We start from the raw sequence: 55,135 nt of genomic DNA on the forward strand, positions 1-55,135 counted from the left end.
TAACTGGCGTTGACTTTTGGCACGCTGTTGAGTTCTCAAGGAACGGTCGCTTCCTTTGCTTCCCTTTCGGGCCGCTCCGGGCGCTTCCTTCGTTTCCCACTCTATCAGAGCTTTTCAGCTCCGATTTCCAGTGGATTTCGTCTTCCCGTCACCATCCCCTTGCGGGGTGGTCTCCGAGGCAACTCGATCGACTGTACGCGAGTGTCGCCCCGGATCCAAATCGGCCGCCCGTCAGCGTCCCGCGAGCGTGTCGAGGGCGCGACGGTCGAGGCCCGCGGCCTTTTCGACCTCCGCGGCGTCCACGGCGCCGCAGTCCAGGCCGCGGAGCAGGTAGCCGCTGAGGGCCTTGGCGGTGGCCGGCTCGTCCATCACGTCACCACCGGCGCGCGCGACGTACGCGGCAAGGCGGGCCGCGGCGGCGTCCATGCCCTCGCGGTAGAAGGAGTAGACCGCCGCATAGCGGGTGGGCAGGTGGCCGGGGTGCATGTCCCAGCCCTGGTAGTAGGCGCGCTCGAGCGAGCGGCGGACCAGTCGGTGGTGGAGCTGCCAGGCGGCGTGGACCTGCTCGGTCGGGCCGGTCGGGATGACGTTGGTCGACCCGTCGGAGAGGCGGACGCCCGTTCCGGCCGCGGCAACCTGCATGACGGCCTTGGCGTGGTCCGCGACCGGGTGCTCCATGCTCTGGTAGGCCGCGCTGACGCCGCAGGACGCGCTGTAGTCGAAGGTGCCGTAGTGGAGGCTGGTGGCGCGGCCCTCCGCCGCCTCGATCATCCGGGACACGGTCGCGCGGCCGTCCGCGCCGAGGATGGCCTGGGTGGTCTCGATCTGGATCTCGAAGCCGATCCGCCCGCTCGGGAGGCCGGCCGCGTGCTCGAAGCCCGCCACGAGCTTTGCCATCGCGGCGACCTGCTCGGGATAGGTCACCTTGGGGAGGGTGAGGACGAGCCCCTCCGGCAGGGCGCCCTTCCCGGCGTCGAGGAGGCCGGTGAGGAAGAGGTCCAGGGTGCGGATCCCGCGTGCGCGCACGGGCGACTCCATGCACTTCATGCGGATACCGATGAACGGCGGCGCGCTGCCGTCGGCGACGGCCTCGGCGACGAGGCGCGCGGCGCGCTCGGCGGCGGCGTCCTCCTCGCTGTCGGGCCGGGGGCCGTAACCGTCCTCGAAGTCGATGCGGAGGTCCTCGATGGGCTCGCGCTCCAGCTTGGCGCGGACGCGGTCGTGGACGTCGGCCGCGAGACCAGCGTCTGTCTGGCCGAGGACGGCCGCGAGGGCGGACGCGTCGGGCGCGTGCCGGTCGAGGAGGTCGAGGGCCTGGCGGCCCCAGTCGCGGACGAGCTCGCCAACGCCGCGCTCGGTCCCGCCGTCCACGAGGGCGTCGGCGGGGACGTAGACGGTGTGCACCGGCTGCCGGGTGCCGGGATCGCCCGGGTACCGTGCGGCGAGATCGGCGTCGACTCCGGCGAGGTCGGCTTCGATGCCCTCCCGCAGTGTGCTGGAGAACGTGGTTCGCGCGGCCATAACTTCCCCTTCGCCCCGACCTCGGGTCCTGTATCAACAGTTTGTTGACGTGACGCTATCGACGCTCCCCACCTCCGTCAACAGTTTGTTGCACAGCCGGCCCCCGCCGACGAAAAGCCGTTGCTGTGCGATCGCCCACACGGTAGGGATGCCCAGTGCCAACAGCCCTCGCCCCTTTTCGCCATCGCCCGTTCCGCCTGCTCGTCGCGGGCCGCGCCGCCAACATGCTGGGAAACGGCGTCGCCCCGATCGCCCTCGCCTTCGCCGTCCTGGAGATCACCGGCTCGGTGACGCAGCTGGGGCTCGTGGTCGCGGTGCGGACACTCTTCAACGTCGTCTTCCTGCTCTTCGGCGGCGTCGTGGCCGACCGCCTGCCGCGCGGCCTGGTGCTGGTCGGATCGAGCGTGCTGAGCGCGCTCAGCCAGGGGACGGTGGCCACGCTCGTCCTGACCCACCAGGCGACCGTCACGCGCCTGCTCGTGCTCTCCGCGCTGAACGGGAGTTTCGCCGCCTTCGCCCTGCCCGCCTCGTCCGCACTGTTGCCTCAGACCATCCCCGCCGAGGAGCGGCTGAGCGCGAACGCGCTGAACCGGATGTTCGCCAACGGGGCGATGATCGGCGGGGCGGCCGTGGGCGGGATCGTGGTCAGCGGGCTCGGCGCCGGATGGGGGCTCGCCATCGACGCGACCACCTTCGCGGCCGCTGCCCTGCTGTTCTCCCTCGTGCGCGTCGCCGCCCCCGCGCGCGCCCATGGGCCTGCCGGAGCGCCGCGGCCCGGCGTGTTGCGCGAACTGCACGAGGGCTGGCGCGAGTTCGTGCTGCGGCGCTGGGTCTGGGTGATCGTGCTCGGCTTCGGCTTCCTCAATGCCGCGTACAGCGGTGTCATCCAGGTGCTGGGCCCGTCGATCGCCAAGACGTCCTTCGGGAGCGGCGGGTGGGGACTGATCCTGTCCTGCCAGACGATCGGGATGGTGGCCGGCGGGGTGATCGGCCTCCGCTTCCGGGCGCGGCACCTGCTGCTGGTCGGCACCTCCTGCATGGTGGCCGAGGCGCTGCTGCCCACCGGGCTGGCGCTGGGGTTGCCGGTTCCAGTGCTGGCTGTGAGCAACGTGCTGGCGGGCGTCTGCGTCGAGCAGTTCGGCATCGCCTGGGAGACCTCGCTCCAGCAGGAGATCCCGGAGGAGCGCCTGGCCCGGGTCTACTCCTACGACGCGCTCGGCTCCTACGCGATCATCCCTGTCGCCCAGGCCGCGGTGGGTCCGCTCAGTGCGGCGGTGGGCGTGCGCGCGACACTGCTCGTCGCGGCCGCGGTGATCCTGCTCGGCACGTTCGCCATGGTGGCCGTCCCTGAGGTGCGCGCGCTGCGCGTGCGGACGACCCACGCGGACCCGGACCCGAACACCGACATCGACACCGACACCGACACCGACACGAGCGTGCCCGGCCCCGAGCCGTTCTCGACGAGTGAACCGGCAGTCTGAGGCCGCCACGGCCGACGCCGCCCGGTCACCGCGTCGGACGGTTCTCCTTGCGCCAGACGAAGGCGAGGCCGGACCAGTCCTCCCCCACCGCCGCGACCTTCACGTCCACCACCCCCAGCGGCAGCATCACTGCGCGCAGCTCGGTGTCGGTGATGTCGCTGGTGTGACCGGCCGCGCGGCGCGGCCACAGCAACCACAGGCAGGATGCGGGCCGCAGCGCGGCGACCAGACCGGCCGCGTCGTCGCGCACGTCGGCCGCCGCACGGTAGAAGGCGAGGACGACGTCCGCCTCCTCGGGGCGGGCGTCGGGGCGCGCGTCGAGGCGCACACCGTCGGGGAGGTCGGGCACCGGCCAGTCGGCGGGCACGTGGCGCAGCGCGACGACGTGGCCGGGCTTGATCCGCAGCTTCTTGGCCAGCGGGGTGCCCGAGTAACCGGCTTCCGTCATGCGTCCGATCCTCGCACCTTCCGCAGCGGCACGCCCGGGCCTTACGACCGCAGGTGGGCCAGCACCTCCCCGGTGAACGCCTTCGGCTCCTCGTGCCAGAGGCGGTGCCCGGCGTCCGGCAGGACGACGAGGCGGCTGCCCGGGTGCAGTTCGGCGGCCTGCCGGGCCGGTGCGGTGCCGATGATGCCGTCGCCACCACCCGCGAGGACCAATGGGCGGGCGCCGCAAGCGGCGAGGCGCGCGAGGCGGGCGTCACGCTCGTCCGGTGCCGGGGCGCCGGAGTAGAAGACGTCGCGGTACCAGTCGGGCGCGCCCCGCATCGGTTCGCGGTAGAGCGCGAGGTACTCCTCCCGCCAGCGCCCCCACACGAACGGGACCGTGCGCAGCGTCAACTCCCCGACCCGTTCCGGGTCGACGCCCCCGGCCGCGAGCTCCTCCTGCGCGGCGACGGCCGCCGGGTACCAGGGCTCGTCGACGTGGCGGGAGCGGATCTCGGCGACCTCCGCCTCGTCGGCCTCGCGTGCGAGGACGCCGACCGGCGTCACCAGGATCAGCCGGCGCACGCGGCCGGGGTGTGCGGCGGTGTACTCCTGGGCGGTCAGGCACGCGGCGGAGTGGGCGAGCAGGTCGAGGCGCTCCAGGCCGAGGTGGCGTCGCAACGCCTCCAGGTCGTGGGCCTGGGCGGTGTAGCGGCAGCGGGACCGGTCCTCAGGGACCGGCGAGCGGCCGGTCGCCCGCTGGTCGACGAGGACGAGCGAGCGGTGCTCGTCGAGGCCGCCCAGACCGCCGAGGTACCGCACGTCGGCACCGGGGCCGCCGGGCAGGCAGACGAGCGGCTCCCCCGATCCACGCCGCAGGTACCCGAGTTCGGCGCCGTCGTCGGCGGTGTAGCGATGTTCGGTGATGGTGGTCGACACCCGGGCATCCTCACACGCGCGGGGGCCGGGGCGCGGAGTTTTTCGATCTAGGGTGAGCCGGTGGCTACTCAGGTGATCGTGCTCAACGGTGGTTCCAGCTCGGGCAAGTCGACGCTGGTCCGCGCCCTCCAGATCGTCCTGCCGGAGCCGTGGCTCGCGGTCGCGGTCGACGCGTTCGTGGAGATGCTGCCGCCGTCGCTGCTGGCATCCGAGACGGGGTTCACGGTGGCGGCGGACGGCACGGTCGCCGTCGGGGCGGAGTTCCGCGCGCTGGAGGCGGCGTGGCGGACGGGCGTGGCGGCGATGGTGCGTGCGGGCGCGCGCGTGGTCGTCGACGACGTGTTCCTCGGCGGAGCGGCCTCGCAGGAGCGCTGGCGGGCGGCGCTGACCGGGCTGAACGTGCTCTGGGTCGGCGTGCGGTGCGACGGTGTGGTCGCGGCGGAGCGGGAGGCCGCACGGGGCGACCGGGCGCAGGGGATGGCGGCGTCACAGGCGGATGCCGTCCACGAGGGCGTCGTCTACGACCTGGAGGTTGACACGTCGCGCGCGGAACCGGCGGCGTGTGCGCGGACCGTGGCCGCGCACGTCGGGCGCCGCTGACACGGGTGGTCCCCCGGGCGCACTGTCGGACCGGTGTGTCAGAGTCTCCACGTGCTGGAGGTCGTGGTGAAGACGGAGAAGCGGGGGCGGCTGGTCCGCGTGTCCGCTGAGGGTTTGGCAGACCTGGTGCGGCGTATCGGGGGTGACGGCGACCGGTTCCTGGTGGTCCATCCGATCCCCGACCTGCCGGACGTGTTCGTGCAGGTCTGGCACGAGGCCGGGGGCGACTACACGCTGGAGCACCGGGACGGTTCCGTCGACCGGCACTTCCTGGCGAAGCCGGACGGAGCCGAGGCGGTGATCTCGGCCATGACGGGCTGGGCGCGCCGGGAGGCGGGGTGGGACGCCGGGCTCGACTGGGCGCCACTGGACCTCGGCCCGGTCACCGAGGTGCCGCCGCTGGACCTCGGTGAGGGCGAGCGCGAGGAGTTGGAACAGCAGGTCCGCGAGGTCCTGGTCGGCGGTTACAGCAACCGGGCGCGCCTGACCGAGCTCGCCGAGGACTACCTGGTCACCAAGGAGCGGCGGCCGGTCTCGCCCGCGCAGGCGAGGGCGCTGGCCGACCGACTGTGGCTGGAGCGCGTCGCGGAGCAGGCCACCTGGCAGGGCGAGACGGACCCCGAGCGATTGACGCGCGCGTTCGCCGCGCTGGAGGCGTCCGGCATCACCGCGCGGGAGAACTTCACCTGTTGCCGCTCGTGCGGGCAGTCCGAGATCGGCGCCGAGGCGGGTCCGGACGCCCGGGGCTTCGTCTACTTCCATTCCCAGAGCACCGGCTCGGCGGCCTGCGGCCGTGGCCTGACGCTCCACTACGGCGGGTTCGACAACTCGTCGGAGACCACGACCGCGATCGGCCACGAGATCGTCTCCGCTCTGACGGCCGTCGGCCTCCCCACGGAGTGGAACCACGACCCGGGCCGGGCCATCACGGTCACTCCCCTGGAATGGCGCCGCCGCCTCATCGGCTAGCGCCGTGCCCCGACCAAGGGCGACTCACAACGCCGAAGGCCCCGGCCGCCCTTAGCGGGCGGCCGGGGCCTTCAGTCGTGCTGCTGTCAGCCGCGGACGATGTTCGCGGCCTGCGGGCCCTTCTGGCCCTGCTCGATGTCGAACGTCACGGTCTCGCCCTCGACGAGCTCGCGGTAGCCGTTGGACTGGATCGCGGAGTAGTGCGCGAAGACGTCCGGGCCGCCGCCGGCCTGCTCGATGAAGCCGAAGCCCTTCTCGGCGTTGAACCACTTCACGGTACCGGTGGCCATACTGATTCCCCCATTCGGGACAAGAGGGGCAAAGTCAACTCCGCCCCCGGGTTGGTCGCGTCCACGAACGGCAGGTGCAGCGGTACAGCGGACAGCGAAGACGTGATCACGTTACCCGTCGGCCCCGGGGTTGCAAACGTCCCCCCGGCAGTCCGCCGCCGGGCAAATGCTCCTAACCAGACAAGTCGGCCGGGCTCAGGCATGAGGCCGGCCGAAAGCCGCGCGCAGCGAGCTCGAACCGAACCACCGCGCCGTTCGCGGCACGCATGGTGAACGCCTCCGCCGGTGTGCTTCCTTCGAGGATGACGCGCAAGGCCCTGAGGGTCGTGCCGTGTGTGAAGGCGACGACGTTGAGGCCGGCGGAAAGTTGGGTCCGGATCTCCTCCAGCCAGGGCCGGACCCGCTCCACGACATCCTGCAGTGACTCACCGACCGGGAGTTCGTCGCCGAGTTCGGGGTGCCTCGCGTGATGTCCGAGCTGGCGAGGATCGTCTCCGGTGATGGTCGGTGGACGGACATCCCATCCCCAGCGCCACTGTTCGACCTGGTCCGGGCCATGCGTCGCGGCGGCCTCGGCATGGCTGCCGCCTTCCAGATCACCGACGTGGCGCTCGTTGAGCCGCCAGTCGCGGATCTCTGCCGGCCGCGCCCCCGGGAGTTGGCGGAGTGCGAAAGCAGCGGTGTCGATGGAACGTTGCAACGTCGAGGTGTGGACGAGGTGCCACGGGACCCCGCTGCGTGCCAGTGTGAGCCCCGCGGCGCGGGCGTCCTCCTCCCCCTTGAGGGTCATGGGTTCATCGGCCCAGCCGGTGAAGCGGCCGGTCCGGTTCCAGGCCGTCTCACCGTGTCTGATCAACGCCAGGTACGTCATGGTCACTCGCTCACGGTCAAGGTCGCACAGTCGGCGACACCGAGTTCGGACAGCACCGCCCGGAGCCGCTCCGGGGCCGCGGTCGTGTCCGAGTCCTCCGCGATGCCGATTTCGAGGTCGAGGTGGCAACGGCCCATACCGCTGCCCGCGCCGGTGACCTCTCCGTCGGACCCGAACGCGGCCTCCTCCAGAGCCGCTTCGACCTCGGAACGATCGATCGGCAGGCCGACGAACACGATCTCGACGAACACGGCTGTACTCCCTCTCGACCTCTCGCCCCGGGGAACCCTAACGGTCCGAACGACCGAGGCCTGCTCGGGCGACCCCGGAGGTGGGGCCGGTGCGGTGTCATGAGTCGGGGCGGCCCAGGGTGTAGCCCGCCCAGAGGGGGCCGCCCGCGAGGGAGAGGGCCTGTTCGACCGCGGCGACGAGGCGCTGCGTGCCGTCCGGCGCGTCCGTCGCGACGGCGGTGACGGCGGACGTGAGGGCGTGGTGGAGGGCGGGGTCGGCGGCGCCGAGGCGGCGGGAGAGCCACTTGCCGCCGCCGAGCCAGCGGCCCTCCGCACGCAGGGCCAACTCGGATGCCTTGTGCAACAGTTGCGTCGCGAGGTAGAGGCGCTCCGCCAGGTCCGCAGCGCCGCGCAGGTCGTCAAGGGCGTCGGTGATCTCGTAGCGGCGACGGTCGAGTTCCGCCGTGGTGGCCGAGGGCGGGCCCGCCGCGAGGCGTTGGCGGGCGAGGGACTGGAGTGTCGCGCCGAGGCCGTCGACGTCGGCCAGCAGCAGCCCCTGCGCGCACATGTGCAGTAGTGGGGAGCGGCCGTCGGCCAACTCCTGGTCGGCGAAGCGGTGCCAGTCGGCCTCGGTCTGGACGAACAACTCGACCGGCCAGCCGTCGTGCCGCAGGTTCTCCCGGAACGGCGCGGGCGGGCCGGCGAGCAGGACCACGATGTCCAGGTCCGAGGTGGGCGTGCGGTGCCGGGTGAGCACGCTGCCCGCGACGAACGCCGCCCGCAGCCCGGGGAAGCCCCGCTGCTCGACGAAGCGCCGCGCCGCCGCCACCGGGTCGGGAAGGTCCGCCATCGCGGGCGCGGGGTCCGCCATCGCGGACGTGGGGTCCGCCGGCTCGGGCGCGGGCACGCTCACTCGCCCGGCCACGTCGTGCCCGCCTCCGCCGCGAGGCGGCGGAGCAGGGCGGGGACGCTGGTACCGATCGGCTCGCGGACGAGCTCGGCCGCGACGTCGTCGTAGGGCGTCGGGTCGGCGTTGACGATCACGACGCGGGCGCCGCCCGCGAGGGCGATGTCGACGAGGCCGGCGGCCGGGTGCACCTGGAGGGTGGTGCCGACGGCGAGCAGGACGTCGCAGGCAGCGGCGATGGCGCGGGCCTGCCCGAGTACCTCCGGGTCCAGGTGCTCGCCGAAGAAGACGGTGGCGGGCTTGAGCACGCCCGCGCACGCCGTGCAGGCCGGATCGGCCTCGCCCGCGCGGACGCGGTCGAGGGCCTCGGCGAGCGCGCCGCGCGCGTGGCAGCGCACGCACTCGGTGCGGCGCGCGGTGCCGTGCAGTTCCAGGACCTTGCGCGGGCTGACCCCGCCGAGCTGGTGCAGGCCGTCGACGTTCTGGGTGAGCACGCGCAGCGGGAGGCCGCTGCGCTCGTAGGCGGCGAAGGCGCGGTGGGCCACGTTCGGCCGCACGTCCAGGACGCCGGTCTCCAGGCGCATCCGCCAGGAGCGGGCCCGCACCTCGGGGTCGGCGAGGTAGCTGTCGATGGTGACCAGGCGCTCGTTGTCCGGGTCGTCGCGCCACAGACCCTGCGGGCCCCGGTAGTCGCGCAGGCCGGAGTCGGTGGACACGCCGGCGCCGGTCAGGGCCGCGACGAGAGGACGGGCGGTCTCGGTCATGGCACGAACCTAGCGAGCGGGCGGGCCCGCGGGCGACCGGGTTTTCGCGCCGGTGACGGCCGCCCCGCGCCCCGGAAAACTCCGCGCGGACACCTGTTGCGCGGACCTGACTCGGCAGTATGTTGACACTATGTCTAATAAGCAGCCGGCCTGGGCGCCGGAGGACCTGGACCGTTTCCGCGCCGTCCAGCAGCTCGCCTACCGCTGCGCGGAGGCCGTCGCTGCGACGCTGGAGGCGGGCGTCACCGAGAAGCAGGCCGCCCAGCGGATGCGGCACTGGCTCATGGACAACGGCGCGGACGACTGGTTCCACGTGCCGTTCGCCTGGTTCGGCGACCGCACGACGTTCCACCGCTTCCGCACGCCGCTGCAGTTCTTCCCGACCGACAAGCGCCTGGAGGAGGGGATGCCGTTCATCCTCGACTGCGCGCCCGTCGCGGACGGCTACACGGCCGACATCGGCTACGCCGGCAGCCTCGGCGGCAACGCCGTCCAGCAGCAGATCCTCGCCGACCTGCAGGAGTACCGCGCGCTGATCCTGGCCGAGGTGCGCGAGCGCAAGCCGCTCAACGAGATCTACCGCTCGGTCGACGCGCTCATCGCCAAGCACGGCTACGACAACCGGCACCGGGTCTACCCGGGCCGGGTCCTCGCGCACCAGGTCACCCGGCTCAAGGCGCGCGGGCCGCGCACGGTCGTGGCCGGGTTCGGGGTGCGCAGCCTGCAGACGCTCGGGCGCGAGCTGGTCGCCGAGCGGATCGTGGGCCGGTCCCCGCTCTGGGCCGACGGCAAGTCCTCCGGCCACGCGCCGACCCCCGGTCTGTGGGCCGTCGAGCCGCACCTCGGCCTGCGCCGGATCGGCGCCAAGTTCGAGGAGCTGCTCGTCGTCACCGAGGACGACGCCTACTGGCTCGACGACGACCTCCCGCACGTCCGCGCCTGGGCCGCCGCCATGCCGTCCGACGCCCGGCCCGAGCCCGAGACGGAGCCCGAGACCGAGCCGGAGACGGAGACCGAGCCCGAGCCGGAGACGGAGACCGAGCCCGAGGCCGCCGCCGCGGGCAGGACCGCCACCCGGACCCGCGCCAAGAACCGGAACGAGAAGAGCGAGAACGAGGAGACCGCCGCGTGAAGGGCACGAGCGAGCAGCAGTCCTACGTCACCGCGCCGGACGGTGTGCGGCTGGCGGTCTTCGAGTGGGGCGACCGCTCGGCCGACACCACGATCGTCCTGGTCCACGGCTACCCCGACACCCACGCGGTGTGGCGGCCCATCGCCGAGCAGCTGGCCGAGCGGCACCACGTCGTGGCCTACGACGTGCGCGGCGCCGGGCAGTCGGACGCGCCGCGCGCGATCCGCTCCTACACCCTCGCCACGCTGGAGGCGGACCTCGGCGCCGTGCTGCAGGAGGTGAGCCCGGACCGGCCGGTTCACCTGGTCGGGCACGACTGGGGGTCGATCCAGTCCTGGGAGTCCGTGACGGGCACCGCGCTCGCGAGCCGGATCGCCTCCTTCACCTCGATCTCCGGCCCGTGCCTGGACCACGTCGGCCAGTGGTTCCGCAGCAGGCTGCGCAGGCCCAGCCCCCGCGCGCTGGGCCAGCTCGCCTGGCAGGGCGTGCACTCGTGGTACATCGGTTACTTCCACCTGCCGCTGCTGCCCCCGCTGCTGTGGCGCACGGCGATGGTCAAGGCGTGGCCCGCGCTGCTGCACGCGATCGAGGGCGTGCCGCACGGCAGCGGCGCGCCGAGCTTCCCGACCGACGCCGTGCGCGGGCTCGCGCTCTACCGCGCCAACATGATCCCCCGGCTGACCCGGCCCCGGCAGCGGCCGACCGACATCCCGGTCCAGGTCGTGCTGCCGCAGAAGGACCTCTACGTCACGCCGGCGATGGCCGGGCAGGCGCCGCAGCCGTTCGTCGGACGGCTCTGGCGGCGCCCGCTGCGCGCCGGGCACTGGGCGCCGCTGACGCACGAGAGCGTGCTGGCGGGCTGGATCGAGGAGTTCGTCGACCACATCGAGGGCGGCCCGGCCGGGCCGGAACTGGAGCGCGCGTCGGTCCGCCAGGAGGGGACCGCCCAGGACGTGACCGCCCGGGACGTGACCACCCCCGCGAAGGACCGCTCCCCGCACGCCGGGCGGACGGTCGTGGTGACGGGCGCGGGCAGCGGCATCGGCCGCGCGACCGCGCTGGCCTTCGCCGAGGCGGGCGCGAGCGTCGTGGCCGCCGATCTGAACCCCGCGTCGGCCGCGCGCACCGCGCAGCTCGCGGCGCTGCTGGGTGCGCCGCGCACCGGCTCCTACGCCGTGGACGTCTCCGACCCGGCGGCGATGGAGACGTTCGCCAAGACCGTCCAGGCGGAGCACGGCGTGCCGGACGTCGTGGTCAACAACGCCGGCATCGGGCTGGGCGGCGCGTTCCTGGACACGCAGACCTCCGACTGGGACGCGGTGCTCGGGGTCAACCTGATGGGCGTCGTCCACGGCTGCCGGCTCTTCGGCGCGATGATGAAGGAGCGCGGCGCGGGCGGACACATCGTCAACATCGCCTCCGCCGCCGCCTACCTGCCCTCGCGCACCCTCTCCGCCTACGCCACCAGCAAGGCGGCCGTGCTGATGCTCACCGAGTGCCTGCGCGCGGAGCTCGCCGACGAGGGCATCGGCGTCAGCGCGGTCTGCCCCGGCTTCGTCAACACCGCCATCGCCAAGGCCACCCGCTACGTGGGCGTCAGCGCGAGCGAACAGGAGACGCTGCGCGGCAAGGCGGACCGCCTCTACCGGCTGCGGAACCTGCCACCGGAGCGGGTCGCGGAGGCGGTGCTGCGCGCGGTGGCGGAGAACCGGGCCGTCGTGCCGGTCGCCGCCGAGGCCCGGATCGGACGGGCGCTCAGCCGCCTCTCCCCCGGCACGCTGCGCTTCGTCGCCCGCCGTGACCTGACCCCGCGCTGACCCGCGCCGAGCCCGCGCCGACCGCGCGCCGAGCGCGCGCCGAGCCGGAACCGGCCCTTCCCCCGACCCGCACGTGAACCACGAGGAGTTCCCCACCGTGCCCGCACTCGCCGTCAGCACCGAGCACGCGCCGCTGCAGGCGCGTCGCGTCAGCTTCGACTGGACCAGTACGCCGCTGCACTGGGTTCCGGACGACCCGTTCGCCACCCACATGATCAACGTCCTGCACCTGCTGCTGCCGGCCGGCGAGCGCTGGTTCGTCGACGTCTACAAGCAGGCCCTGCCGCTGGTGCGGGACGCGCGCCTGCGGGAGGACATGATCGGGTTCATCGGCCAGGAGGCGGTGCACTCGCAGGCGCACTCCACCGTCCTGGACCACATGGTCGCGCAGGGTCTCGACCCCTCCCCCTACACCGCGCAGATGGACTGGTTCTTCGAGCACCTGCTCGGGGACCACACCGCGCCGCCAGCCGCGACCGCGTGGTGGCTGAGGGAGCGGGTCGCGTTCATCGCGGCGATCGAGCACTTCACGGCCGTGCTGGGCAAGTGGGTGCTGGAGGCGCGGGGTTTCGAGCGCTACGGCGCCGACCCGGTCATGGTGGACCTGCTGCGCTGGCACGGCGCGGAGGAGGTCGAGCACCGCTCGGTCGCCTTCGACGTCTTCCAGCACGTCGACGGCCGCTACGGCCGCAGGATGCGGGCCATGACGACGGTCTTCCCGACCATGTTCTGGCTGTGGGTGCGGGGCGTGAAGTTCTTCATCGCCAACGACCCGGAGCTGACGCCCGCCCAGCGCAGGGCGCTGGAGCCGAAGATCAAGGACTGGGTGCGGGCGGCCAAGGCGGAGCTGGTGCCGTCACCGAAGGAGATCTTCACCGCCGTGCCGCGCTTCATGCGCAAGCGGTACCACCCCACCCAGGAGGGCTCGACGGCCAAGGCGCTGGCCTATCTGGCGGGTTCGCCGGCGGCACGGGCTGCGGCGGAGCAGGCGGAGGCGGCGACGCGTCCGTTGCAGCTGACCGTCGCGGAGCGGCGCGAGGCGGCCGAGGGCGTGGCGGAACTGGTGCTCTCGTCCGGGAGCGGTGCTCTGCTCCCGGAGTGGGAGCCGGGCGCGCACCTGGACCTCCTGCTGCCCTCCGGGCTGGTCCGGCAGTACTCCCTGTGCGGCGACCCGGCCGACCGCACCCGCTACCGGATCGGCGTGCGGCTGACGGAGGACTCGCGGGGCGGCTCCAAGGAGGTCCACGAGACGCTGACGGTGGGGACGTCCGTCGAGGCGCACCGGCCGCGCAACCGCTTCCCGCTCGCACCGGGCGCGGGGCCGCGGTTCTTCGTGGCGGGTGGGATCGGCATCACCCCCATCCTGCCGATGATCCGCGAGAGCGCTGCTCGCGGTTGTGACTGGCGCCTGCTCTACATCGGGCGCTCACAGACGAGCATGCCGTTCCTCGACGAGATCAGTGCTCTCGCGAACACCGGGTCCGCAGTATCCGGGGAGCCCTGCGAGCCCTGCGAGCCCGCGGAGTCCCGGGTCACCGTGGTCCAGACGGACATCGAGGGCCTGCCCGACCTCTCCTGGGCCCTGGAGGCCGCTCCGCACGGCGCGGTCGTCCACGTCTGCGGCCCCGAGCCGCTGATGGACGCCGTCGTCACCACCCTCGCCGAGCTCCGCCCCGGCGTCGAGACCCGCCTCGAACGCTTCCACCCGGCGGAGGGCGCCGCCCACGGCGACACCGTCGAGGTCGAACTGCGGCGCAGCGGCGTCTCGCTGACCGTTCCCGCGGACCGCAGCGTCCTCGGCGCCGTGCGCGAGCAGTTGCCGGACCTCCCCTACAGCTGCGAGCAGGGCTTCTGCGGCACCTGCAAGGTCCGCGTCCTGGGCGGCACGCCGGAGCACCGCGACGCGCTGCTGACGGTGGCGGAACGGGCGGACTCGATGCTGATCTGCGTCTCCCGCAGCCAGGACGGCAAGCTCGTGCTGGACCTGTGAGCGAGCCGGGCGCTGTGCGGGCCGCTCACAGCGCCTCGCGCCGCTGCAGGTGGAGGAAGGCGATCCACCCCGGGATCAGCGGGAGCCAGAAGGTGCACAGGCGGTAGACCAGGACCGCCGGCACCCAGGTCGCCGCCGCCACGCCGGTGGTGACGCGCAGCGAGTACGCCAGGGCGGCGTCGGAGGAGCCGATGCCGCCCGGCACCGGGATGGCCGAGCCGACCGCCGAGCCGACGAGCTGGGCGAAGGCGATCTCGGGGTAGGTCGCGGTCTGCCCGAACGCGCGCGAGCAGCAGTACAGGGCCGTCACCGCCATCATCGTGACGGCCAGCTGCCCCAGCACGCCGACGGTCAGCTTGCCCGGCTGCCGCAGCAGTTCGCGGAAGCGGGGGCCGGCCTCGCGCAGGCGGGCGGCGAGCCAGCGGCGCAGCCGGGGGACGCCCACGCAGACGCCGACGACGGCGGCGAGCGAGCCGGCGGTGATGAGCAGGGCCGCGCCGGTGGGCAGCGAGGCGGCGTAGTCGGCGCCGATCCAGGTCCCGAAGCCGACCAGCAGCAGGACGTGGAGCACGAAGCCGACGATCTGGCCGAGGGCCACGCTGGCCAGCGCCTGGGTCTGCGGGATGCCGGAGCGGGCGAGGAAGCGGGTGTTGACCGCGGCGCTGCCGAGCCCGCCCGGGGTGGCCAGGTTGACGAAGAAGCCCGACAGTTGCGCGAGCAGTGCTCTCGTCAGTGACACCCGCTCCGGAACGAAACCGATGAGCGCGTAGGTGGCGCCGAGCGAGCCGAGCGCGGAGGAGAGGAGCGCCGGCACGAGCCAAACGAGGTCGGCCCGCTCCAGCGCGGGCAGGGGGTCGGCGTTGTGCCGCAGGATCTGCAGCAGCAACACGTAGACGACGACGGCACACAGCACCAGCGTGACGACCCGGCGCATCCGCATCCGCTTGACGGGGCCACCGGCCGGCGCCGAGGCCGATCCCTGCCCGGGTTCCTGCCCGGGCTCCTGCTCCGCTTCCTGCTCGGGCTCCTGCCCCGGCTTCGGTTCCCGCTCCGGCCCCTGCCGCTCCTTCGGCGCCGGTTCCGCGAGCGCGGCCCCGTCCTCGGCCGTGCGCGCGGCGGGCCGGTCCTCGTCCGGCGCCTCCTCGGGGGCGAGATCAGGCCCGGAGGTCATGACGCAGCACGCTCCGCTTCCTCCCCGGCGGGGTGACGTCGACGAACCCCTCCCGCTCGAAGAGGCCACGCGGCCCCATGTGCGAGTAGGAGCCGTTCTCAGGGGCAGGATATGCCTCCACCGCGACGGCGCCCCGCAGCCGCGCGTACGCGAGCGCGCCCCGCAGCAGCGCGCCCGTCACGCCGCGCCCGCGCCACGCCCCGGGGACGTAGAAGCAGACCAGGGACCAGACCCCGTCCGTGTCGTCGACCCGGGCGAGGACCCGGGAGCGCTCCAGCGCCCGGTACCGCTCGCGCGGCGCGATCGAGCACCAGCCGACCGGCTCCTCGCCCGCGAACGCGAGCACCCCGACCGGCGCTCCCGCCGCCACCTCGTCGGCGAGGGCCCGCGCCCGCCCCGCCACGTCACTGGACCGGAACTCGCCGCTGCTCATCCGCCAGCGCTGGCAGGAGCACCAGCGGAACGTCCCGTGGTCGGCGGAGAAGCGCTCGAGCGCCTGCGCGCCGGCGTCGTCCGCCACCACCGGACGCACGGAGTACTCCGCCGGCTCCGCCCCTGACATGCCCTTTCCGTTCCCGGGCGGTCACCGGACAAACATCAAACTTCTCGGTACGAACACCTGCCCGCAACACGCACGCGCAAGACTCGGAGACGGCCGACGCGTGACGCTGCGGAGAGGACGCCCATGACGACGACCAGGCTCAGCCCGTTGGACCATGCCTTCTGGAGCCTGGAATCGCCCGACGCGCCCATGCACATCGGCGCCCTGGCCGTCTTCGGGCCCGGGCCCGCCGGAGCCGTCGACCCCTACGCGGTCGCGGCCCTGCTGGCGGAACGGGCCCAGCGGGTGCCGCGGCTGCGGCGCCGGGTGCGGGCGGCGCGCCTGCCGTGGGAGGCGCCCACCTGGGAGGAGCAGCCGGACTTCGACGCCACGGCGCACATCGTCCGTCACGAACTGCCGGCCGACAGCGCCGCGCACCCCGCGGACCCGGCCTTCGGCCGCTTCGTCGGCGAGCTGATGGCCCGGCCGGTCGCGCGGCACCGGCCGCCGTGGGAGATCCACCTGATCGGCGCGGGCCGGGGCGCCGGCCGGGGCACGGGCGGGGACCAGGACGCGGCCCTGGTCCTGCTGCTCAAGGTCCACCACGCCGTCGTCGACGGGCTGCGTGCGCTGGAGCTCGGCATCCGCCTGCTCGACGGCTTCGGTGACGCGCCGGCGGCCGGGGCGAGGCGGACGCGGGCCCCGGAGCGCTCCGGGGCCCGCGAGCCGCTGCCCGCGTCCGACGGCCCGACACCGCTCCGCCTGCTGCGCTCCCTGCGGGTCAGCCTGCCCGTCGAGGTCCGTCGCACCTGGCGCGCGACGGAGATCGCCGGCAGCGCGGTCCTGGCGGCCGCGGACGGAGTCGAGCGCGCACTGCTGCACCCCTCCCCGCTGCGCCCGTCACTGCTGCGCGCCGCCGCGCAGCGCCCGGCGCCGACCGCGTCGGGCGCGGGGCTGGCGCTGCCGACGGTCGCGCTGGACGACGCCCGCCTGATCCGCAAGGCGCACGGTGGCACCGTCAACGACGTCGTGCTGGCCGTCCTCGCGGGCGCCCTGCGCGGCGCGGGCGAGCGCACGGACGTGCGGGTGCTGGTGCCCGTCAGCGAACGCGGCCGCCGCGGCGGGCCGGGTTCGGGCGTCGCCGCCACGGGCAACCGGCTCTCGGGCTTCCTGGTGGACCTGCCGGTCTCCGAGCCCGACCCGGTCCTCCGCCTGCGCCGGGTGCGCGAGGCGATGGACGCCCACAAGGCCGCGGGCCCGCGACGCGGCGCCGGCGCGGTGGCCCTGCTGGCCGACCTCGTCCCGGCGGCGGCCCTGCCCGTCGCCGCGCCGCTGCTGCGCCCCTCGGCGGGGCTGCTCTTCGACTCCCTGGTCACCAACGTGCCGGTCCCGGACCTGTCCTTCACGCTCGCCGGCCTGCCCCTGACGGCCCTGCACCCGCTGGCCCCGCTGGCCCGGCACCAGGAGCTCGCCGTCGCCGTCAGCTCCTACCGCGGCCGCCTCCACCTCGGCCTGCGCGGCCGCTTCGCCACGGACGCGCTCTGCGCGGCGGTCGACGCCGCGGTCGCGGACCTCCTGGCCACGACCTGAGCCCCGTGCGGGTGACCCACTAGGCTGCCACCCATGACCGCTGCCACGGGGACGTCGGGGACATCGGGTGCCGCGGCGGCGAGGCCGCGCCGGCGGCTCAGCGTCGAGCAGCGGCGCGAGCAACTGATCGCCGTCGCGCTGGAGATGTTCGCCCGGCACGCGCCGGAGGAGGTGTCGATCGACGACATCGCCGCGGCGGCGGGGGCCTCTCGACCGCTGGTGTACCACTACTTCCCCGGCAAGCAGGCGCTGTACGAGGAGGCGATCCGGCGAGCCGGCGAGCAGCTTGCCGCGCTGTTCGAGGAGCCGCAGCACGGGCCGCTGTCCGAGCGGCTGTACCGCGTGATGGGCCGCTATCTGGACTTCGTCGACTCGCACGGCCCCGGCTTCGCCGCGCTGCTGCGCAACGCGTCCCCGGCCGCGAGCCAGGGGACGGGGGCGGTCGTGGACCAGGTGCGGCACGCCGCCGAGCGCTCGGTGCTGTCGCACCTGGATCTGGCCGACCCGAGCCCGCGCATGCGGCTCGCGGTGCGCACCTGGATCGGCAACGCCGAGATCACCGCGCTGGCCTGGCTCGCCGACCAGGAGCACGACCGCCGCCTAGACCGCGAGGAGCTGCGGGTCAAGCTGGTGCAGGAGTTCGTGATGCAGCTGCTGGTGCTGCAGATCCAGGAACCGGAGCTGCGTCCGCGGCTGCGGGGGTACCTGGCGCTGGAGCGGCCGGACGGCCCGGCGGGGCAGCTCTTGCAGCAGTTGCTGGCGCTGATGGCCGACGAGGAGCTCGCCGGGGAGGCACTGCGTCTGGCGTCCGGCGCCTCCGGTCATGACATATGAAGGATTGTTCATTCCTTCCGGTATAGTTTCCTCCCGGGAGCCGATGCAACGCGCCCCGCAGGCCGACGGCCGGGCCGTCGGCCCAACCCGTCGGCCCAACCGTCCACCAGCGAGGAGCGACCCGTGAGCCACGACCACGAGCCCGGCCACGCTCACGACGATCACCGCCACGACGCTCACGGCGACCACGGCGGCCACAGCCACGGTGGCGGGGGCGGCCACGCGGGCCACAGCCACGGCGTCTCCGCCGACGCCGACCGGCGCTACCTGATCGCCGCACTGTCGCTCATCGCGGCCTTCATGGTCGGCGAGGTCACCGTCGGCCTGCTGGCCCGCTCGCTCGCACTGATCTCCGACGCCGGCCACATGCTGACCGACGCCGCCTCGATCGTGCTGGCCCTGGTCGCCATGCGGCTGGCCGCGCGTCCGGCCAAGGGCTCACTGACCTACGGGCTCAAGCGGGCCGAGATCCTCTCCGCGCAGGCCAACGGGATCACCCTGCTCGCGCTGGCCGTCCTCTTCTTCTACGAGGCGATCCGGCGGCTGATCTCGCCGCCCGAGGTCGAGGGCGGCGTGGTGCTGGTCACCGCACTCGTCGGCATCGTCGTCAACGTGGTGGCGGCCTGGCTGATCTCCCGGGCCAACCGGTCCAGCCTCAATGTCGAGGGCGCCTACCAGCACATCCTCAACGACGCCTGGGCCTTCATCGCCACCGCCGTCGCCGGCCTGGTCGTCCTGCTGACCGGCTTCGACCGGGCGGACGCCCTCGCCACGCTGGTCGTGGCCGCGCTGATGCTGAAGGCCGGCTACGGGCTGGTGCGCGAGTCCGGGCGGATCTTCCTGGAGGCCGCCCCCGCCGGGCTGGATCCGGACACCGTCGGGGGGCGGCTGGCAGCCGTCACCGGCGTGGTCGAGATCCACGACCTGCACATCTGGACGATCACCTCGGGCTACCCGGCCCTCTCCGCGCACGTGCTGGTCCGCGAGGACCTCGACTGCCACGCCGTGCGGCTCACCCTGGAGCGCGAGCTGCGCGAGCGCTACGCGATCGACCACACCACCCTCCAGGTCGACCACGTCTCCCCCGAGACGCTGCAACTGGGTGACCGGCCCGCGGCGGAGGACGCCCACTGCCGCGACCCGCACGGCAGCGCGCACCGCGCCGCGCACTGAGCTCACGCACCGAATCAGGGGCCTCGCGCCGCGCGTTACCAAGCTGTGATCTTCTGATTTCCATTGCAATCCGGACAAACCTCGACCCCTGCTCTCCCCACCCAGGCCGGTCTTACGAAACGCTTAGCCGACCGCGCACTAACGTGACGCCCGCGGGGACGCGAGGCACTCCCGCCACCGAGCAGCAATCCGAGGACCGATGACCCAGAACAAGCCGTCGCAGGCCGATCGCCGCCGCATAGCCCAGGAGAAGATCGCCGCCCAGCGTGCGGCGGAGTCCCGGCGCCAGCGGACGATCACCATCTCCATGATCGTGGGGGGTGTCATCCTGCTGGGTGGTGTCGCCGCACTCGCCACCTGGGCCATCGGCGACCAGCACAAAGCGAACACGCAGGCCGCCGCGAGCGCGCAGGCCAACGACCCGTCGATCGACAAGAGCGCGAGCCTGCTCGCCTCGACCGCGCACCAGGCCGACGGCCAGGACATCGACGGCATCGTCAAGAGCAACTCGATGGAGCAGACCGTCTACCACATCCACACCCACCTGCAGGTGTACGTGGACGGCAAGCAGATGACCATCCCCTACGGCCTCGGCATCGTCCCGCCGTACCAGCTCACCCAGGCCCAGGACGGCACGCCGTTCGTCGGTGGTGGCAGCAAGTTCTACTTCCTGCACACGCACGACGAGAGCGGCATCATCCACGTCGAGTCGCCCACGGAGCAGCAGTACAACCTGGGCAACCTCTTCGACCTGTGGGGCCAGCCGCTCACCAGCAACGACGTCGCCGGGCACAAGGGCACGCTGACGATCTTCGTCGACGGCAAGCCCTACACCGGCGACCCGCGCGCGATCACCTTCAAGAACCTCGAGAAGGTCCAGATCGACGTCGGCACGGCCGTCCCGTTCAAGGACTTCACCTGGCCCCAGGGCTACTAGGCCGGCACGACGATGACGAGCGACGACGCAGTGGAGGAGCCGGACGCCGCCGACCTCGCGGCGCTGGAGGCCGAGGCCGCCGCGCTCGAGGCCCGGGCCGCCCTGCGCGGCGGGCTCCTCGGCGCACGGCGGGCCCTCCTGGTCCAGGGCCCGCTGGTCGCGCTGCTCGCCTGCCTGCTGCTGCTCGTCGGCCACGGGAGCCGCGGAGCCGCGTCCGCCGCGACCCCGAGCACGGCTCCCGCGAAGCTGGCACTGCTCTCCCCCTACCTGGACCCGCCGGGGCAGGCCTCCGGCCCGGTCGACGCCTACCTCACCCTCCGCAACGGCGGCGGCTCGGCGGACCGGCTGCTCGACGTGACCACGCCGTGGGCCACCACGGTCCGGCTGGTCTCCGGGTCCGGGCAGTCCCAGCCGTGGATCACCATCGCGGCCGGCTCCTCGCTCACCCTGCGGCCGGGCGGACTGCACCTGGAGCTCACCGGCCTGCGCCGCACGCCCAAGCTGCACGACGTGATCCAGCTCGACCTGACCTTCGCCCAGTCGGGCACGGTCCACGTCTTCGCCCCGGTGGGCCCGGCCGGCTCACTGACGGTCGAGGACGTCATGCACGCCATGGACCACATGGACCGGCTTCCGCCCCAGTAGCAGTCGGCAGCGGGCAGCCGCGGGCAGCCGCGCGACACGACCGAGGCCCCACGCTCCGCCGAGCGTGGGGCCTCGTGGTTTCCCCCGTCAGCCGGGCGGCTGCGGCGGCACTGCGGCTCCCCCTCGCGGGCCGCAGGACCGGCGTGGCCGCCCGGGCTGGTGTGATCATCCTGCCGGGGGCCCGCGTCATGACCGTAAGATCTGCGCAAGACGCGAGGTAGCGGGACGAATGGGGGACACGGTGCGCTTTGCCCTGCTCGGCCCGGTGGCCGTCGGCGCGGACGGCGAGGCCCCCGTGCCGCAGCCGGCCGGCATCCCGTCCAGCGCGCTGTCGGTGCTGCTGCTCCACGCCAACCAGGTCGTGCCGCGCGAGCGTCTCGCCGCGGCCGTGTGGGGCGAGGAGCAGCCCGCCGCGTCGGCCGCGGGGCTGCGCAACCACGTCTCGCGGCTGCGCCGCCAGCTCGGCGTGCCGATCGGGGAGCGGGTGCGGACGATCGCCCCCGGCTACCGGATCGACGTCCGGGACGGCGAGCTCGACGTCCCGCTGTTCCTCGACGGCTGCGCCCGGGGACGGCAGGCCCTCGCCGAGGGCGACCTCCGCACCGCCCGCGACCTGCTCGGCGACGCGCTCGCGCTGTGGCGCGGCGACCCGCTCTCCGAGCTGCCGTCCACCCCGGAGCTGACCGCCCGGGTGCACCACTGGTAGGAGAACCGGCTGCTGGCCGTCGAGGGCCGCATCGAGGCCGAGCTCGGTCTGGGCCGGCACCACGACGCGGTCGCGGAACTGCGCGCGCTCACCGCCGAGCAGCCGCTGCGCGAGGGACTGCACGGCCTGCTGATGCTCGCCCTGTACCGGGCCGGCCGGCAGGCCGAGGCGCTCGACGCCTACCACCGCGTGCGGGCGACGCTCGCGGACGAGCTGGGCGTGGACCCCTCCGCCGGACTCCAGCGGCTCCACTCCGGCATCCTGCGCGCCGACCCGGCGCTGGACCCGTCGGCGACGCCCGCCGCCGTCCCGGCGCCCCGCTCCGCGGCCACCCAGGACATGCCGGATGCGCGCCGCGCGCCCGTCCGCTCGGACGGCCGCGCGGACGCCGGTGCGGAGCCGGGGACGAACGGCGCCTCGGGCACCGGCCCGCACGGCCCCGCGAGCACCGCGAGCACTGGGAGCACCGCGAGCACCGGGACCGACACCGACACGCACCGTCGCGCGTACGCCCACGCAAGCGCCGGTGGGCACGGCCGCGCGGACGCCGGTACGGACCACGGCGCCCACCACCACGCGGACAGTGGGGAGTCCGCCGCCGAGGAGGGCAGCGCGTCCCGGGGTGCCGCCCCGGGGCCGCACGCCCCGGCGCCCGCCGCGCCGTCGGTCCCGGCCGCGCGCCTCGGGGGGCTGCCCGGCGGCACCCGGGCCTTCACCGGGCGCGCCGAGGAGCTCGCGTGGCTGCTGAATCTCGGCGGGCGCGCGGCCGAGGGGTCCGCGGCGGGGATGGCCCTGGTGGCCGCGATCGACGGGCTGGGCGGGGTCGGCAAGTCCGCGCTCGCCGTCCACGCGGCCCACGCGCTGCGGGCGCACTTCCCCGACGGCGCCCTCTTCGTCGACCTGCACGGCCACACCCCCGGGGTGGAGCCGCTGACGGCGGGTGACGCGCTGGACCGGCTGCTGCGCACCCTCGGCGTGCCCGCACAGCTGATCCCCCGTGAGACCGAGGCACGCGCGGCCTCCTTCCGCGACCGGCTGTCCGGCACCCGCACGCTCCTGGTGCTGGACAACGCGGCGAGCTCCGCCGAGATCCGCCCGCTGGTCCCGACCGAGCCAGGCTGTCTGGTGCTGGTGACCAGCCGACGCCGGCTGACCGGGCTGGACGACGCCCACCAGCGCACCGTCGAACCGCTGCCCGCCGAGGACGCCGCCGCGCTGCTGCGGACCGTCGCGGGACCCGGCCGGATCGAGGCGGAGTCCGCCCCGGAGAGCGGCGTGGAGAGCGGCGTGGAGGAACTCGTGCGGCTGTGCGGGTCCATGCCGCTGGCGCTGCGCATCGCCACGTCGCGGCTGCGCCGCCGCCGCTCACTGCGGGTCGAGGACGTGGTGGCCGAGCTGCGCGACGAGCGGCGGCGGCTGGCAGGGCTGTCGGACGACGACGACGGCCTGACCGTCGAGTCCGTCTTCGCGGCGTCCTTCGGCGCGCTGCCCGGTCCGGAGCGGCAGCTGTTCCGGCTGCTCGGGCTGGTGCCGGGGCCGGACTTCGACGCCGCGGCCGTGGCCTGGCTGCTGGGCTGCGACCGCCGGACGGCCGTCGACCGGCTGGAGGCGCTGCTCGACCACAACCTGCTGCTCGAACCGGCGGTCGGCCGCTACCGCTTCCACGACCTGGTCCGCCTCTTCGCCCGTTCCGCGACGGTCACCGCCGCGCTCCACGAGGAGGACACGGCCGCCCCGGCGCGCGGGCGCCTGCTCGACTACTACCTGCACGCGACCGACGCCGCGGACCGCCGCATCGCCCGGCGCAGCCTCCCCGATCCCCCGCCCGCAGCGGTCCCGGCGCCCTTCCCGGCGTCCGCGCCGGGCGACTTCGAGGCCGCGTTGAGCTGGCTGCGCGCGGAGTGGGAGAACCTGTGGGCGTGCGCGGGCGACACGGAGACGCTCGCCGGCCGACCGGACGGGCTCGCCACGCTGGCGGACTCGCTGGCCACCTTCATGCTGCGCGAGGGGCACTACCTGCACGCCTCCGACCTGCACACCAGGGCCCTCGCCGACGCACGCGCCCGGCACGACCGCGCCGCCGAGGGCGCCGCCCTCACGGCGCTGGGCCGGGTCCAGCTCGGCCAGGGCGAGTTCGCGACCGCCGTCGCGTTCCACGAACAGGCGCTGACGTGCCATCGGTCGCTCGGCGACCGGCTCGGCGAGGCCGACTCCCTGTACGAGCTGGGCCGCACGCGCCACATGGCCCACGAACGTCAGGCGGCCACCGCCCTCCAGCGGGAGGCGCTCGCGATCTACCGCGAGCTCGGCAGCCGGCGTGGCGAGGCCGGGGCGCTGTGGAGCCTCGGCCGGTTGCTTCGCATGGACGACGACGTGGACGGCGCCCAGGCGCTGACCGAGCGGGCGCTGGCGCTCTACCGCGAACTCGACGACCGGCTCGGGGAGACGAACACCCTGTGGGACCTCGGCCGCCTCGCCGAGATGCGCGGCGACTACGCCACGTCCGCGCGGCTGCTGGCACAGGCCCTGGACGCCTACCGGCGGCTCGGCAGCCGGGTCGGCGAGGCCAACTCGCTGCACTGGCTGGGCCGCGCGCTGCGGCGGATGGAACGCTGGGAGGAGGCCGCGGAGCGACTGGTGGCGTCCCTGGCGATCTACGCCGACCTCCGCGAGCCCAACGGCACCATCCTGGCCCGGCACGACCTCGGCCTGGTCCGCTGGTCCCAGGGCGACCTGCCGGAGGCCACCCGCCTGCTGACCGTCGTCGCCGACACCTACCTCGCCAGGGCCGAACCCGTGGGCGGCGCCCGCAGCCACCACGACCTCGCCCGCGTCCTGCAGGCCGCCCACCACTACGCGGGCTCCGCCCGCGCCCTGACCACGGCCCTCTCCCTCTACCGCGACCTCGCCAACCCCGACGGCATCGCCGCCGTCCTGGCCGACTCCCGCACCTTCGCGGCCGAGGCCGCCGCCGCCTTCCCGACCTGAACCTGACGGCCGGTCGGCGGCCTCAGCCGCCCGGGAGGGCCTGTTCGGCCCAGATGGTCTTGCCGTCGGCACTGTGGCGGGTGCCCCAGCGGGTGGCGCACTGGGCGACGAGCATGAGGCCGCGGCCGCCCTCCTCCATGGTGCGGGCGCGGCGGAGATGGGGGGCGGTGCTGCTGGAGTCGGAGACCTCGCAGGTGAGCGCGGAGTCGCGGATGAGGCGGAGGCGGATCGGGGGGCGGCCGTGGCGGATCGCGTTGGTGACCAGCTCGCTGACCACCAGCTCCGTCACGAAGACCAGCTCGTCCAGGCCCCAGTGGGTCAGCTGCCGGGCGGCCAGGCGGCGCGCGTCGGCGACGCAGGCGGGGTCGGCGTCGATCTCCCAGTCCGCGACCTGGTCCGCGCCCAGGGCGCGGGTGCGGGCGACGAGGAGCGCGACGTCGTCCTCGGGACGGTGCCGGGTGAGCGCGCCGAGGATGCGTTCGCCGACGGCCAGCAGGTCCCGGCCCGCCTCGGAGAGCGTCGCGGCCAGCAGCCCCAGGCTCTCGTCGACGTCGCGGTGGCGCGACTCGATGAGGCCGTCGGTGTAGAGGGCGAGCACGCTGCCCTCCGGCACGTCCACCTCGGCCGTCTCGAAGGCCAGGCCGCCCAGGCCGAGCGGCGGACCGGCCGGGACGTCGAGAAACTCCACCCGGCCGTCGGGGAACCGGACGGCCGGGACGGGGTGGCCCGCACGGGCCAGCGCGAGGCGCCGCGCGATCGGGTCGTAGACGGCGTAGAGGCAGGTCGCGCCGATGTCGCCGAAGACCAGGCCGTCGGTGACCGAGTTGCCCACAACGGTCCCGGGCGACTCGGTGGGCGGCGCGAACGGGTTCGACGGCCCGAGGGGCCCGCCGTAGGCGGCGTCCTCCGGCCCGTACGCGCCGGCCTCGGCGTTCAGGCTGATCACCAGGTCGTCGAGGTGGGAGAGCAGCTCGTCCGGCGGCAGGTCGACGTCGGCGAGGGTGCGGACGGCCGTGCGCAGGCGGGCCATGGTGACACTGGCGTGCAGGCCGTGGCCGGTGACGTCGCCGACGACGAGGGCGACGCGCGTGCCGGAGAGCGGGATCACGTCGTACCAGTCACCGCCGACGCCCGCCTGGCCGCTGGCCGGGAGGTAGCGCGCGGCCACCTCGACGGCGGCCTGCCGGGGCGGCCGCTGCTGGAGCAGGCTGTGCTGGAGGGTCAGCGCGGTGGTCCGCTCGCGGGTGTACCTGCGGGCGTTGTCCAGGCAGATCGCGGCGTGCGCGACCAGTTCCTCCGCGATGGACTGCTCCTCGGTGCTGAACGGGACGGCGGGGCCCAGCCGGACCAGGATCACGACGCCGAGCGTCGTCTCCCGGGCGGTGACCGGTACCGCGAGCAGCGAGACGAGCTCGTGGCGCCGGGCCCACGCGCCGCGCGCGGTGTCGGTGGCGAACCAGGAGTCCAGCACCGGATCCCCGGCGGCGTAGCGGCCCGACCTGCCGGTGGCCAGGCAGCGCGCCGGCGGCGAGTCGAGCGGGTAACTGCCCCGTTCGCCCGCCTCGACCACCCCGGGGGCGCCCGTGTCGGCCACGGGATCGCTGCCGGCACCGGCTGCCGGGGGCGCGAGGTCGGCGGCGTCGCGGACAAAGACACCAGGCCCCGCGACCGGGCCACCTGGATGGTCAGCCCGCTCCGCCAGGTCCGCCGGGTCAGGGGGGTCAGGGGGGGCCGGCGTACCCGGGTCCGCCGTGAGCCCGAGGGCCTGGGCCGCGCGGCGCAGCAGGACCGGTCCGGGGAGGGGGCCCGCCGCGGGCTCCTCGCCGCGGAAGACCCCGTCCAGCAGATCGACGCTGACGAAGTCCGCGAAGCCGGGGACGGTGACGTCGACGAGGTCCTGCGCGGTCCGGGTGACGTCCAGCGACGCCCCGATCCCGGCCGTGGCGGCGTTCAGCAGGCCGAGGCGCTGACGGGCGACGAACTGCTCGGTGAAGTCGACCGCCGTCAGTGAGACCGCCTGAAGGCTTCCGTCGGGCCCGTGGACCGGCGTGTAGCGGACCTCCCAGGCCTGCGGTGCCAGCTCGCCGCCGGACTGCACATAGGTCTCCAGGGTCTGCGGGATCCCGGTGGCGCCGACCTCCTGGATCAACCTGGTGGACTCCTCGAAGACGGAGGAGTCCACCAGGTTGATCGCCCCGTTGTGGCCCTGCTTCAGCTCGGTCGGCAGTCGGCCGCGCAACTGCGACTCGGTGAGCCCGGCGAGCTGCGCCATGGCGTCGTTCATCCGCAGCAGTCGCCCGTCCGGGGCGCAGAGCATCCACGGGACGGGCGACTGGGCGAAGGCACGCTCGGTGAGCGAGCCGGGATCGGGCGGCGGGCCGTCGCCTGGGGCTTGCTCGGGACGCGCTGCGGACATGATCCGATCATCACGCGCCGCGAGGCGGGACGCCACCGTTCGGTGGCGGTTCGGCGCCGTTCCGCGTCCCGATCACCCGGGCGACGGCGCGTCGGCCGGTCCACCTCCCTCGTTCAGCGGCCCCGGGGTGCGGAGACGGCGGCGACGCGGCTCGATGGAGGTGAACAGAGAATCTGACGGCCGTTCAGACGTCCCGCCGTTCGGCCGAGCGTGGGGAGAGGGGTCCTTGTGAGCAATGCCGTGAGCCGAGCCGTGGCGGACCGACTGGTCGCGCTGGACCTCGGCACCGCCCGGGTCCGCGTCTGGCGACCGCGCCAGGGGGTGGTCTTCGACGAGCCGTCAGTGGTGGCCTACGACCTGAACCGCGGGGTCGCCTTCGCCTTCGGCGAGCAGGCACAGCGAATGACCGGCCGGACCCCGCCCGGCATGAACACCGTCAGCCCGATCCAGGCGGGAGCGGTCACCGACTTCGAGGCCGCGCGGGTCCTGGCCCGCCACGCGATCGACAGCTCCCGCCCCGGCCGGTTCGCACTGCGTCCGACGGTGGCCACGGCGGTGCCGGTCGAGAGTCACGGCATCCACCTGAAGGCGCTGGAGCAGGCTGTGCTCCAGGCGGGCGCGGCCCGCACGGTGACGGCGCCGGCGCCGCTGGCGGCGGCGGTGGGCGCGGGCATGGAGATCGCCCAGGAGAGCGGCAGCATGGTGGTCGACCTCGGGGCGGGCACGACCGATCTGGCCGTCTTCGCCTTCGGACGCATCGTCAGCGCCAGCTCGCTGCCGGTCGCGGGCCTGGCACTGGACCGGGCGCTGTCGACCTGGGCGCGCCGTCACCGCCGGATCGACCTCGGCCCCGCCGCCACCGAGCAGCTGCGGATCGCCGCGGGCCACCCGGAGGCGGAGTCCGTGGAGGTCAAGGGCCGGCGTACCGAGTACGGGACCCCGGTGCTGGCGCGGTTCACCACCGCCGAGGTGCACGACGCGGTCGCGCCGGTGGTCGACGCGATGCTCCAGGGCATGGGTGCGTTGCTGGCCCGCTGCCCCACCGAGCTGAGCGCGGACATCACCCGTCACGGCGTGGTGCTGACCGGTGGCGGGGCCCGTGATCCGTGGATGTGCCGTCAGTTGGAGCACCGGCTGGGCCTGCCGGTCCGGGCGGCGGAGTCGCCGGAGAACTGCACGGCTCGGGGTCTGGGCCTGCTGGCGGCCTCGGTGCGCGGCAGCACGCACGTGGACGAGATGGCACAGGCCTGAGGCGGGGTGTCAGGCCCGTCGAAATGTGACGATCATGTGATCCGCCTGTGGGAGACTGTTGCGTCCCCTTCAAGCGGAAGTGAGTGGATACGACTGTGGGCGCGAACTGGCGGCCGATACCTGACGATGTGCGCGGCCGAGCCCGGCGCCTGACCGAGGAGCTGCGGGCCATCAAGGACCGCAGCGGGCTGTCGCTCACTCAGATCGGCGCCCGCACGCACTACAGCAAGGCCTCGTGGGAACGCTGGTTCAACGGCAAGCGTCTGATCACCGAGCAGGCTCTGGAGAGCCTGGCGGTCACCGTCGACGAGAGTGCGCGTCTGCTCAAGCCGCTGCTCGAGCAGGCCCTGCGGGAGGAGGCGGAGCCCCCGGGCTCCGACCGGCCCGCCGCGGAGAGCGCCGCGGCCGACGGCGTGACCGCAACCGCGATGCCGGCGGACGAGGCGGAGCCAGCCGCACCGTCGCACGCCGACGCGACCGGCACCGAGCCGGGCGAGACGGCGACGGCACCGACCGCACCCACCCGTGTCGGCGGCTGGCGGCGCCACCTGCGCACCGCCGCCATCGCGGTCTGCTCGGCGATGGTCGGCGGGGCCGTCGGCGCTTACGTGGCCGCGCCGAGCGCAGACCCCACGACGCAGGCCATGGGCTCTCACTCGGCGAAGCCGTCCGTCGCCGTCTCGCCGCCGCCCTGCGCGGGCGTCGGTTGCGACGGCAAGGACCCGCAGTCGACGGGGTGCGTGAAGGACGAGAAGATCCTCAGCACCGACCACGTCGGCACGATCATCATCTACCTCCACTACAGCCCCCGGTGCCACGCCGCCTGGGGCGGTCTGACCAACGCGCACCCGGGCGACTCCGCCACGATCTTCACGACCACGGGCGACCAGCAGGTCGCGCTGGTGCACTGGGGCTACGACAACTACTCGATGATGGTGGACGCCAGCGACCCCACCATCGGCCTCAAGGTCTGCGGTCAGCCCGCCAAGAAGACGGACGAAGGCGCCTGCACGCTGGAGTACAGCCCGCCCGCCTGACCGGTGCGCGACGAACGGTGCGCGGTGGAGCGTGAACGCCCGGGCAGTACCCCCGTGCTGCCCGGACGTCTCGCGTCGTCGACAACTCTGCACGACCGGCGGGGCGACTCTCGCCGCCCAAGGCCCGATGAGACGTCACCCGACCGTCTCACCGCTCTGACCTGCGGTTTGAGACGCGAAGCGGGGAAACCCGGGGACGCCCGACCCCTTGGGTCCCGCTCAGCGGCGGGCCAGGGCGCGCAGCGCGCGGGTGAAGTCGGGCAGCGCGGCCTCGCCCTGGCCCTCCAGCAGGCCGAAGAACTCGGCGTCGCACGCCTCCACGACGGCGACCGCCCGGTTGGCGAGGGCACGCCCCTCCTCGGTGACCTCCAACGCACGCGCGCGCTTGTCGTGCGGGTGGGCTCGGCGCTCGACCAGACCCTGGCCCTCCAGGGCGCGCAGCACCTGGGAGGTCATCATCGGATCGGTCGCGGCCTGGTCCGCCAGGGCCTTCTGGGTGACCGGCCCCTCCGCCCCGAGGTAGGTGAGGGCGGCGAGCAGGACGAACTGCACGTGCGTCAGGCCGTAGGGCTTCAGCGCCGCCCGCTGGGCCGCCTGCCATCGGTTGGTCACCTGCCACAGCAGCAGACCGGGACTCTCCTCGGCGGAGTCGAACCGGGTGTCCAGCCCCTCGCCGCTCACGCGGCCCTCGCCCCGGTCGCGCGCGCGACGTCGTCCTCCGCGGTGCCGACGAGCGCGCCGAGGTCCCGGTCCAGGGACGCGGCGATGCCCTTGCCGAGGATCGCGTTCCACAGCCGGGCCAGCGGTCCGGCCAGGGTGACGGTGACGCTCACGTCGCTGCCGCCGTCCGCCGTCGGCGTGACGGTGTGGTGGAAGGTCAGCCGCGCGCCGAGCAGCAGCGAGACGTCGGTGAAGACGGAGTCGGTCAGCTCGGTGACGACGAACCTGGTCTTCGGCCCGCCCTTGGGCTTCAGCACCCCGGTGGCGCCGGCCGCGAACGGCCCGTCCAGGCGCACCCACTCGGTGTCGGCGTTCCACTCCGGCCAGGTGGCCATGTCGCCCCAGCGGGCGAAGAAGGCGGCGGGAGCGGCGGTGGAGCTCTTCGAGGCACTTCCCAGGGTCGTCATGCTTTTAGTATGCGCGCTTAGTTGTTTGCGGTCAAGAGCTCCCGCCGGTAGACGCCCGGCGCCCGGCCGAACTCGCGCTTGAACGCCTTGCCGAAGGCGAACTCGCTGCCGTAGCCGGTCCGCGCGGCCACGGCGCTCAGCGGCAGGTCGCCCTCCCGCAGCAGCGCGGCCGCGCGGGTCATCCGCCACCGGGTCAGGTAGGCGAGCGGCGGCTCCCCCACCATCGTGGTGAAGCGCCGCGCGAACGCGGCCCGGGACAGCCCCGCGACCTCGGCGAGCGACTGCACCGTCCAGCCCTCGGCCGGCTCCGCGTGCATCGCGGCCAGGACCGGCGCCACGCCCGGATCGGACAGCGCCGCGATCCACCCGCGCGCCTCGGCCGGCGACTGCTCGTCCAGCCAGGCGCGCAGGATGTAGAGGAGCAGCGAGTCGATCAGCGCGGGCACGATCCCGTCCGAGCCCATGCGCGGGCGCTCCAGCTCGGCGGAGAGCAGTTGCACCGCCGCGCAGAGCTCCGGGTGGCGCCCCGGGCGTGCGGGCAGGTGGATCACCGCGGGGAAGTGCGCGAGCATCGGGTGCGGCCGCGCCTGGTCCAGGTGGTAGTTCCCGCACAGCAGGCTCGCCTCCACCCCGTCCCCGCCGATCCGCAGGCGCCCGATCGGCTTCACCTCCTCGACCCGCGTGGAACCCGCAACGAGGGGCGGCGTCGCGGGATCGTCCGCGAGCACGTGCGCCCGACCGTCCCGCAGGAAGATCACGTCGCCCGGCCCGAGGGCGATCGGCGGGTACGCCTCCTCGCTGTCGTCGGCGGGCAGCAGCCAGCAGGTGCCGTGCAGCACGACATGGAACCCGGCACCGGCCACCGGCGGCAGCCGCAACCCCCACGGCGCGCGCCCGTCCGTCCGGACGGAGGCGGGCCGCGCGGTCCGCATGGAGGCGAGCGCCTCGGTCAGCACGTCCATGACTACCTTTCGTTGCACTGTCGAGGGGCGCGGGGCGGTGCTGATGTGCAGCTCCTCCCCCAGCCTTCGGCCGGGAGGTGCCGAGGTGCCCCCTGCGTGGGCGCGGGCAACCACCCGGTGCGGACGGCCCTGCACCTTCGGCGCGCCACGGAGAAGGATGGCTTGTCGCGCGGTTCCCCGCGCCCCTGGGGGTTGAACCCTCAGACCGTCAGGACGATCTTGCCCTGGACGCGGCCTGTGGCCACCGCCTCGTGCGCCTTCGCCGCGTCCTCCAGGGCGAACGTCTGCTGCACGAAGGGCCGCACCCGGCCCGCGTCCACCAGGGCGGCGATCGCCTCCAGCGCGGCGTAGTCCGGCTCGACCGAGACGCCCTTGAACCGGAAGCCCCCCGCGCGCACCCGCTCCGCGAGCTCGCCGTCGCCGTGCTCCAGGATGCTGACCAGCGTCCCGCCGGGGCGCAGGGACGCGAGCGAGCGCTCGCCCTGCGCGGTGGAGTCGAAGACCACGTCGACGTCGCGCACCGCCTCGGTGAAGTCGACCGTGCGGTAGTCGACGACCTCGTCCGCGCCCAGCGACGTCAGGAACTCGCTCCGCTCCGCGCTGCCCAGGGCGATGACATGCGCGCCGTGGGCCTTGGCGAGCTGGACTGCGAGGTGGCCGACGCCGCCCGCCGCGCGGTGGATCAGGACGCGGTCGCCGGCCGCCAGGCCCGCGCGGTCGACCAGGCCCTGCCAGGCCGTCAGGGCGGCCAGCGGCAGCGCGGCGGCGTGGACGTGGTCGACCGAGGCGGGCTTGGGCGCGAAGTGCCGCGAGGGCCCGGCGACGTACTCGGCGTAGCCGGTCGCCGCCCGCGGGAAGAACGGCATGCCGTAGACCTCCTCGCCGACGGCGTACCGCGCGCCGGGTCCGGCGGCGACGACCTCGCCGGAGACGTCCCAGCCGACGCCGAACGGCGGCTCGCCGAGCAGCGGGAAGGCGCCGGAGCGGACCGCGAGGTCGACGGGGTTGACCGCGCTCGCGTGGACCTTGACCAGGATCTCCCCGGAACGCGGGGTCGGCCGCTCGGTCTCGACGACCTGGAGCACCTCGGGGCCGCCGAAGGACTGCTGGATCACTGCACGCATGATGGTTCTCTCCCCACGACTCTGTTCGCGCCGGAGTGCTTGGTTCCCGGCGACGAGATCCACGTTAGGGAGCAGTGGCGAGACGCTGAATGGTCCAGAGTCTCGGCTGCATGTCCGAACGTCCACCGTGACGAGGAAGCGGTGGACGGCCGAAGCCGTCCACCGCGTGGTCACCCGGAGGGACTCAGCCCTTGGTCACGCAGGCGTTCGCCGCGTTGGACCACAGACCCTGCAGGTCGAAGGAGCCGGTGCTGAGCGGCACGAAGGCGTCCATGTTCTCGCACTCGTCGCCGATCTCGCCGTTGCGGCCGTTCCAGCCGACACTGGGCCAGAAGTCGGTGACGGTCTCGGCGTACTCGTGCGTCTCGGTGGACTCGATGCCGGAGAGCAGGCGGCCGTCGGTGAGGGTGGTGCAGGCGTCCACACCCAGGTCGGGCACGTAGGGCAGGTTGGTGTAGGCCAGGGTGCCGTAGCTGCTGGACGTCTTGTCGTGCCAGGCGCAGAAGTTGGAGTTCGGGAAGTTGTCCGGGTGGGTGCCGGTCGCCGAGACCACGACGTACTGCGCGTTCAGGTTGGGCGCCTGCGTGGTGTTGCCGAAGTGGGCGGCGGCCTTGGCGGCCTCGCCGCCGATCTGCGCGGCGGTCGCACTGGACGGCGCGGCGCTCGCGTTGTCGAACCAGACACCGGCGAGCGGGCTGGTCGCGGGGTGGGTGATGTGCGTGCCCTTGGTGCCGCAGCTGGTCGTGCCGCTGGCGACGCCCTCGCAGTACTGGGTGAGGATCGTGCCCCAGGTGTCGGCACTGCCGTAGAGGCCCTTGAACATGTTCTGCAGGTCGGGCGCGACACCGGCCGGGTCGCTGGCCCACTGGGAGCCCCAGAACACCAGGTAGACCTGGGGCGTGGGCGAGACAACGCCCTGGGTTCCGCTGGAGCGCACGCTCAGCGTGTTCCCCCTGCTCGCGGTCGTCGCGACGTGGACGGCCCCCCGGGTGATCGGCTTGACGCCGTGGTGCGCGGCGGTCGGCGCGGCGGGCGCGGCGTTCGCTCCCCCGGCGAATCCGGCCGCGCCGAGCGCGGCCAGGGAGACGGCGACAAGGCCGCGGGCGAGGTTTCCGGGCATGCGTATGCGCACAGTGATCCCCTCGGGGGTCGTTCACCTGGAGTTCGGCCACGACGTGGCCACAGGGGAAACTAACGGCCCGACACCTGTCATGTCTACGGCACGATCGCCCTCCGGCCGTAAATATTGCGGTACATGACGCTCCGTGAACGAAAAGCTGCGGCTGTCACGCCATTCCACGGGCGATCGCACGGCGCGCCTTCTCCTCCTGACGCTCCGTCCGCCGCGCCCGCACCTCCGCCCACGCCCGCTCGCGGTCCATCGGCGGCGGCAGCAACCGGGACTCGTACCGCCCGTACCCGCCGCCACCACGGACGACGACGAAGGGTGCCCAGTCAGCCCTGCGCACAGGAGCGTGGGCGGCGCCGCCCGACGGCCGTCGCCGTTCCGGGTGGGGACCGCGCTGCTCCGTTCGGTCGAACCCTGGGTCACGTTCACGTGCGCCTGCGCGCCTCCCGTGCGCGGCGGGACTTCAATCGGAAGGCTCCAGCAGTCCGTTCCAGGAAGGCCGTCACGTGATCAAGCACCCCCTCAAGCGCGTCGCCACCGCCACCGCCGTCGTCTCGCTGGTTCTGGCCGCGGCGGCGTGCGGGAAGGCAGGGAGCTCTTCCTCCTCTTCCTCCTCCCCCGCAGCCTCGGGAGCCGGAGGCACGGCGGCGGCGGGCAGCGCGACCGGAAGCATCGGCCTGCTGCTGCCGGAGAACACCACCACCCGCTACGAGCAGTTCGACAAGCCGTACTTCGAGGCCAAGGTCAAGGAGCTCGCGCCGAACGTCGAGGTCAAGTACGCCAACGCCGGTGGCAGCCCGCAGACGCAGGCTCAGCAGGCCACCACGATGATCAACTCCGGGGTCAAGGTCCTCGTCGTCGACGCGCAGGACTCCGCGCAGATCAAGTCCTCCGTCGAGGCCGCCAAGGCCAAGGGCATCAAGGTCGTGGCCTACGACCGCTTGGCCCAGGGGCCGGTCGACGCCTACGTGTCGTTCGACAACGTCAAGGTCGGCCACCTCCAGGGCACCGGCCTGCTGTCCGTCCTGGGTTCCAAGGCCACGCCGTCCGCGAAGATCGTCGAGATCGACGGCGACTCGGCCGACCCGAACGCCGCCGACTTCAAGAGCGGCTTCCAGAGTGCGGTCAAGGGCCACGTCGACATCGCCTACGACGCCTCTGGCCTCTGGAAGCCGGACGTCGCCGCCCAGAAGGCGACGGCCGCGATCAACCAGCTCGGGGCGTCGAACATCTCGGGCTTCTACTCCGCCAACGACGGCATGGCCGCCGGTATCGCCACCTCGATGAAGAACGCGGGCCTGAGCAAGCTGCCGCTGACCGGCCAGGACGCACAGCTCGACGCGATCCAGCGGATCGTGGCCGGCACCCAGTCGTTCACGATCTACAAGGCCTACAAGCCCGAGGCCGACGCCGCAGCCGAGATCGCGGTGAACCTGCTCACCGGGGCGCCGATCACCTCGATCGCGACCGCGACCAAGGTGAACGGCTCCGGCAACACCGTCTCGTCCGACCTGCTGACCCCGGTCCTGGTCAACGTGAGCAACATCAAGTCCACGGTCGTGGCCGACGGCCTCTACACCGTCGCCCAGATCTGCACCCCGGACTTCGCCGCCGCGTGCAAGACCGCCGGACTCTCGTGAGCAGCCCTCTCGGCAGTACTTCCGTCGCCGCCGGCGACGGCGAGCCGGTCCTGGCCCTGCGCGGCGTCTCCAAGCGCTTCGGCGCCGTGCAGGCCCTGACCGACGTCGAGTTGGAGGTGCATCCGGGCGAGGTGGTGGCGCTCGTCGGCGACAACGGCGCCGGCAAGTCAACCGTGGTCAAGGCCATCGCCGGGGTGCACCCCATCGACGAGGGCGAGATCGAGTGGGAGGGGCGGCCGGTCAGCATCCACCGGCCGCAGGACTCCCAGCACCTGGGCGTCGCCACCGTCTACCAGGACCTGGCGCTCGCGGACAACCTCGACGTGGTCGCCAACCTCTTCCTCGGCCGCGAGCTGACGAAGCACGGGACGCTCGACGAGGTCGCGATGGAGAAGCAGGCCCAGGAGCTGCTGCACACCCTGTCCATCCGGATCCCGAGCGTGCGGATCCCGGTGGCCAGCCTCTCCGGTGGGCAGCGCCAGGTCGTCGCCATCGCCCGCTCGCTGATCGGCGAGCCGAAGGTCGTCATCCTGGACGAGCCGACGGCCGCCCTCGGCGTGGAGCAGACCGCGCAGGTGCTCGACCTGGTCGAGCGCCTGCGCGAGCGGGGCCTCGCCGTGATCCTCATCAGCCACAACATGGTGGACGTCAGGGCGGTGGCGGACACGGTCGCGGTGCTGCGGCTCGGCCGGAACAACGGCACCTTCCCGGTCCAGCAGACCACGCAGGAAACCATCATCGCCGCGATCACCGGCGCCACCGACAACGCGGTGACCCGGCGCGCGGCGCGCGGCACCCAGCTGCGTCAGGAAGGAGAGGCGTGAGCACTCCCCCCACTCCCCCCTCCGACCCCTCCGATCCGATGGGCGGCTTCAACCCGCTGGAGCCACCGCCCGGGATCGACCCGACGCCGGGGGCGGCCCTCGCCCCGCCGGTGGACCCGCGGCTGCTGGTCCGGCAGGAGGGCTTCCGCGGGTACATCGACGAGTTCAAGCGCAAGGTCCGCGGTGGCGAGCTCGGCTCGCTGCCCGTGATCATCGGCCTGATCGTCATCTGGCTGATCTTCAGCCTGGAGAACAGCCAGTACTTCACGGCCGCCAACGCCGAGTTCATCGCCTACTACATGGTGGGCCTGGGCATGCTCGCCACCGGTCTGGTCTTCGTGCTGCTGCTGGGCGAGATCGACCTCTCGGTCGGCTCGGTCAGCGGCCTGGCGGCGGCGATCTACGCCGTGCTGTCGGTGACGCACCACTGGAACGCCTGGCTGGCGGTCATCATCACGCTGCTGACAGGCGCCGCGATCGGGGCGCTCCAGGGCTGGATCTTCGCCAAGATCGGGGTGCCCGCGTTCGTGGTCACCCTGGCCGGCTTCCTGGCCTGGCAGGGCTTCATGCTCTGGCTGCTGGGCTCGACCGGCACGATCAACCTCGAACCGAAGGCCCTGAACGCGCTGTTCTCCGGGAACTCGTTCTTCCTGGGCGGCCGGATCATCGGCGCCTACCTCCTGGCGGTCATCGCCGTGGTGGCTTTCGCCGCGGGGCTGTTCACCCAGCAGCGCCGGCGCAAGGCGGCGGGGGTGCCGTACCGGACGAACGGCGAGCTGATCGCGCGCGTGGTGGTGCTGGGCGTCGGCGCGTTCCTGGTCGCCTTCGTGCTCAACAAGGCGACGGGCGTCCCGAACAACCTGGTCATCTTCCTGGCGCTGCTGGTGTTCTGCGACTTCGTGCTCCGGCGCACCACCTACGGCCGCAAGGTGTTCGCGGTCGGCGGCAACATCGAGGCGAGCCGCCGCGCGGGTATCAGCGTCCCGATGGTGCGGATCTCGGTCTACGCGATCTCCGGCACCTTCGCGGCGCTGGGCGGCATGGCGATCGCGGCCACGACCAACGCGGCCGGACAGTCCGGTGCCGACCCGAACAACCTGATGATGGCCATCGCCGCGGCCGTCATCGGCGGCACCTCGCTCTTCGGTGGGCGCGGCCGGGTCTGGTCGGCGCTGCTCGGCATCATGGTCATCGAGTCGATCAACGCCGGACTGTTCATGCTGGGCCTGACGCTGGACATCCAGTACATGATCACCGGTGGTGTCCTGCTCGCGGCGGTCGTCGTCGACTCGCTGTCGCGTCGCACGCAGAAGTCCTCCGGGCGCGCCTGACGCCGCTTCGGGCATGGCCGGCCGGGTTCTTTGTCTGTGGGAGGCCTTCGCGGGTCTCACATGATTCCCACAAAGAACCCGGCCAGCATCACGTCGTGGACACCCTCCAGCCCCCCGCCCTCGGCGACCGCTACCTGCTGTGCGAACTGCTCGGCAGCGGCGGCATGGCCGAGGTCTACCGCGCCCGCGACCTGCGCCTGGACCGCGCGGTCGCGGTCAAGGTGCTGCGCCCCGAGCTCGCCGCCGACCCGGTCCAGCGCGTGCGATTCGGCCGCGAGGCGCGGGCCGCCGCCTCCCTCAACCACCCCGGCATCGTCGCGGTCTTCGACTCCGGCGAGGGCGCCGGACCCCAGCTGGACCTGCCCTACCTGGTGATGGAGTACCTGCCCGGCCGCACGCTGGCCCAGCTGGTGACCGAGACCGGCCCGCTCCCGCCGCGTCAGGCGCTGCGCGTCGTCGCCGAGATCCTCGACGCCCTCGACCACGCGCACCGGCACGGCATGGTCCACCGGGACGTGAAGCCCGCGAACGTGATGGTCGTCGAGGACGCCGCCGAGACGGTCAAGCTGATGGACTTCGGCATCGCCCGCAGCCTCGGGCGCGGCGCCGCCGCCGCGGAGCAGGCGCTGACGGCGGCGGGCATGGTCATCGGGACCGCCGACTACCTCTCCCCCGAGCAGGCCCGTGGCGAGGCGGCCGACGCCCGCAGCGACCTGTACGCGGTGGGCTGCCTGCTGCACGAACTGCTGACCGGCGTGCTCCCGCTGACGGCGGACACGCCACTGAACACCGTGATGCGCCGTCTGCGGGAGGATCCCGACCCGCCGTCCCTGCTGGCGCCCTCCCTGCCTGCCTCGGTGGACGCCCTGGTGCTGCGCACCCTCTCCCGCGACCCCGCGGACCGCTACCCGGACGCCGCGACGATGGCGGTGGCGGTCCGGTCGGTCGCCGCCGAGCTGGCCGCCGGCTCCTCGCCGACAGTCCCGCTGGGGCAGGCCGTAACGCCCCGCCAGGGGCGCGAGGAACTGCGCGAGCAACCCACCACAGCGGATGGCCCTTCCTTCTCGGGATCTGACCGTTCTGGGTGGCTTGTCGCGCCCCGCGGCGAAGCCGCAGATCGGCAGAGCCCCGCGCCCGCGGACATTGCGACTCCGGACAGTGCGGCTAGGGGCGGGAGCGGAGCCACCTCGCGGCGACGGGAGCCGCCCCGTCGGCGGCGGCGGGCCGTGGTGGTGGGCGCAGCGGTGGCCGTCGTCGTGGCCGGGGGTGGCTGGCTCGCGTTCGGCACGGGGGCGGCCGCGTCCGCCGGGGCGTCGCACGCGCTGCCGGACCTGACCGGTCAGGGCCTCGCCCACGCCCGGCACGAGCTGGCGACGCTCGGCCTGCGTCTCGGGCACCTCTCGGTGGGGTCCTGTACCGGGACGAAGGAGGCGCCGCGGACGGTCTGCACCCAGTCGCCCGCCGCCGGGACGTCGCTCCAGCGCGGTGCCACCGTCCAGTTGTCCGTCTCCCGCGCCGCCGGGATTGCCACCGGGACCGGAGCGCCGTAGCGTCGAAACGTGATCAATGGTGCGCATGTGGTCGTCTACACCAGCGACGCGGAGGCCGACCGGGCCTTCTTCCGCGACGTGCTCGGCCTGCCCCACGTGGACGCGGGCCGCGGCTGGCTGATCTTCCAGGCCCCACCGGCGGAGATCGCCTTCCACCCCGCCTCCTCGGTCCACTCGCACGAGCTGATGCTCATGTGCGACGACCTGATGGGGACGATGGCCGAGCTGCAGGCCAAGGGCGTGGAGTTCACCCGCCCGGTGGAGCAGCTCGCCTGGGGACTGCTGACCGGCCTGCGCCTGCCGGGCGGGGGCGACCTGGCTCTCTACGAGCCGAGCCACCCCCGCGCGACCGGATAGGAGCCGTCAGCCGAGGCGGACGACCTTGTGCATGCCGAGGATGGCGTGCGGGATGCCGGACTGGTCGTCCGGGATGAAGCAGAGCAACGCGTAGTGGCCCTTCTTCGGGTGGAACCTGAGCAGCTGGAAGCGGCCGGGCGACTGGGCCGACGCTCCCCGGGACACCGCCTCCGCGAAGGGGTTCTTGCCCTTGCCGGTGGTCAGGAAGACCGTGAGGTCGTGGTCGGTCGTCCCGGGGTTGACCCGCTGGAACATCAGCTCGTGGATCTCGGGGGCCTTGTTGTGCACCAGGTAGGTGGCACCGTCCCTGAGCCGGTCCGGCGCGACGAAGCGCGGGCCGGCCTTGGTGTCCACCTGGTCGATCACGGCGTCGAAGTGGGGCGTCCGGTCGTGGAACGGGCCCTTGACGTCGAGGCGGTGGAAGACCGGCGGCGGCGCGTTCGGGACGAAGAACTGGCCGAAGTCGAAGAACCAGTAGGTGCCCTGGCAGAGCGGGATGGTGTCCTCGACATCGGTGCTGGGCTCGACGGCGGCCCCGCCCACCAGCGTCGCGTCGCGCTGGACGTGCCGGATGCCGGCGGCGGCCTTCTTCGGGTCGGGGTTGAGCGCCTCACGGATGTCGGCGACGAGCTTCGCCCGGGTCACACCCTTGTGGAGCTGCACGCCCTGAAGGTCGTGCCCGGTGGCGTCCTTCGTGCTGACGTCGAAGGTCACGAAGCCGGCCCGGACCTCCTTGGGGAGGGTGAAGCCCGCGTTGGTCATGGCGACCTTCACCGACCGGTCGTGCGGCCGGTCCGGGGTCGCCGCCTGGGCGGCGGGGCCGGCGACGAGCGCCGGTCCGACGAGTGCCACGGCGGCCGTGGTGATCGCGGCAGCGAGCCTGACGGTTCTCCGCATGCAGCGTCCTCTTTTCGGTGTCCGCGGGACCCTCCGCAGCTCGGTGCGCGCGGCAGCCCCGCGACCATGCTCGGACCGGGGGTGCCGTGCGAGGTGAGCCCGGCCGCCGTGTCCCGGCCGAATCGCCCGAACGGCGGGCGCCACCCGTGAACGGGAGTTCGCCCCTGCTACTTACGCGCGATTACCCAACCCCTTCTGAGTATCCGCGCCCTGTTCACCCGTCAGCCCAGCCAACAAGATCAAGACATGTGGGCTTTTGTGGGCGTCGTCGTGATCGGTGCCGCCATGACCGGTTGGGTGCTGCGCCGCCGTGCGCAGGTGTCGGCGGACGCGCTCCGCGCGCTCCAGGCGCGCGTGGACGCCGCCGAGGCGTGCGTCGTCACACTGGACGCGGAGACCCGCCGCCTGGCGCGCGAGCACGACCGTCTCGCCGTCCTGGTGCGCCGCCGCGTGGACGCCCACCTCCCTCAGCAGCGGGGCCCTCAGCGGAGCCCCGAGCAGCGGCCGGCGGATCACCCGCAAGCGGTCTCGTCACCGCCCGCCGCGCGTGCTTGAGTGGAGGCCATGACGACTCTCGAACCGGCCACCACCGCACTGCTCCTGATCGAGTTCCAGAACGAGTTCGTCTCCGAGGGCGGGGTGCTGCACGAGGCCGTGCGCCCGGTCATGGAGGCCACGGGCATGCTCGACAACACCCGTGCCCTGGTCGACTCCGCCCGCGCCGCTGGGGTGACGATCGTCCACGCCCCGATCTCCTTCGCGCCGGGCTACCACGAGATCACCCGGCACCCCTACGGCATCCTCAAGGGCGTCGTCGACGGCAACGCCTTCGTCAAGGGCACCTGGGGTGCGGAGATCGCCGACGCGCTCGCCCCGCGGCCGGGCGACATCGTGGTGGAGGGCAAGCGCGGCCTGGACACCTTCGCCAGCACCAACCTCGACTTCATCCTGCGCAGCAAGGGCATCACCACACTGGTGATCGCGGGGTTCCTCACCAACTGCTGCGTCGAGTCGACGATGCGGACCGGCTACGAGAACGGCTACCGGGTCGTCACCCTGACGGACTGCATGGCGGCGGTCTCCAAGGAGGAGCACGAGAACGCCATCACCTACGACTTCCCGATGTTCTCCACCCCGCAGACCTCCGCGGAGCTCGCCGCCCGGCTGCCCTGAGCGGGCCGGCCGCCAGGGCCTCAGCCCCGGTGCGAGCCGGTGTAGAAGAGCAGCATGACGAAGGCGCCGAAGAGGTGCAGTCCGATCACGTAGATGAAGACCCGGACGTTCACGCGGCGCGCCGTGGTCTCCGCGCCGTCCTCGACGCCGGGGACGTCGGCGGCGTGCATGGTTCCGCGGAAGGGGATGTGGTCCGCGATGTGGTCGACGAGGTGGTCAGCCAAGGCACAACTCCGAGGTCGGGCTCTGCAGCAGCGTGTGCAGGAAGAGCAGGTCGGTTCCTGACGGCGTGTCCGCCACCAGGCGGTGCGGGCGCATGGAGTCGAAGTGGGCGGAGTCGCCCGGCTCCAGCAGGTGTCGTTCGCGGTCGAGGGTGAGCAGCAGGCGGCCGCTCAGGACGTAGAGCCACTCCTCACCCGGGTGGACCCGGACGACCGCGTCCTGGGTACCGGGCGGCACGTGCACGCGCAGGGCCTGCATCGCGCGGCCGGGCGCGCCCGCCGGGCGGTAGGTCCAGCCGCCCGCCACGCTGGGCTCCGCGCTGCCGCCGCGCGTCACTGCGGCGGCCGTGGAGGGTGCCTCCCCGAGCAGAACGTCGAGGGGGACGGCGTAAGCTCGGGAGAGACCCAGCAGCACCGGCAGGGAGGGCTGCCGCTTGGCGGTCTCCAGCCGGGAGAGGTGGGCCGGGGAGAGACCGACACGCGCGGCGGCGGTCTCCAGCGTCAGCCCGCTGCGCAGGCGGCGCTCGCGCAGGCGGGCTCCGAGTCCGGGGAGGTCCTCGGACCGCAGATCGATCTCCGGGTCGCCCGGAGCTCTGTCGTCCATGGCTCCAGTGGACACCCTTCCGGCCCCGGAGACAACCTTCTTGCCTCTGAGGCAAAATTCCCTCGAAGATCGCTGTGGTCGCCGCGACCCGAGGGGCTACCGAGTCGTAAGGTAAGCGCATAAATCCGTAGTCGAAGGGGCCTGCCGATGGCGAGCGCATCAGACCCGGTCGCGCACCCGGTCGCGCGCCCCACCGCCGCCACCGCCAACGCCGAGCTGACCGCCGCGGTCGTCGCCTCCGTCGGCATCGGGGTGTGGCGGTGGAACCGCACCGAGGGAGTGGTCGAGGCCGACGCGCGCACCCGCGAACTGCTCGGGCTGCCGCCCGAAGGGCCGATGCCGACCGCCGCGACCATCCGGGCCCGCCTGCACGGCGAGGACTTCGTCCGCCTCAGCGAAATGGCCCAGCTGATCGCGAGCGAGCAGCGCCCGGACGACGTGCGGGTACGCCTGGTCTCCCCCGAGGGGCGCCTGCTGCGCGAACTGCACCTGCAGATATCCCCCGGCCCCGCGGGCACCCCGTTCACCCTCCAGGGGACCGTCCTGGACGGGCACTCCCGCTACTGCGGCACCGACGCCAGCGCCGCGCCCGGCTTCTCCCCTCTCCTCGGCGGCGGCCGGGTCGTCCCACCGGCACTCCCCACCGCGGCCACCGACGCCCGCGCGCCCCACACCGACACCGCCGACCGGCCGCAACCGGGCCGGCCCTCCGTCATCTCCACGCCGCAGCAGGGCCCCACCGCGCTCGCCGACGAGCGGGAGCGCGAACATCGCCAGATCAGCGAGCTCAACACACTCCCCTCGGCCGCGCCGTTGCTCCCCGCCGCCGACCTGCGCCGCTCGCGCGAGGCCTTCCTGCTGGACGCGGGACGCGCACTGGCCGAGGCCGGCACGACCAGCGAGGTGCTGCGGGTCGCCGCGACCCTGGCCATGCCGGGCTTCTCCCCCGACGGACAGGCCGTCTTCGGCGTCAGCGGCACCCTGCTCACCGTGGTCGGCCAGCACGGCCACACCTCGGCGCAGGCCACACCGTTCGAGATGCCGCTGGACACCGAGTACCCGGCGGCACAGGTCGTCCGCACCGGACGGCCGATCTACCTCTCCTCCCCCGCCGAGTACCAGCGGCGCTTCCCCGCGACCTGGCCGCTGGCGGCCGGATTCCACCGGACGTCCTGGGCCTTCCTCCCGCTGGTGACGGCGGGCCGCACGACGGGCGCCTGGCTGGCGGCATTCGAGACGCCGGTGGCGTTCACCCCCGACGAGCGGGCCGTGCTCTCGACCGTGGCCCGGATGCTCTCCCAGGCGCTGGAGCGTGCCCACACCAACGAGGCCGAGCGCGCCCTCTCCCGAGGTCTGCGGCGCAGCATGGGCGACTCCGCGCGTGAGATCGACGGGCTGACCGTGACCGCCCGCTACGTCCCCACCGGCGGCGGGCTGCTGGTCGGCGGCGACTGGTACGACGTCATCGACCTGCCGGGCGGCCGGATCGCGTTCGTGGTCGGTGATGTGCAGGGCCACGACGTGCACGCCGCCGGGGTGATGTCCCGGCTGCGGACCGCCGTCCACGCCTACGCCGTCGAGGGCCACCGGCCCGACGCCGTCCTCTCCCGCGCCTCCCGCTTCCTCGCCAGTGTCGACGAGGACCGGTTCGCCACCTGCCTCTACATCGAGGCCGACCCGGCCCGCGGCCGTCTGGAGATCGCCCGCGCGGGCCACCCGCACCCGGTGCTGCGGATGCCGGACGGGACGACGGTGATCCGCCACGTCGACGGCGGCCTGCCGCTGGGCCTGGCCCCCGAGGGCGAGGACTACCCCGTCACCGAGGTGGAACTGCAGGTCGGCGAGGTACTCATGGTGTGCACCGACGGTCTGATCGAGACCGGCGGGCACGACATGTTCAGCGGCTGGGTACGCGTCCGCGACGTCATGGCGCCGGGCCCCGCGGGGGACCTGGAGGGCATGGCGGACGCCCTGATCCGCGCCGTGCACGGCCCGAGCTCCCATCACGGGGCGGGCCGCCTCGCGGACCGCCGCGAGGACGACATCGCCCTGCTGCTGCTCCGCCGCGACCCGATCGACGGCGCGCCCAAGCCCGTCGGGCGCCGGCTCGTGCTGACCGTCGGTCAGGGGCAGCCCGCCCGCGTCGGCGCCGCGCGCCGCGAGCTGCGCGCGATCCTTCAGGACTGGAACAGCCCCGACGCGGCCGACGCCGCCGTGCTGCTCGTCTCCGAGCTGCTGACCAACGTGCTGCTGCACACCGACCAGGAGGGCGCGCTGGTCGCCGAGCTGTCCGGCCCGCCCGGCGAACGCCGGCTGCGCATCGAGGTCTCGGACGGCAGCGACGAGCTGCCGCACCGCCGGTCCCCCGGCGAGATGGCCTCCTCCGGACGCGGCCTGGTCCTGCTGGACCTGCTCGCCGACAGCTGGGGCGTGCGCCCCAGCGGCGAGGGCAAGCTCGTCTGGTTCGAGATGCACGAGAAGGCGGACGGGCAGGATCAGCCCGGCCTTTAGAGCGGAGGGGCAGGATCAGCCCCGCCCGTGGATCAGCCCAGCGTGTAGTCCAGCCAGAACCGGTGGGTGCCGTCGGCGTCCACGGAGAGCCCACCGATGCCGGTTATGCCCTCCAGCTCCCCGGTACCGCTGCCGGGCACGAGCACGAAGAACTCGTCGCGCCGGTCCGCGCCCGTCGTCGACGCCGAGTGCGCGAAGTTGAACGTGCCGGAGCGGCCGTCCACCGTGCCCTCGAAGGACTCCATGGCCAGGTACGTGCCGATGCCGCGCGCCACGTCGTAGGCGGCGGTGAAGAGGGTCTCGGAGTGGCCCTCGACGGCGCCCGCGTAGTGCTTCTCCATGGTGGAGACACCGGTGGCCAGGGCCGTGGTGACCTTGCCCGTGAGCTCACCGGCGGAAACGGGCGTCATGCTGACGACGGAGAAGGTGCTGTCTGCTCGCATGGGGACCACGCTAGCCACCGCCACCGACAAGCGGGCCCGTCCTCGGGGATCCGGGCAAAAGGCGCTGGCGTCGATCACGGCGGCGGTGCCATGCTGGCCGCGTGGACGGACCGGAGATCATCATCAGTTTCGCCCCCGAGCTGCACGTCTTCGTCTCGGCACCGCGCCGGGCCGCGGAGGGCGCCCGCGTGCGCACCGACGGCTCGTCCACGCTGGGCCACGTCGTCGAGTCCCTCGGTGTGCCGCTCACCGAGGTCGGCGCGCTGACGCTCGACGGCCTGCCGTGCGCGGTCGGCCACGTGCCCGCCGCGGGCGAGCGGGTCCACGTCTCCCCCGTCGTCCGGCCGCAGCCCCTGCCCGGCCCGGCCCGGTTCCTGCTCGACGTCCATCTCGGCACCCTCGCCCGGCGCCTGCGGCTGCTCGGCGTGGACGCCGCCTACGAGCGCCTCGACATCGGCGACGCCGCGCTGGCCGCGCAGTCGGCGCGGGAGCAGCGCGTGATGCTCTCACGCGACCGGGGGTTGCTGCACCGCCGCGAGCTGTGGGCGGGCGCGTACGTCTACAGTCACCGCCCCGAGGAGCAGCTCACCGACGTCCTGGAGCGGTTCGCTCCCCCGCTGGCGCCGTGGACCCGCTGCACCGCCTGCAACGGCGAGCTGCGCCCGGCCACGCTGGAGGAGGTCCGCCCGCAACTGCGCGCCGGCACCGAGCGCTCCTACGACACCTTCGCCCTGTGCACCGCCTGCGGCCAGGCCTACTGGCGCGGCGCGCACCGGGACGACCTCGACGGCATCGTGGCGGAGGCGCTGCGCCTCGTCGGCGGGGGCGACGCACCGGCAGTGCCCTGAACGGCCGCACGCACACTGCGGCCTCCGCACGGCGGGTGTTCGCTGGAGGGCATGACCATCGCCACCGCGAAACTCTCCGACCCCGTGGTCCGCAGCCTTGTCGAGGCGATCAACGGCCACGACCGCGACGCCTTCGTGGGCCTGCTCACCGCCGACGCGACGATGACCGACGACGGCTCGGAGCGGAACCTGCAGGAGTGGATCGACCGCGAGATCTTCGACGCGGGCGGCCGCATGGACGTCCAGAAGGAGTCCGACGGCGGGCACACCCTGCTGGCCAGGTTCCGCAACGACACCTGGGGCGAGATGAGCACCGTCTGGCACTTCGACGTCCACGACGGCCACGTGCGCCGTTTCGAGACCGGTCAGGCCTGATCAGCGGTCCTGGCCGGCCCGGACGATCAGCACCGAGCAGGGCGCGTACTGCGCCAGGTGCTGGCTCACCGAACCCAGCATGATCCCCTTGAACCCGCCGTAGCCGCGGTTGCCGACGACGAGCAGTTGCGCGTCCTGTGCGGCGTCCAGCAGCACCTGGGTGGGGCTCCCCTGCACCACCCGTCGCCGGATCCGCGGCTGCGGCCCGGGCGCGACCTCGGCGACCGCGGCGGCGAGGCGGTGCTCGGCCTGCTCCTCGAAGGTCCTGCCCTCCTGGCCGGGCGGGGGCTCGGGCACCGAGAAGATGCTCGGCCACTCCCACGCCAGGACGGCGTGCACCAGGCTGTCGGTGAGCTCCGCCTGACGGACGGCTGCGCGCAGCGCCTCGGCGGCGTGCGGCGAGCCGTCGACTCCGACGACGATGACGTCGGGAATCCGCTCCTGCTCCGCGGTCGAAGACATGCTTTTCCTCCCTGTTTGTCGCAGTTGCCCACGCTCTCACCCGTGGGCGCGTCCGCCGAACCGCCACGCCCAGTCGCACTCACCTCAGGGGCGCGGGGCTCTGCTGATCAGCGGCTCCGCCGCGGGGCGCGAGACACCACTGATGAGCGGACGGCCCTGCGCGTTCGGGGCTCTACCGACGTGGAAGGGGGCGCCTCGGAATACCTCCCGGCCGAAGGCTGGGGGATTGTCCCGCCCCGCGGCGGAGCCGCGGATCGGCAGAGCCTGGCGCCCCCCCCCGGGGGCGCCTCAGCGGCGCCAGCTCTCGCCGTACTGGCGCCACTGCTCGCCCGTGTCGCGGCCACGGCGTTCCGCGTCGCGGCCGATGTCGCGGCCGCGCTCCGCGGCGTCGCGCGGGGGCGTCGGGGTGCCCTTCTCCGGCGTGGGCGCAGCGGGCGTGGGGGTGCTGGGGGTGGGCGTGTTCGCCGCCGGAGGGGTCGTGGCGGGGGCCGTCGACGCGGGGGGCGCGTCCGCGGCGTCCTGCTCGGAGCCGCAGGCGGCCAGCGCGGCGAGCGCGGCCGCCACGAGACCGGCGACGAGCAGCTTTCGGGGGATGGTTCGCATGATCCCCATCCTGGGTGGCCGGGCCCGCGGTCCCGCCCGCCGAACGACCCCTCTCCGACGGTCCAAGGTCCCGGCGGCCCGGCCCCGGGAAGCCCCGGCCCACCGCAGGTGTTTCACGTGCGTGACTGTTGAGAGCGCAACCACCCTGCAGGCGGTCGTCGTCGGCGCGGGCCAGGCGGGCCTGGCCGCCGCCTACCATCTGCGTCGGCGCGGCCTGCGGCCTTTCGACGACTTCGTGGTGCTGGACGGCGACTCCGCGCCGGGAGGCGCCTGGCAGCACCGGCCGCCGACACTCACGATGGCGATGGTCCACGGCTTCCACGAGCTGCCGGACGCGCCCCTGCCGCCGCTCGCTCCCGAGCGCCCCGCGCGGGACGTGCTGCCGGACTACTTCGCCGCCTACGAGCGGGACAACGAGCTCCCCGTCCTGAGGCCCGTCACCGTCACCTCCGTCCGCCCGGTGTCCGCCGACCCGCGAGCGCGCCTGCTGGTCGCGACCGACCGGGGCACCTACGCGACCCGCGCGCTGGTGAACGCGACCGGCACCTGGACCCGCCCGTTCGTGCCCCGCTACCCCGGCGCCGAGCGGTTCCGGGGCCGGATGCTGCACAGCTCCGCCTATCAGGGGCCGGCCGAGTTCCGGGGCCGGACGGTGCTGGTCGTCGGAGGCGGCGCCTCGGCGATCCAGATCCTCGCGGAGACCGCAGCCGTGGCCCGGACACTCTGGGTGACGCGACGGCCGCCCGTCTTCCGCGAGGAGCGCTTCGTCCCCGAGGAGCTCGGGCGCGCCGCCGTAGCGATGGTGGAGCAGCGGGTGCGGGCGGGTCTGCCGCCGGCCAGTGTGGTCTCGGTGACGGGACTCCCGCCCTCCCCCGCGTTGCTGCGCGCCCGTGAGCTGGACGCGCTGCACCGGCTGCCGATGTTCGCGCGGATCACCGAGACGGGCGTGGTCTGGGCCGACGGGCAGGAGGAGCGGGTCGACGCGATCGTCTGGGCCACCGGCTTCCGCGCGGCCGTCGGGCACCTCGCGCCGCTCGGACTGCGCGAGACGGGCGGAGGCATCCGGATGGACGGCACGCAGGCGGCTCGCGACCCGCGGATCCATCTGGTCGGCTACGGCCCCTCCGCCAGCACGATCGGCGCGAACCGTGCGGGACGCGCCGCCGCCGTCGCGGTGGACCGCTACCTGCACCCCGACGCGCGGCGGCCCTCAACCCTCCTCGGCCCGCGCCTCGCCGCCGGCACGGTGGCGTGCAGGATCACGCCGAGGCCGACGGTCAGCAGCGCGTAGCCGGAGAAGACGGCGGCCGGGCTGAACCGTTCCGGCATGTCCCGCAGCGTGCGCAGCGCCCGCGTCGCCTCCTCGAAGGGGACGCGCTCGGCGCGCATCCGGGCGGTCAGGCCGAGCAGCGCCTCGACCTGGTCCAGCCGCAGGTCCGGTCCGTCGACGGGGGCGAAGTCCAGCTCTCCGCCGACGCCCTGCGGCCCCGCGCCGACGCGGACGAACAGCCCCGTCGGGACGACGAAGCTGCGCGCCTGCATGCCGTAGCGCGCGGCGATGTCGCGGAGCTCGCCCGCGACGTCGGCGGTGCGACCGCCCGCGCGGAGCAGTTCGACGCCGACGGAGCAGAGGAGCGCGGCGATGTCGCCGAGTCCACTCCTGACCCGCCTCGTCGGCGGCCAGGACGGTGTCGGCGACCGGCGGCCGCACGTAGCGGCGGCGTAGCGCTTGAGCCCGCGCCAGGTGACGGACGGCTCGACCCTGCGGCCGCCCCCGGCCCCGGACGCGCCCGGCGGGCCCACCGGACCCCCGGCCGATCCCGATCGCGACGTCCTGCCCCTGTTCCCCACGCACGGGACGCTAGGCGGCCCCCAGGCGAGACCGGTGACGCGACGCGACGCTTGTCACCCGTTCGGCGGCGGCACCGCCCGCGCCGGCTCCCACGGTCATGGTGCCGTGCGTCGCGCGTGCTCTCTCGCCTCAGTCCCAGAAGCCATCGCCGTCCCGGCCGCCCGTCTCGGCGGGCGGGCGCGTCCGCTCCCCGGCCCAGGCCCTCACTCGCGCAGTCCCGCCCCAGCCGGCGGCTGCCCTCGCCCGCCTAGCCCGCTCCGACGTTGCCGTTCTCACGAGCGCCGTCGGACTCGCCCGGCCCGCCCTCGTCCGGGCCGTTGGGCGCGGCGGTGCGCGGCGTCGCCGCACCGTCCGTCGGCGCCTGCCCGTCCAGGCGGGCCGGTGTCTCGCCCTCCAGCGGCTTCTTCATCTGGAGCCTGGAGAGCCCGACCGCGCCGAGCGCCACCAGCAGGACGCCGATCACCTCCGGCACCAGCCACCAGCCGACCCGCACCGTCTCGTTGTAGAGGGTGACGCCCAGCGACAGGCTGACCAGCGCGTCGCCGAGGGTCAGTGCGGGCTGCGAGGCCACCAGTGGCCCGGCCTGCATCGCGTTCTCCAGCAGGAACAGCGCGCAGACCCCCACGGCGGCGAAGCCGTACGTCTGCCAGGCGGTGAAGAACGCGGCGACGCCCTGGTGGTCCAGGGTGTCCGTGGCCGACTTCATCAGTGCGGCGGTGAGCGCGTAGCCGATGGCCGCCGCGAGGCCGAGGCAGACGGCGCGGGCGCCGCCCACCGGGCGGCGCAGCGCGGCGAGGCAGAGGACGACCATGGCGCCGCCGCAGCTGGCCAGGGCCAGCACCCACAGGCCGACGGCGGGTTGCAGCGATCCCCCGCTCGGCGCGGCCGCGCCGAGCGCGAGGCCCAGGCCGACCACCAGGCAGGCCACCCAGAGCCAGGCGAGCGAGGGCAGACGGCGGCGGAAGACCATCCCGCCGATCATCAGCGCGGCCGGCAGCTCCAGCACGAAGATCGGCTGGACGACGGCGAGGGGACCGGTGGCCAGGGCCAGGCCCTGGAACGCGGCGGCGAAGACGACGCCGAGTATCCCGAACAGCCACACGGGCGTGCGCAGCAGGTCCCACATCAGGCCCAGCCGGAACCCCTGGGAACGCGGCACGGTCAGGGCCGCCCGCCGTTGCAGCACGGTGCCCAGGGCGTTGCTGATCGCGGCGCAGACCGCGAACACCACCGACAGCACCGCTGTCACAGACACGTCGCTCCCACGGCTTCGCTCCCCAACTCACCGGCCGGACACCGGCGGAGCCGGTTGATCGGCTCTGTGGGCATGCTACCCAGCTGAGCGCCGGAACCGATGGGTCCGCTGTGGGTCAGGCGTGCTGTCGGGGCCCCGCCCCGGCCGACCCGTTCGCCTCGGACGGCCCGCCGTTCTCGTCCCGTGCCTCGTCGCCCGCCTCGTCGCCTGCCGCGTCCCGGTCCTCGACCAGGTCCAGGTCCTGGTCCGACGTGCCGGTCTCCGCCGCCGCACCCGTCGGCTCGTCCGCGGGCGGGTTGATCCGCGAGGCGCCGATCGGGTTCTCCGGGATCGGCTTGTTGCGGGTCGCGAAGAGGAAGACCAGGCCGGCCACGAAGAGGAGGATCGCGGTCCAGTCGTTGAGCCGCATACCGAGGAAGCGGTTGGCGTGGTCGCTGCGCAGCGCCTCGGTCCAGAAGCGGCCGAGGGTGTAGCCGGAGACGTAGAGCGCGAAGAGGCGACCGTTGTGCAGCTTCCAGCGGCGGTCCGCGTAGAGCAGCACGAAGACGATGGCCAGGTCCCACAGCGACTCGTACAGGAAGGTCGGCTGGAAGACTCCGTGGACGGAGGTGCCGTCCGCGTTGATCTTGTCGATCTTCAGGCCCCACGGCAGGTTGGTGGGGTTGCCGTAGAGTTCCTGGTTGAACCAGTTGCCCCAGCGGCCGATCGCCTGGGCCAGGATCAGGCCGGGCGCCAGCGCGTCGGCGAAGCCGCTGAGGGGGATGCCCTTGCGGCGGCAGCCGATCCAGGCGCCGACGGCGCCGAGCGCGACCGCGCCCCAGATGCCGAGGCCGCCGTCCCAGATGTACAGGGCGCGGATGGGCTGCTCACCGGCCTTGAAGTACAGCTCCGGGTCGGTGATCACGTGGTAGAGCCGGCCACCCACGATCCCGAAGGGCACGGCCCACAGCGAGACGTCGAAGACGTCCTCCGGGTTGCCGCCGAGCTTGATCCAGCGCTTGCGGGTCAGCCAGATCGCGGCGGCGATGCCCGCGAGGATGCACAGCGCGTACGCGCGGATCGGCACAGGGCCCAGGTGCCAGACACCCTGTGAAGGGCTGGGGATGTACGCGATGTTCATCGGGGCCGTTTCCCTCGAGACGGGCGGAACGCCCGCGCCCGAACGCGCGGGGGCCCGCAAGACTGCGGGCCCCACCCTACATGCGCACCGACCGCTGATCAGCGCTGCACGACCTACCTGTTGCGCCGCCTGTCGCGACTACTCGACGACGAGCTGCACCTCGATGTTGCCGCGGGTCGCGTTGGAGTAGGGGCAGACCTCGTGCGCCCGCTCGACCAGGCCGTGCCCGGTCTCGTTCTGGAGGGAGTCCGGCAGCTCGACGCGCAGGATCACGGCGAGCCCGTACGTGCCGTCGCCGACGGCGCCGATGGTCACCTCGGCGGTGACCGACGCCTCGCTGGTGTCGACCTTGGCCAGTCGCCCGACGGCGCCGAGGGCGCTGGCGAAGCAGGCGGCGTAGCCGGCCGCGAAGAGCTGCTCGGGGTTGGTGCCGGCGCCGTTGCCGCCGAGCGCCGGCGGCATGGCCAGGGCCAGGTCGAGGATGCCGTCGGAGCTGACGGCGCGGCCCTCGCGGCCGTTGGCGGTGGCGACGGCGGTGTACAGGGCGTTCATGGGTGAGGTCCCTCGTCTCGTTCCGTGGATGTCGGCCTTCAAGCTCAGGCAATATAAGAGCACACAATTCAATTGCGCACAACTCAATAGTAGACTTGCCTGCATGACCGTCGACGCCGAGAACCTGCTCCGCCTGGAGCACCAGGTCTGCTTCGCCTTGAACAACGCGACCCGCGCCTTCGGCGCGATCTACCGCGACGCGCTCAGGGACCTGAACCTCACCTATCCCCAGTACCTCGCGATGATGGCCCTCTGGGAGCACGGTGAGCTGACGGTCAAGCGCCTCGGGGAGCTGCTCCGGCTGGACTCCGGCACGCTCTCGCCGCTGCTGAAGCGGCTGGAGGCGGCGGGCCTGGTGGTGCGCGAGCGCAGCCCGCTCGACGAGCGCTCCGTCCTGGTCAGCCCGACTTCCGCGGGCACGGCCCTGCGCGAGCGGGCCGCCCTGGTCCCGGCGGAGGTCGCCGCACGGGCCGGCCTCGACGCCGACGAGCTGCGCCAACTGCGCGGCCTCCTGGGCCGCCTGACGGACCGGCTGGACGCGGCGGACGCCCCGGGGAAATGCTGATCGCGAGGTCAGCCGCGGCATGACAGACTGTCGGGTGCAGCTCTTCTCTCTGGAGGCACCCATGTCGGACCCCGCCGCGACCCCCGAAAACACCACCGGTCAGGGCCCGGTCGACGCCGAGCACACCGGCCCCGAGGACGACGTCAAGCGGAAGTTCCGCGAGGCGCTGGCCCGCAAGCGCGGCCCCCAGGCCGACGCGGGCGGCGCCCGTGGCGGCGACCCGTCCAAGATCCACGGCACCCACGCCAAGTCGGGCGGCCAGAAGAACTTCCGCCGCAAGAGCGGCTGACGCCGCAGACCCGCGGTTGCACGGTTGTGGTGCGCGGGGCTCTGCTTGATCAACTGCGGGCACGAGCAACCACCGGCATGCGGACGGCCCTGCCCAGCGAGGACCGTCCGCATGTGGGTGGCTTGTCGCGCCCACGCAGGGGGCACCTCGAGGCGCCTCCCGGCCGAAGGCTCTGGGAGGAGCCGCACAGCGGCAGAGCCCCGCGCCCCCAGGTGGTGCGACTGCCTGCGGGAGCGAAGGGTCAGCTGTCGAAGTCGAGGACGACCTTCTCGCTCACCGGTTCCGCCTGGCAGGTGAGGACGTAGCCGGCCTCGATCTCGGACTCCTCCAGCGCGAAGTTCCGGCGCATCCGCACCTCGCCCTCGCACAGCAGCGCGCGGCAGGTACCGCAGACGCCACCCTTGCAGGCGAAGGGCAGGTCCGGGCGGGAGCGCTGGGCCGCGTCGAGGACCGTGGTGCCGGTCAGCGGCATGGCGAGGGTGGTGACGCGGCCGTCGAGCGTCAGCTCGACCTGGGCGCTGGGGCCGTCGACGCCCGCATCCTCGTGCGCGACCGGCGCGGGCGGCTCCTCGTCCTCGGCGTAGAAGAGCTCGCGGTGCACCCGCACGGCCGGAACCCCGAAGGCGTCAAGCACCGCTCGGGCGTCCTCCGTCATGCCCAGCGGGCCGCAGAGCCACCAGTGGTCCACGCCCGCCACGTCCACCAGGCCGGTCAGCACCGCGCGCAGATGCTCCGCGTCGAGCCGGCAGCTCAGCAGCTCGCTCTCGCGCGGCTCGCGGGAGAGGACGTGCACGAGGTGGAACCGCTCCGGGTAGCGGTCCTTGAGGTCCGCCAGCTCGTCGACGAACATGACCGAGTCGCTGCGGCGGTTGCCGTAGAGCAGGGTGACGCGCGCCTTGGGGTCGGCCAGGGCCGTCGCCGCGATGGACAGCAGCGGCGTGATGCCCGAACCGGCGCCGATCAGGGCGTGGTGAGCCGGGGCGGAGAGGTCGGGGACGAAGGAGCCGAGCGGCGGGAGCGTCTCCACGACGTCACCGGGCTTCAGGTCGCGGACCAGCCAGGAGGAGAAGAGGCCGCCGGGCACCTCACGGACGCCGATGCGCAGCGGACCGCCCTCGGGCGCGCACAGCGAGTACGAGCGCCGCTCGTCGCGGCCGTCGATCACCCGGCGCAGCGTGAGGGACTGGCCCGCGCGGAAGGCATAGCGCTCCGCGAGCTCGTCCGGCACGTCGAAGCTGATGGCCACGGCGTCGTCGCACAGCGGCTCCACGGCGGCGACCGTCAGCGGATGGAAGCTGGTGCGCAGCACTAGATCTCCTTGACCTGCTCGAAGGGTTCGCGGCAGGCGCGACAGCGGCGCAGCGCCTTGCAGGCGGTGGCGCCGAAACGGCTGGTCTCCTCGGTGTCCGCGGAGCCGCAGTGCGGGCACGGGACGACGGCGGCCCGCGTCGGGGCGAGCGTCAGCGGGACGGGCCCGGCCGTCCGCCTCGGCGCCGCGCCGGGCGGCGCGATACCGGCCTCGGCGAGCTTGCGGCGCCCCTCGGCGGTGATGTCGTCGGTGCTCCACGGGGGGCTGAGCTGCGTCTCGACGCGGGCGCCGGGGAAGCCTGCCGCCCGCAGCGCGGCGACGAGGTCGGCGCGCATCTCGGCGAGCGCCGGGCAGCCGGTGTAGGTGGGCGTGAGCACGGCGGTCACGCCGCCGTCGGCGTCGACCCGGACCTCGCGCAGCACGCCGAGGTCCACGAGGGTCAGCATGGGCAGCTCGGGGTCGAGCACGGCCGAGGCCGCGGCGGTCGCCGCCGCCTGCGACCAGGCGTCCACCAGGGCCGTGTTCACCACGTCGCCTCCGGATCCGCCCGGGCGACGCTCTGCAACTCGGCCAGCAGCTCCGCGAGGTGCTCGGTGTGCTGTCCGTCGCGGCCGTGACCGGTCGCGAGCGGCGCCTCGGCGGGCGCCGACAGCCGCGCGGCGTCCAGCACCTGCGCGAGGACGTCCTCGACCTCGTCCCGCACCTCGGGCACGGCCACGTACAACTCCGCCCGGTGCGGCCACAGTTCGACGAGCGCGTCCCGCATCCTGCGGGCGGACTCCTCCG

At 73.6% G+C, this 55,135-nt stretch carries 56 protein-coding genes and 2 pseudogenes (1 of these 58 cut by a window edge); 28 read left to right on the forward strand and 30 right to left on the reverse strand.

Annotated elements, in window-relative coordinates:
• Window positions 1-231: 231 nt before the first annotated feature.
• The gene (locus tag ABH931_RS32265; RefSeq protein WP_370121276.1) at window positions 232-1,521 is read right to left on the reverse strand and encodes an aldolase; all 1,290 of its coding nucleotides are present in this window, start codon (window positions 1,519-1,521) and stop codon (window positions 232-234) included.
• A gap of 155 nt (window positions 1,522-1,676) precedes the next feature.
• On the opposite strand from ABH931_RS32265, the gene ABH931_RS32270 reads away from it, so the two are divergent.
• Window positions 1,677-3,002: an MFS transporter gene (locus ABH931_RS32270; protein ID WP_370121279.1), complete on the forward strand. Its 1,326-nt coding sequence runs from the start codon at window positions 1,677-1,679 to the stop codon at window positions 3,000-3,002.
• Window positions 3,003-3,027: 25 nt separating this feature from the next.
• On the opposite strand, the gene ABH931_RS32275 is transcribed toward ABH931_RS32270, so the two are convergent.
• Window positions 3,028-3,450, reverse strand: coding sequence for a DUF3052 domain-containing protein (locus tag ABH931_RS32275; protein ID WP_370121282.1), 423 nt, complete (start codon window positions 3,448-3,450; stop codon window positions 3,028-3,030).
• 41 nt (window positions 3,451-3,491) lie between these two features.
• Window positions 3,492-4,367, reverse strand: a complete 876-nt coding sequence (locus tag ABH931_RS32280; protein WP_370121285.1) for an alpha/beta fold hydrolase — start codon at window positions 4,365-4,367, stop codon at window positions 3,492-3,494.
• A 60-nt stretch (window positions 4,368-4,427) separates the two neighbouring features.
• On the opposite strand from ABH931_RS32280, the gene cpt reads away from it, so the two are divergent.
• Together cpt and ABH931_RS32290 are read left to right on the forward strand one after the other, a co-directional pair.
• The gene (cpt, locus tag ABH931_RS32285; protein WP_370121288.1) at window positions 4,428-4,967 is read left to right on the forward strand and encodes a chloramphenicol phosphotransferase CPT; all 540 of its coding nucleotides are present in this window, start codon (window positions 4,428-4,430) and stop codon (window positions 4,965-4,967) included.
• Between the two features lie 51 nt (window positions 4,968-5,018).
• Window positions 5,019-5,936, forward strand: coding sequence for a hypothetical protein (locus tag ABH931_RS32290; RefSeq protein WP_370121291.1), 918 nt, complete (start codon window positions 5,019-5,021; stop codon window positions 5,934-5,936).
• 86 nt (window positions 5,937-6,022) lie between these two features.
• On the opposite strand, the gene ABH931_RS32295 is transcribed toward ABH931_RS32290, so the two are convergent.
• The 5 genes from ABH931_RS32295 to ABH931_RS32315 form a co-directional block, all read right to left on the reverse strand.
• The gene (locus ABH931_RS32295) at window positions 6,023-6,226 is read right to left on the reverse strand and encodes a cold-shock protein (RefSeq protein WP_370121294.1); all 204 of its coding nucleotides are present in this window, start codon (window positions 6,224-6,226) and stop codon (window positions 6,023-6,025) included.
• Between the two features lie 172 nt (window positions 6,227-6,398).
• Window positions 6,399-7,097 (reverse strand): 2,3-bisphosphoglycerate-dependent phosphoglycerate mutase, encoded by a 699-nt coding sequence (locus ABH931_RS32300; RefSeq protein WP_370121516.1) that lies wholly within the window; start codon window positions 7,095-7,097, stop codon window positions 6,399-6,401.
• A 2-nt stretch (window positions 7,098-7,099) separates the two neighbouring features.
• Entirely contained in the window at window positions 7,100-7,348 is a 249-nt protein-coding gene (locus ABH931_RS32305; RefSeq protein ID WP_370121297.1) for a hypothetical protein, read from the reverse strand.
• A 97-nt stretch (window positions 7,349-7,445) separates the two neighbouring features.
• The gene (locus ABH931_RS32310) at window positions 7,446-8,252 is read right to left on the reverse strand and encodes a nucleotidyltransferase domain-containing protein (protein ID WP_370121300.1); all 807 of its coding nucleotides are present in this window, start codon (window positions 8,250-8,252) and stop codon (window positions 7,446-7,448) included.
• Window positions 8,237-8,998 (reverse strand): NAD-dependent deacetylase, encoded by a 762-nt coding sequence (locus ABH931_RS32315; RefSeq protein WP_370121303.1) that lies wholly within the window; start codon window positions 8,996-8,998, stop codon window positions 8,237-8,239. Before ABH931_RS32315 ends, ABH931_RS32310 begins: the two co-directional genes overlap by 16 nt.
• A 130-nt stretch (window positions 8,999-9,128) precedes the next feature.
• On the opposite strand from ABH931_RS32315, the gene ABH931_RS32320 reads away from it, so the two are divergent.
• The 4 genes and pseudogenes from ABH931_RS32320 to ABH931_RS32335 all read left to right on the forward strand — a co-directional run bounded on the left by ABH931_RS32320 (window position 9,129) and on the right by ABH931_RS32335 (window position 13,937).
• Window positions 9,129-10,130, forward strand: a complete 1,002-nt coding sequence (locus tag ABH931_RS32320) for a M24 family metallopeptidase (RefSeq protein WP_370121306.1) — start codon at window positions 9,129-9,131, stop codon at window positions 10,128-10,130.
• The gene (locus ABH931_RS32325) at window positions 10,127-11,947 is read left to right on the forward strand and encodes an SDR family oxidoreductase (protein ID WP_370121309.1); all 1,821 of its coding nucleotides are present in this window, start codon (window positions 10,127-10,129) and stop codon (window positions 11,945-11,947) included. The genes ABH931_RS32320 and ABH931_RS32325 overlap by 4 nt, the downstream gene beginning before the upstream one ends.
• Before the next feature lie 73 nt (window positions 11,948-12,020).
• Window positions 12,021-12,947 (forward strand): annotated as a pseudogene (locus ABH931_RS32330) (metal-dependent hydrolase); the annotation flags it as partial.
• Between the two features lie 636 nt (window positions 12,948-13,583).
• Entirely contained in the window at window positions 13,584-13,937 is a 354-nt protein-coding gene (locus tag ABH931_RS32335) for a 2Fe-2S iron-sulfur cluster-binding protein (RefSeq protein ID WP_370121519.1), read from the forward strand.
• A gap of 25 nt (window positions 13,938-13,962) precedes the next feature.
• Here ABH931_RS32335 and ABH931_RS32340 read toward each other — a convergent pair whose 3' ends face one another.
• Window positions 13,963-15,108 carry a YbhN family protein gene (locus ABH931_RS32340; RefSeq protein WP_370121312.1) on the reverse strand — a complete coding sequence of 382 codons (1,146 nt, stop codon included), beginning with the start codon at window positions 15,106-15,108 and terminating at the stop codon, window positions 13,963-13,965.
• Complete coding sequence (locus tag ABH931_RS32345; RefSeq protein WP_370121315.1) at window positions 15,092-15,670, reverse strand: N-acetyltransferase family protein; 579 nt, start codon at window positions 15,668-15,670, stop codon at window positions 15,092-15,094. Before ABH931_RS32345 ends, ABH931_RS32340 begins: the two co-directional genes overlap by 17 nt.
• Before the next feature lie 123 nt (window positions 15,671-15,793).
• On the opposite strand from ABH931_RS32345, the gene ABH931_RS32350 reads away from it, so the two are divergent.
• The 6 genes and pseudogenes from ABH931_RS32350 to ABH931_RS32375 all read left to right on the forward strand — a co-directional run bounded on the left by ABH931_RS32350 (window position 15,794) and on the right by ABH931_RS32375 (window position 24,522).
• Window positions 15,794-17,239: a wax ester/triacylglycerol synthase domain-containing protein gene (locus ABH931_RS32350; protein WP_370121317.1), complete on the forward strand. Its 1,446-nt coding sequence runs from the start codon at window positions 15,794-15,796 to the stop codon at window positions 17,237-17,239.
• 33 nt (window positions 17,240-17,272) lie between these two features.
• Window positions 17,273-18,073 (forward strand): TetR/AcrR family transcriptional regulator, encoded by an 801-nt coding sequence (locus tag ABH931_RS32355; protein WP_370121320.1) that lies wholly within the window; start codon window positions 17,273-17,275, stop codon window positions 18,071-18,073.
• Window positions 18,074-18,196: 123 nt separating this feature from the next.
• Window positions 18,197-19,246: a cation diffusion facilitator family transporter gene (locus tag ABH931_RS32360; RefSeq protein WP_370121323.1), complete on the forward strand. Its 1,050-nt coding sequence runs from the start codon at window positions 18,197-18,199 to the stop codon at window positions 19,244-19,246.
• Between the two features lie 199 nt (window positions 19,247-19,445).
• Window positions 19,446-20,183 carry a hypothetical protein gene (locus ABH931_RS32365; protein WP_370121325.1) on the forward strand — a complete coding sequence of 246 codons (738 nt, stop codon included), beginning with the start codon at window positions 19,446-19,448 and terminating at the stop codon, window positions 20,181-20,183.
• A gap of 12 nt (window positions 20,184-20,195) precedes the next feature.
• Window positions 20,196-20,828, forward strand: a complete 633-nt coding sequence (locus ABH931_RS32370; RefSeq protein WP_370121328.1) for a copper chaperone PCu(A)C — start codon at window positions 20,196-20,198, stop codon at window positions 20,826-20,828.
• A 229-nt stretch (window positions 20,829-21,057) separates the two neighbouring features.
• Window positions 21,058-24,522 (forward strand): annotated as a pseudogene (locus ABH931_RS32375) (BTAD domain-containing putative transcriptional regulator).
• A 22-nt stretch (window positions 24,523-24,544) separates the two neighbouring features.
• On the opposite strand, the gene ABH931_RS32380 reads toward ABH931_RS32375, so the two are convergent.
• Entirely contained in the window at window positions 24,545-26,938 is a 2,394-nt protein-coding gene (locus tag ABH931_RS32380; RefSeq protein WP_370121331.1) for a SpoIIE family protein phosphatase, read from the reverse strand.
• Window positions 26,939-27,178: 240 nt separating this feature from the next.
• Between ABH931_RS32380 and ABH931_RS32385 the strand changes: the two genes are divergently transcribed.
• The gene (locus tag ABH931_RS32385; protein WP_370121334.1) at window positions 27,179-28,189 is read left to right on the forward strand and encodes a rod shape-determining protein; all 1,011 of its coding nucleotides are present in this window, start codon (window positions 27,179-27,181) and stop codon (window positions 28,187-28,189) included.
• Window positions 28,190-28,317: 128 nt separating this feature from the next.
• A complete protein-coding gene (locus ABH931_RS32390) occupies window positions 28,318-29,226 on the forward strand; it encodes a DUF2690 domain-containing protein (protein ID WP_370121336.1) in 909 nt (302 codons plus the stop codon).
• 219 nt (window positions 29,227-29,445) lie between these two features.
• On the opposite strand, the gene ABH931_RS32395 is transcribed toward ABH931_RS32390, so the two are convergent.
• The 6 genes from ABH931_RS32395 to ABH931_RS32420 form a co-directional block, all read right to left on the reverse strand.
• Window positions 29,446-29,907 carry a MarR family winged helix-turn-helix transcriptional regulator gene (locus ABH931_RS32395; RefSeq protein ID WP_370121339.1) on the reverse strand — a complete coding sequence of 154 codons (462 nt, stop codon included), beginning with the start codon at window positions 29,905-29,907 and terminating at the stop codon, window positions 29,446-29,448.
• Window positions 29,904-30,353, reverse strand: a complete 450-nt coding sequence (locus ABH931_RS32400) for an SRPBCC family protein (RefSeq protein WP_370121342.1) — start codon at window positions 30,351-30,353, stop codon at window positions 29,904-29,906. Before ABH931_RS32400 ends, ABH931_RS32395 begins: the two co-directional genes overlap by 4 nt.
• Window positions 30,354-30,370: 17 nt before the next feature.
• Window positions 30,371-31,315 (reverse strand): AraC family transcriptional regulator, encoded by a 945-nt coding sequence (locus ABH931_RS32405; protein ID WP_370121345.1) that lies wholly within the window; start codon window positions 31,313-31,315, stop codon window positions 30,371-30,373.
• A 200-nt stretch (window positions 31,316-31,515) separates the two neighbouring features.
• The gene (locus ABH931_RS32410) at window positions 31,516-32,439 is read right to left on the reverse strand and encodes an NADP-dependent oxidoreductase (protein WP_370121347.1); all 924 of its coding nucleotides are present in this window, start codon (window positions 32,437-32,439) and stop codon (window positions 31,516-31,518) included.
• A gap of 184 nt (window positions 32,440-32,623) precedes the next feature.
• Window positions 32,624-33,571, reverse strand: coding sequence for a hypothetical protein (locus tag ABH931_RS32415; RefSeq protein WP_370121350.1), 948 nt, complete (start codon window positions 33,569-33,571; stop codon window positions 32,624-32,626).
• A 154-nt stretch (window positions 33,572-33,725) separates the two neighbouring features.
• A complete protein-coding gene (locus tag ABH931_RS32420; protein ID WP_370121352.1) occupies window positions 33,726-33,908 on the reverse strand; it encodes a hypothetical protein in 183 nt (60 codons plus the stop codon).
• 169 nt (window positions 33,909-34,077) lie between these two features.
• On the opposite strand from ABH931_RS32420, the gene ABH931_RS32425 reads away from it, so the two are divergent.
• From ABH931_RS32425 to ABH931_RS32445, 5 genes are all read left to right on the forward strand, one after another.
• Window positions 34,078-35,208 (forward strand): sugar ABC transporter substrate-binding protein, encoded by a 1,131-nt coding sequence (locus tag ABH931_RS32425; RefSeq protein WP_370121522.1) that lies wholly within the window; start codon window positions 34,078-34,080, stop codon window positions 35,206-35,208.
• A complete protein-coding gene (locus ABH931_RS32430) occupies window positions 35,205-36,032 on the forward strand; it encodes an ATP-binding cassette domain-containing protein (protein WP_370121355.1) in 828 nt (275 codons plus the stop codon). The genes ABH931_RS32425 and ABH931_RS32430 overlap by 4 nt, the downstream gene beginning before the upstream one ends.
• A gap of 38 nt (window positions 36,033-36,070) precedes the next feature.
• On the forward strand, window positions 36,071-37,363 hold the full coding sequence (locus ABH931_RS32435) for a sugar ABC transporter permease (protein WP_370121525.1): 1,293 nt from the start codon (window positions 36,071-36,073) through the stop codon (window positions 37,361-37,363).
• 95 nt (window positions 37,364-37,458) lie between these two features.
• Window positions 37,459-38,913, forward strand: coding sequence for a protein kinase (locus ABH931_RS32440; RefSeq protein WP_370121358.1), 1,455 nt, complete (start codon window positions 37,459-37,461; stop codon window positions 38,911-38,913).
• A gap of 9 nt (window positions 38,914-38,922) precedes the next feature.
• Window positions 38,923-39,270: a VOC family protein gene (locus tag ABH931_RS32445; RefSeq protein WP_370121361.1), complete on the forward strand. Its 348-nt coding sequence runs from the start codon at window positions 38,923-38,925 to the stop codon at window positions 39,268-39,270.
• A 6-nt stretch (window positions 39,271-39,276) separates the two neighbouring features.
• Here ABH931_RS32445 and ABH931_RS32450 read toward each other — a convergent pair whose 3' ends face one another.
• Window positions 39,277-40,167: a hypothetical protein gene (locus ABH931_RS32450; protein ID WP_370121364.1), complete on the reverse strand. Its 891-nt coding sequence runs from the start codon at window positions 40,165-40,167 to the stop codon at window positions 39,277-39,279.
• Window positions 40,168-40,413: 246 nt separating this feature from the next.
• On the opposite strand from ABH931_RS32450, the gene ABH931_RS32455 reads away from it, so the two are divergent.
• Together ABH931_RS32455 and ABH931_RS32460 are read left to right on the forward strand one after the other, a co-directional pair.
• Window positions 40,414-40,722 (forward strand): hypothetical protein, encoded by a 309-nt coding sequence (locus tag ABH931_RS32455; RefSeq protein ID WP_370121367.1) that lies wholly within the window; start codon window positions 40,414-40,416, stop codon window positions 40,720-40,722.
• Window positions 40,723-40,731: 9 nt separating this feature from the next.
• A complete protein-coding gene (locus tag ABH931_RS32460) occupies window positions 40,732-41,340 on the forward strand; it encodes a cysteine hydrolase (RefSeq protein ID WP_370121370.1) in 609 nt (202 codons plus the stop codon).
• A gap of 20 nt (window positions 41,341-41,360) precedes the next feature.
• On the opposite strand, the gene ABH931_RS32465 is transcribed toward ABH931_RS32460, so the two are convergent.
• On the reverse strand, window positions 41,361-41,564 hold the full coding sequence (locus ABH931_RS32465; protein ID WP_370121373.1) for a DUF6126 family protein: 204 nt from the start codon (window positions 41,562-41,564) through the stop codon (window positions 41,361-41,363).
• On the reverse strand, window positions 41,557-42,165 hold the full coding sequence (locus ABH931_RS32470) for a helix-turn-helix domain-containing protein (protein WP_370121376.1): 609 nt from the start codon (window positions 42,163-42,165) through the stop codon (window positions 41,557-41,559). Before ABH931_RS32470 ends, ABH931_RS32465 begins: the two co-directional genes overlap by 8 nt.
• Before the next feature lie 147 nt (window positions 42,166-42,312).
• On the opposite strand from ABH931_RS32470, the gene ABH931_RS32475 reads away from it, so the two are divergent.
• Window positions 42,313-44,676 (forward strand): SpoIIE family protein phosphatase, encoded by a 2,364-nt coding sequence (locus ABH931_RS32475; RefSeq protein ID WP_370121379.1) that lies wholly within the window; start codon window positions 42,313-42,315, stop codon window positions 44,674-44,676.
• A 32-nt stretch (window positions 44,677-44,708) separates the two neighbouring features.
• Here ABH931_RS32475 and ABH931_RS32480 read toward each other — a convergent pair whose 3' ends face one another.
• A complete protein-coding gene (locus tag ABH931_RS32480; protein ID WP_370121382.1) occupies window positions 44,709-45,119 on the reverse strand; it encodes a DUF3224 domain-containing protein in 411 nt (136 codons plus the stop codon).
• Window positions 45,120-45,220: 101 nt separating this feature from the next.
• On the opposite strand from ABH931_RS32480, the gene ABH931_RS32485 reads away from it, so the two are divergent.
• Both ABH931_RS32485 and ABH931_RS32490 read left to right on the forward strand, forming a co-directional pair.
• The gene (locus ABH931_RS32485; RefSeq protein ID WP_370121385.1) at window positions 45,221-45,967 is read left to right on the forward strand and encodes a Mut7-C RNAse domain-containing protein; all 747 of its coding nucleotides are present in this window, start codon (window positions 45,221-45,223) and stop codon (window positions 45,965-45,967) included.
• Between the two features lie 51 nt (window positions 45,968-46,018).
• Entirely contained in the window at window positions 46,019-46,342 is a 324-nt protein-coding gene (locus ABH931_RS32490; protein ID WP_370121387.1) for a nuclear transport factor 2 family protein, read from the forward strand.
• Here the strand turns inward: ABH931_RS32490 and ABH931_RS32495 are convergent, their stop codons facing one another.
• Entirely contained in the window at window positions 46,343-46,804 is a 462-nt protein-coding gene (locus ABH931_RS32495; protein ID WP_370121390.1) for a universal stress protein, read from the reverse strand.
• Between the two features lie 288 nt (window positions 46,805-47,092).
• Complete coding sequence (locus ABH931_RS32500) at window positions 47,093-47,407, reverse strand: hypothetical protein (protein ID WP_370121393.1); 315 nt, start codon at window positions 47,405-47,407, stop codon at window positions 47,093-47,095.
• A 121-nt stretch (window positions 47,408-47,528) separates the two neighbouring features.
• On the opposite strand from ABH931_RS32500, the gene ABH931_RS32505 reads away from it, so the two are divergent.
• Window positions 47,529-48,698 carry an NAD(P)-binding domain-containing protein gene (locus ABH931_RS32505; protein ID WP_370121395.1) on the forward strand — a complete coding sequence of 390 codons (1,170 nt, stop codon included), beginning with the start codon at window positions 47,529-47,531 and terminating at the stop codon, window positions 48,696-48,698.
• On the opposite strand, the gene ABH931_RS32510 is transcribed toward ABH931_RS32505, so the two are convergent.
• The 4 genes from ABH931_RS32510 to ABH931_RS32525 all read right to left on the reverse strand — a co-directional run bounded on the left by ABH931_RS32510 (window position 48,590) and on the right by ABH931_RS32525 (window position 52,186).
• Window positions 48,590-49,258, reverse strand: a complete 669-nt coding sequence (locus ABH931_RS32510) for a threonine/serine exporter family protein (protein ID WP_370121398.1) — start codon at window positions 49,256-49,258, stop codon at window positions 48,590-48,592. The two genes, ABH931_RS32505 and ABH931_RS32510, sit on opposite strands and share 109 nt — an antisense overlap.
• Window positions 49,259-49,506: 248 nt before the next feature.
• Window positions 49,507-50,508, reverse strand: coding sequence for a DMT family transporter (locus tag ABH931_RS32515; protein ID WP_370121528.1), 1,002 nt, complete (start codon window positions 50,506-50,508; stop codon window positions 49,507-49,509).
• 121 nt (window positions 50,509-50,629) lie between these two features.
• Window positions 50,630-51,634, reverse strand: coding sequence for a prolipoprotein diacylglyceryl transferase (gene lgt, locus ABH931_RS32520; RefSeq protein ID WP_370121401.1), 1,005 nt, complete (start codon window positions 51,632-51,634; stop codon window positions 50,630-50,632).
• A gap of 138 nt (window positions 51,635-51,772) precedes the next feature.
• Window positions 51,773-52,186 carry an organic hydroperoxide resistance protein gene (locus ABH931_RS32525; RefSeq protein WP_370121404.1) on the reverse strand — a complete coding sequence of 138 codons (414 nt, stop codon included), beginning with the start codon at window positions 52,184-52,186 and terminating at the stop codon, window positions 51,773-51,775.
• Between the two features lie 103 nt (window positions 52,187-52,289).
• Between ABH931_RS32525 and ABH931_RS32530 the strand changes: the two genes are divergently transcribed.
• Both ABH931_RS32530 and ABH931_RS32535 read left to right on the forward strand, forming a co-directional pair.
• Window positions 52,290-52,751: a MarR family winged helix-turn-helix transcriptional regulator gene (locus ABH931_RS32530; protein ID WP_370121407.1), complete on the forward strand. Its 462-nt coding sequence runs from the start codon at window positions 52,290-52,292 to the stop codon at window positions 52,749-52,751.
• Between the two features lie 61 nt (window positions 52,752-52,812).
• Complete coding sequence (locus tag ABH931_RS32535; RefSeq protein ID WP_370121410.1) at window positions 52,813-53,040, forward strand: DUF5302 domain-containing protein; 228 nt, start codon at window positions 52,813-52,815, stop codon at window positions 53,038-53,040.
• Window positions 53,041-53,281: 241 nt separating this feature from the next.
• Here ABH931_RS32535 and paaE read toward each other — a convergent pair whose 3' ends face one another.
• The 3 genes in view from paaE to paaC are tightly spaced (each overlapping or abutting the next) and all read right to left on the reverse strand, a layout consistent with a single transcriptional unit that may run on beyond the window.
• On the reverse strand, window positions 53,282-54,349 hold the full coding sequence (gene paaE / locus ABH931_RS32540; RefSeq protein ID WP_370121412.1) for a 1,2-phenylacetyl-CoA epoxidase subunit PaaE: 1,068 nt from the start codon (window positions 54,347-54,349) through the stop codon (window positions 53,282-53,284).
• Window positions 54,349-54,876 carry a 1,2-phenylacetyl-CoA epoxidase subunit PaaD gene (gene paaD, locus ABH931_RS32545; protein WP_370121531.1) on the reverse strand — a complete coding sequence of 176 codons (528 nt, stop codon included), beginning with the start codon at window positions 54,874-54,876 and terminating at the stop codon, window positions 54,349-54,351. Before paaD ends, paaE begins: the two co-directional genes overlap by 1 nt.
• Window positions 54,873-55,135, reverse strand: partial view of a 1,2-phenylacetyl-CoA epoxidase subunit PaaC gene (gene paaC, locus ABH931_RS32550; RefSeq protein ID WP_370121415.1) — the end only. It continues 586 nt past the right edge of the window; 263 of the gene's 849 nt are visible here — the last part of the coding sequence; its start codon lies off the right edge, out of view — the gene reads right to left on this strand; it ends in the stop codon at window positions 54,873-54,875. Before paaC ends, paaD begins: the two co-directional genes overlap by 4 nt.

It is taken from the genome of Streptacidiphilus sp. MAP12-33 (assembly GCF_041261265.1).
Lineage (GTDB): Bacteria > Actinomycetota > Actinomycetes > Streptomycetales > Streptomycetaceae > Streptacidiphilus.

Bases quoted from the DNA above. Each gene is read 5' to 3' on its own strand.
- ABH931_RS32265 (WP_370121276.1), bottom strand. From the start codon at position 1,521: ATGGCCGCGCGAACCACGTTCTCCAGCACACTGCGGGAGGGCATCGAA.
- ABH931_RS32300 (WP_370121516.1), bottom strand. From the start codon at position 7,097: ATGACGTACCTGGCGTTGATCAGACACGGTGAGACGGCCTGGAACCGG.
- ABH931_RS32295 (WP_370121294.1), bottom strand. From the start codon at position 6,226: ATGGCCACCGGTACCGTGAAGTGGTTCAACGCCGAGAAGGGCTTCGGC.
- ABH931_RS32365 (WP_370121325.1), top strand. From the start codon at position 19,446: ATGACCCAGAACAAGCCGTCGCAGGCCGATCGCCGCCGCATAGCCCAG.
- ABH931_RS32470 (WP_370121376.1), bottom strand. From the start codon at position 42,165: ATGGACGACAGAGCTCCGGGCGACCCGGAGATCGATCTGCGGTCCGAG.
- ABH931_RS32340 (WP_370121312.1), bottom strand. From the start codon at position 15,108: ATGACCTCCGGGCCTGATCTCGCCCCCGAGGAGGCGCCGGACGAGGAC.
- ABH931_RS32435 (WP_370121525.1), top strand. From the start codon at position 36,071: ATGGGCGGCTTCAACCCGCTGGAGCCACCGCCCGGGATCGACCCGACG.
- ABH931_RS32315 (WP_370121303.1), bottom strand. From the start codon at position 8,998: ATGACCGAGACCGCCCGTCCTCTCGTCGCGGCCCTGACCGGCGCCGGC.
- ABH931_RS32480 (WP_370121382.1), bottom strand. From the start codon at position 45,119: ATGCGAGCAGACAGCACCTTCTCCGTCGTCAGCATGACGCCCGTTTCC.
- ABH931_RS32490 (WP_370121387.1), top strand. From the start codon at position 46,019: ATGACCATCGCCACCGCGAAACTCTCCGACCCCGTGGTCCGCAGCCTT.
- ABH931_RS32450 (WP_370121364.1), bottom strand. From the start codon at position 40,167: ATGCGGAGAACCGTCAGGCTCGCTGCCGCGATCACCACGGCCGCCGTG.
- ABH931_RS32320 (WP_370121306.1), top strand. From the start codon at position 9,129: ATGTCTAATAAGCAGCCGGCCTGGGCGCCGGAGGACCTGGACCGTTTC.
- ABH931_RS32350 (WP_370121317.1), top strand. From the start codon at position 15,794: ATGACGACGACCAGGCTCAGCCCGTTGGACCATGCCTTCTGGAGCCTG.
- ABH931_RS32475 (WP_370121379.1), top strand. From the start codon at position 42,313: ATGGCGAGCGCATCAGACCCGGTCGCGCACCCGGTCGCGCGCCCCACC.
- ABH931_RS32380 (WP_370121331.1), bottom strand. From the start codon at position 26,938: ATGTCCGCAGCGCGTCCCGAGCAAGCCCCAGGCGACGGCCCGCCGCCC.
- ABH931_RS32495 (WP_370121390.1), bottom strand. From the start codon at position 46,804: ATGTCTTCGACCGCGGAGCAGGAGCGGATTCCCGACGTCATCGTCGTC.
- lgt (WP_370121401.1), bottom strand. From the start codon at position 51,634: ATGAACATCGCGTACATCCCCAGCCCTTCACAGGGTGTCTGGCACCTG.
- ABH931_RS32370 (WP_370121328.1), top strand. From the start codon at position 20,196: ATGACGAGCGACGACGCAGTGGAGGAGCCGGACGCCGCCGACCTCGCG.
- ABH931_RS32345 (WP_370121315.1), bottom strand. From the start codon at position 15,670: ATGTCAGGGGCGGAGCCGGCGGAGTACTCCGTGCGTCCGGTGGTGGCG.
- ABH931_RS32500 (WP_370121393.1), bottom strand. From the start codon at position 47,407: ATGCGAACCATCCCCCGAAAGCTGCTCGTCGCCGGTCTCGTGGCGGCC.
- ABH931_RS32355 (WP_370121320.1), top strand. From the start codon at position 17,273: ATGACCGCTGCCACGGGGACGTCGGGGACATCGGGTGCCGCGGCGGCG.
- ABH931_RS32400 (WP_370121342.1), bottom strand. From the start codon at position 30,353: ATGACGACCCTGGGAAGTGCCTCGAAGAGCTCCACCGCCGCTCCCGCC.
- ABH931_RS32405 (WP_370121345.1), bottom strand. From the start codon at position 31,315: ATGGACGTGCTGACCGAGGCGCTCGCCTCCATGCGGACCGCGCGGCCC.
- ABH931_RS32455 (WP_370121367.1), top strand. From the start codon at position 40,414: ATGTGGGCTTTTGTGGGCGTCGTCGTGATCGGTGCCGCCATGACCGGT.
- ABH931_RS32460 (WP_370121370.1), top strand. From the start codon at position 40,732: ATGACGACTCTCGAACCGGCCACCACCGCACTGCTCCTGATCGAGTTC.
- ABH931_RS32535 (WP_370121410.1), top strand. From the start codon at position 52,813: ATGTCGGACCCCGCCGCGACCCCCGAAAACACCACCGGTCAGGGCCCG.
- ABH931_RS32275 (WP_370121282.1), bottom strand. From the start codon at position 3,450: ATGACGGAAGCCGGTTACTCGGGCACCCCGCTGGCCAAGAAGCTGCGG.
- ABH931_RS32530 (WP_370121407.1), top strand. From the start codon at position 52,290: ATGACCGTCGACGCCGAGAACCTGCTCCGCCTGGAGCACCAGGTCTGC.
- ABH931_RS32525 (WP_370121404.1), bottom strand. From the start codon at position 52,186: ATGAACGCCCTGTACACCGCCGTCGCCACCGCCAACGGCCGCGAGGGC.
- ABH931_RS32335 (WP_370121519.1), top strand. From the start codon at position 13,584: ATGGACGCCGTCGTCACCACCCTCGCCGAGCTCCGCCCCGGCGTCGAG.
- ABH931_RS32410 (WP_370121347.1), bottom strand. From the start codon at position 32,439: ATGCGTGCAGTGATCCAGCAGTCCTTCGGCGGCCCCGAGGTGCTCCAG.